Source organism: Microcoleus sp. CAWBG58 (assembly GCF_020883045.1).
Classification (GTDB): domain Bacteria; phylum Cyanobacteriota; class Cyanobacteriia; order Cyanobacteriales; family Microcoleaceae; genus Microcoleus.
In genome coordinates this window covers 57672-115342 of sequence record NZ_JAHRFA010000013.1, presented here as the reverse complement: position 1 = coordinate 115342, position 57671 = coordinate 57672, and the positions used below count along the sequence as shown (strand labels likewise).

Below are 57671 nucleotides of genomic sequence, written 5' to 3'. Positions count from 1 at the left end.
AGCCTTTGAGATGATTTTGTCACTCAACTCAGATGATATTGTCGCCTTAATTCATAGCTATGATGCGCTAAGGGCGGTGGGGAATCTTCAGGAAGCACAGCGACGGTTGAATAAATTGACAGTCTTAGCTGCTGATGATTTCCGGGTACTTCAACGACAGTTGAATGAGCGTTGCGCGATGAGATTGGTATCTGGGAAGGAGGGGAAGGAGACGAAAAAGATGATTACCTCTGCTCTGCGACAGTATCCTCATGGGGCTGAGGCTCACAAATCTCTGGCATATTATCACATTTTCCGAGGAGATTGGAAGGAAGGTTTGGAGGTGTTAGCAGAGTTTACCGCACGACACCCGAATCATCCTCATGGTTGGTATTACTATGGGCGCTGCTTGTTTGAGACGGGGGAATATCAGAGGGCGGCGGAAATGATGCTAAAAGCTTATCATCTGTATCCTGATGAGTGTGAAATTTATCGGGCTTTGTGTGAGATTTTGCCTCTTGTGAAAATGACCTCTCTTCCTCTAACTTTCCCCTTAAAAAAGGGGGGCGGCGGAACTCTCAAAACAGGAGAGGGGAATAACATAACCCTTGCTTCCATAGTGGAAGAAATGCTTGAGCGTTTTCCTCAACGCTGGAGTGTTTGGGCGATCGCGGGGCGAGTGTTGGTGGAATGCTTTAAAGAGGTTGAAAGGGGGTGTCTGGTTTCGGAAAAAGGGACGAAACTACAGCCTCAGTTAGCTGATGCTTGGTTTTGTCATGGAAGGGTGTTGGCTTTGGCTCTTAAACATCAGGAAGCGGTGGAGGCGTTGGAGAAAGGATGGCATATTTTACCAGCAGGGGGTTATCTGCAATCAGTACCTGCTGCGGTTTGGCTGGGGGAGAGTTACCGAGTGCTGGGGGATGTTGGGGCTAGTAAGCGATCGTGGGAAGCGGCTTGTGAGGGATGTCAGGAATTGAGGGCGTTTAATCCGACTATGGCGGATTACTGGCTGGGGAGAAGTTTGGTGGGGTTGGGGGATAGGTTGGGAGCGATAAAAGCTTATGAAAGTGCTTTGAGTCAGCAGTTGTTGTATCCGGCTCGTGGGGAAGTTGAGAAGAGTTTGAAGAGGTTGAAAGGTAAGGGGAGGAAGGGTTCTGGGGGTTGAGGGTGGATTTTTGGGGAGAAAATTTGCCTGTAACTCGAAAAATTCACAAATTGGGGTTGGGAAACGTCTTTGTAATGACATATGAAACTATCGGGACTTAGACAAAAACTAGCCGATAAAAAAACTCAAAGGTATATGCACAGAGGCTTTGACATCGTTTTGCCTGGTTTCTTGATATATCTGGGTTTCAGGCGTTTTTTGGTATTTGGTGTATTTCCCTTACCCTGCAAGGATTTGAGGCTTATTTTGTCCTAAAAAATGTTCAAGTCCCGCTATTAGGACCACACCTTGAAAGGGCTGGTCCTAACTATAATCAAGGAGAAAAAGAATGAAAGAGCTAAATTTAGAGAAAATAAATACGTATATCAGACAGAACGGCAAATGGATGGTGGCAGTGGTCATGATTGTTATGATTGCGATGTTGAACCTACAAGGTGATGCACTAGCGATAACTTATACTAATAACAGGACAGGTTCATTTGACAGATCTAATAGTGCCATTAAAAAATGTGTTCTGAATGAATATTTACCGATCAAAGTTGCTACTTACATGGGGGTACCTCTAAAAAATGTTAACGATAACACAATAGTTAGAGTTAACCAACCATACAACAATAGTGAGGGAGAGCTAAATAACCCGTGTAATGTAAAAGGGTTGAGAATTGATTTACAGCGCCCTCAAACAATTAATAATAGGATTTATGCTACATGGCAAGTTCAATACGGAACCGGACAAGGAAGCAACGGAGGGGCTTATGCAGGTGCTTTAATGCTTACTAACACAAATTTCATCTTGGCTCAATTCAGGCAAGCGCTAGAAGGAAGCTTTAATATAAATAGTTATTGTCGAATGGACCCAGAACCACCGAACGCAGTGGTTAATAATTGCAGGTAGTCCTATAAAAGTAGTGATGAGAGTTGGTGTAACCCACTCTGTATAAGGAGAAGAAAGGTAAAAATCACTATTTGTTTACCACTACCTAATTGCACTGTTAATCAATGGTGATCAGTTCATTTGCAGAAAGAATGTGAGAAAGCGAGCCCAACAAAAAGCGATCTCTTTTTGTTTATGGGAATGCGATGGTGGGAAGTAGCTTGTGAGGGAAGTCAGGAATTGAGGGCATTGAACCCGGCTGCGGCTGATTACTGGTTAGCGAGAGCCTTGGTGGGGTTAGGGGATAGGTTGGGAGCCATACAGGCTTATGAAAGTGCTTTGAGTCAGCAGTTGTTGTATCCGAATCGTGGGGAGCTTGAGAAGAGTTTGAAGAGGTTGAAAGGTAAGTGGAGGAAGGGTTTGGGGGGTTGAGGGTGGATTTTGGGGGAGAAAATTTGCCCGTAACTCGAAAAATTCATAAATTGGGGTTGGGAAACGTCTAATAGATGTGGGAAGGAAAAACCACAATTCAAACGAAACAGTATGGAGGTCGCTGAATGACAGTTGCCAAAGAAGATCGGATCGGGACGAGCCCGCTCGAGTTCACATATGGGATATGGTCGCCAACGTTATACCTTCCACCAGACCAGACGTCAGGAGCAAGCTGGTCCATAACAGAAACAGAAGGAAGGATCGCAGGCATCGGTGCGGAAGTATCAGGAGCGGGAGCATGGGTGAGGTTAACTGGCCGCGTTAATTTTCGGCTCCGTATGCTCAAAAGTTCAACAACTTACCAGTCGATGAAATCGCGATTCAATATATCGGGAGGAGTAAACGGATGGTTTAAATGGTTAAGGACAGGGGTGAATGCACAGTATCACCGAGAAGAAGTGAGGCAGGTGCTAGACGAACTCCACAAGAGTGTAGAAATTGATGGTTTTTTTCTACCCGACATGTTTGTGAGTGGCATTTATCCTAATGTCCGAGTTTTTGCGCGGGCGTTCATGTTGCTGATGCTTGTGGAGGATCGCACGGGAAGTGGCATGAGGTTCCCCGTTATCGGAGATGACGATCCCCGAGGAGATAGTGGGGGGGTGAACAATGACACGGGAAATCGTCTCCCCGACAGGGACAATAATACGGGATTAGAGTTTTAAAAGCGCTCGTGACTGTCTTACTGATGCAATGGGCGTGGACGCCGATGGCTTACGCCCTAGAGGTGAGGAACCTAGTTGACGAAACGTCCCCCACTTTAATTGAGCCACTGAATTTGGTCAGAGTACCGATGTATCAGGTTCATTTACCAGTAAGGGCTACAACCTGATTGGCAACAGCACGAATAGTACCGGATTTGGCACTAAAGGAGACATTGTTGGTACAATTGACAACCCGATTGACCCCCTTCTGGGTTCATTGAGTAACAACGGTGGCCCCCACCCACACAATACCTCTTCTCCCTGGTAGCCGAGCTATTCGTGCTGCTGACCCAAATATACTGCCCACAGACCCCAAAACTGACCAACGAGGTTTACCTCGTCGTGCTGCCGATGGTAGTGCTGATATTGGGGCATTTCAACGAACTCTTTAGGTTGGACTCAAGTAGTTGAGCGATTGTGACAACCCATGAGTCAAAGCAGAAAGACCAATCAAGACAACGACAAAGAAAAGAGGAGAGAGTTGAATGTCGGGTAAAATTGTACTCGAGGTATTAAAGCCGAGTGGGAGCGTAAAGAATAGTTATGAGGCGACAAAGACGACCCACGCGGAAGGAGTGATTTTAAATGATCCAAAAAATCAAACAGGAAATTTAATCCTAAGAATGAACGCATGGCCATGTACAGATAAGGGACATGATTGTCACAAGGCGTTAACCGATTCATCGCGCAACAGGTCTATAACGTTGACAGTGACGGACGACATTGGTGGGTACGCAGCAAATCACGGATTCCCTTTTAACACCACTGGTCAAATCGTGTACAACAACCGCGCGGTCACAATCACACGAAATCCCAATTGACACACCACAGGAATTAGTGCGATCGCTTTTTTTGTCGGAAGATGGCGATTGCCTTTGATTTACGGTAGCGCGATCGCCTTTTTTACGGGAGTGCGATCGCTTTTTATGGGAGTGCGATCGCTTTTTTGGGGAGAAGGGCGATCGCTTTTTATTTACAGGAGTGCGATCGCTTTTTGGGGATGTAGGAAGTGCGATGGCAACGCCCGCCAGAGGCATCGCCTTTTTTGTAGGGAGAAGGGCGATCGCCTTTTTTGTAGGGAGAAGGGCGATCGCAGGACGAGTCTTAGTCGAATGCTTTCAGGAGATTGAACGGGGATGCCAGGTTTCTGAACAGGGGACGCAACTACAGCGTCCCATCGGTCATTCGTTCCGGCGCAACATACGCGACCCACCAGCCCGCCGTCATCGTCGGTAATCCAGATGTCTTGGCTGTTGGTTTCGCCGCCAAAGTGGTCTGCCAGCATTAGCGCGAGTTCTTCGGTTTCGTGCGGCCCGAACAGCCCAGTGGCCTCAGCCAAGGCGATTAATGCAGTTGTGTCATCGGGCGCGATCGGGCGAATCATAGCAAACTCCGTGGGATGGTAATTTTGAAATATTGGGTATTGCGATCGAGTTTTGGAAACTACAATACCCAGGCTTATTTCCCCAGAGCGGTCAGAGCCTTGCGGAACTCAATCTCTGAAGTCTAGCAGCACCAAAGGTGGCATTGAACTTACGGCACCAAATTGCCACCGAAGCAAAATCTTCTGAGTTGATGCTGGCAGGAATCACATAGCTTTGAGCACCGCTGTATGATTTGAGTGGTGCGATGAACACATAGTCACCCTGCTTGATGGGATAGGCTGGGGGAACTGTCGAGCCAATGACATCGGGCGATTTGTGTAAAATCACGACCAAATCAGGACCAGACGTTGAGGTTTGAAATGCTCGATCGAGTTCCAGAATGCGCTGATTCCCTTTCTGAACAATGCGGGCAGTGCCTTTGGTGGGGTGTTCGCCATCGACAAAAGTGCCAGAAGTTAGAACTTTTGTCGCTTTAGCCGTTGTGGGTGATGTCGCTGGCCCAGTTGGAGGGGAAGCTGCCACAGGCGTTGGCATTGTTTCAGAAGTACCGGATGACGCAATAGCAGTTCGATCGCCAGCGGTTTTGATGCAGCCGATCGCAATTGTTGACACAAAGGTAATACTAGCAAAGTTGAAATAGCGGCGTTTCATAAAAAGCTTCCTCCTTAAAACATTAAACTCCCCGGAAACCGATCGCCGTTGACATTGCCTCGCGAGAACTGGGGTTAACTAATTCTCGATTTATTTTAGCCTGATTTAGGTTGCCAACAAAACCCAATATCATTCCGACTAACAATAAACTTCCCCCTAAATATTGAGCTAAAGTAGGAGCTTCCCCTAAAATCAAATATCCCATTATTATAGCTGCAATTGGGTTCAATAAACTGGCTAAATTCAGTTCCGTGGAAGTCGCATTTTTTAAACCCGCCAACCAACATAATTGACCCATGACGACAATAACCGCCGCATAAACTATCATCCATTGCCACAGAAAAGGAGATAACACTTCGGCAAAGTGGTTTGGCCCGTAAAGAAGATTAGCCAATAGGAAAAAAATCACCGTCCCCAGAATATTGCGATAAATCGTAAAAATTCCCAAGGGAATCGATTGTAATTGCAGTTTACCAACGACAGTAGCAAAGGAACCAATGATCGCAGCGATCGCCACACAAATTTCTCCGGTGCCAATTTGAAATCCAGCCATCGTCATCATCGGCCCTGAAGTACCTAAAAAAGCAGTCACTATCACCCCAGCCAAGGAAATCAGAGACCCTGCAATTGACCACGAATTGACCCGCGAACCCAACAACCAAACACCCAACACCAGGGTTAAAATTGGTTCGATACGCCCGATTAACACGATATTAGTAATATTTGTCTGTCCGAGGGCTTGAAAAATTAACGCTGGAGCGATCGCCCCCGATAAAATACCTGTAATAGTTAAACTAATCCAATCTTTACGAGTCAGAGCTTTCAGAGTCTGCGGTTGCCAATCTTGATGAAAAATTAGAGTCATTAACCCCAAAGCACAGATATTACCCACAAATAAAACATTGCACAGTGAGATAGGATTTCTGCCATCGATCGCATGATCTTGTCCAATTTCCACGATTTTACGAGTGACAGAATTAGAAGCAGCAAAAATCAAAACAGCTATGCCAAGATACATCTGGGCAGGAACTTGAATTAAAATCTTATGTATTTTATTGGCAACTTTCATGCACGGCCTCATGAATCTGATTTTTTGTGCTTTATTTGAGTTGGGGACAGGTCTTATTAGTAAAATCACATTGCTGAATATGCTGTTCTTGCCAATGGAGGGGAATCTCTAGTAAATCCCTTGCACCAGTCATTCCCTGACCGATAAAAAGCAGTAGAGCAAAACAATTGAGAATGATATGAGCGGTGCGCCAGCGATTTTGTTTGTCCTGATAAATATCTTGGACGATCGCCACTGAAAAAATCATTAATAAAGCGGCTGTCATACCGTAATAATAATGGGAAATAAACCATTCATTATCCCGACGATAAATTTCGGGTTGAAATCCTAAAACAATCAATCCCATGCCTGTTAAAGTGGCAAAAATACCTCGCCATAGTTTAACTTTTGCCTTAAATAGTAGCGTGAAAGAAGCAATGCTTAACAGGAAAATGGCGATGACAAAAAAGACTCGAAATGGTTCTTTAGCAAGGGTGTCGTTACTGAGCATTTTTGAAAAAATGGGATAGGCCATTCCCAGTAGGGCAACGCCTACAACTGAGCCGCTCAACCAACTACCGATCGCTACGTGCTCGGAACCTACTACTGGCGGAATTTTACTTTTTTCGCCACCGACAACTTGCAGGCGACGTTGGCGGGTGAGTAGGGCGCGATTCACTACAACTCCGATTAAGGGAAAAACCACAATAATGGCGATCGCCGGATGTAATAAAGCAAAAAAGTCTTGAAGTTCCATATTAAATATCCATTCAATGATATATATCGGGAATTTTCCCTTACTACACTCAGCAAGGGAACAGGCAAATTACTTCACTTCAGCGGCGGGAAAAGTCGCTACTCTCCCTTGTTTGACAGCGACAACGACATCATAGGTAGAACAGTAGGAAAAAGTGACATCGTTGGTTTTGTTGTAAAGATTGACCACCATGCCTGCCCCACCGGGTTGTACTCCTAATGGTAATAAATCACCATAGAAAAATCGTCGTAATTGGTCGCCACTACCAACTTGTCCTTTACTTTTAGTAATAATATCGATCTTTTGCTGAACCGTCATTTCCGGGGCTGCGATTGCCGTATTTTGGAATTTTGGCAAAAAGCTATGTACAGCTACATCTCCGGCACTGATAGCGCTAGCAATAGCGAGGGTTGCCAACAGAGGACTGAGGGATTTGAGTTTTAACATTTTCGTTTTTTGGTGAGAATGGTTGATGCGAATATCATGATCTATTTCAATTTTTTTGAGAAGGAGGCATAATAGAATATGTTATATGCCATTTTGGAATAGGTACTGCATGGATCGAATTGCCTGTATGCAGACTTTTGTTCGGGCGATCGAAATGAAGAGTTTTTCGGCCGTAGCGCGGGAACAACAGACGACGCAACCGACAATTAGCAAGCAAATCGCCGCTCTGGAAAAATATCTGGGGGTACAATTAATCACTCGTTCAACTACCAACTTGAGTTTGACTGAGGAGGGGAAAAGATACTATCAATACTGTCAGCAAATTTTGGAAACCGTCGCCGAAGCGGAGGCCAGTTTAACAGGAAAAGAACGAGCAACAGGTATTTTGCGATTGGGCTGTCCCGTGCTGTTTGGGGAAATGCAGATTGTCCCCCGTTTAAAAGCTTTTATGACACGCTATCCCGATGTCAAGATCGATCTGATGATGGCCGATAGTTTTGTGGATATTGTAGAGAATGGATTAGACCTGTTGATCCGCATTGGTAATCGTCCCGATAGTTCCCTGATTAGCCATCACATCGGCACGACTCGCCGCGTCACAGTAGCAACAAGAGGCTATTTTGAGCAAGCGGGAGAACCTCAAACACCGGATGATTTAGTGGATCGTGATTGTATTGTCTATACGCATCTGTCAACAGGCAATGAATGGCATTTTCAAGGAACAGATGGCACTATCAAGGTGCAAGTTGGGGGTTGTTTTCAAACTAATAGTTCTGTGGCGATTCGAGCGGCAGTGTTATCGGGTTTGGGCATTGCTGTCGCGCCAGTCTGGATGTTTGGTGATGAGATTTACCGGGGCGATCTCAAGGTAGTGTTGGAGGATTATCAACCAACTCCGTTACCAATTAATGGGGTATATCGTCGCAGCCGTTTTTATCCGGGAAAAATAACTTGTTTTATTGATTTTTTAGAGGCAGAATTTAAGCTCGATCCGTGGGTTTGAGATTGTGGGATTTGAGTATCAAAGACGAACTTCTAAAACCCCAAGATTTTCTAAGATGCGAACAATCTCTTGGGGCTGCAAAAAAATCACGATCGAACTAGAAATTACTTATTTTTTGGTAACAATTGATTTAGCGCACCGCACAAGTATCCCTTCACGGTGTCCCTACTTGCAGTTACACCACTGGGAAGGGTAAAGATCATCTCAACAGTTAGTAGAGTTCCATCGGCTGAGGCAAACACGTCAATTGGCAAAGCACGCTGAAAAGCTGTTGCGGGATTTTCGGCTTTCATGACACCTGTACTGACATCGGTGCTGATAGTTCTGATGCTCTCGCGCGCCAAAATGGGTCGCAATTGGGAAAATGCTTTCTCTACCGATAACCCCTCAACCTGAACGCGCGCCGAAAAGGCGGCACCATTGAGAAAGTCTCCCTTTTTTTGAAAGCTTTCCTCGCAGGTTGCGGCAACAGCGGGGGTTGCCAAACACATGAGAGCTAGAGTCAAGAAGAGCGATCGCATATTAGGTGAGTGACAAGAATAAAACAATCATCAATATAATGATGAATCATCAAGGGATTGTTTGGCAAGTGATGCAAATATCTTCTACGCAACTACAATTTGCTGAGTACCAACAAACTCTGGATTGAAAGCTGGATTATCATCTTCCAACAGCATCTCGATTACTTCACACAGGTTCGCTTGTAGCTCGTCTAAAGTTTCTCCTTGAGAATGCGCTCCAGGGAAACCGGGAACATAGCCTACATACAAAGCAGTTTCATGGTCTTTTTCAACAACCGCAGTGAACGTTCTCATAAAATTTAAATTCAAACAGCTTGATTTTTCCGCACAAGGCAATTGTTTTAAGTATAACCTATCTGCAAGTAACGCCAAGAACATCGGGAGAACTAGCAAATGCTCGATCGCATTTTAGATTGTCTTGAAGTTCTGCCAAAATCATTGAGGCGATCGAAGTATAAGGGCTAAGATTAGTTTCTGAAAATTCTATTCTAAACTCCACCTTCTAGTTCATCCAAATCATCTGCGGTTAATGGCGATCGAGCGCTATGGCGCACGTACAACACATAAACCGTAGTATCTCGAATCGCAAACAATACCCGGTAAATGTTTTTGGATTTCCCATAAAGTAACTGCCGAACTTCTTCAGGAAAAATATCACTTTCAACTGCTAAAGCACAGCGTCGAGGTTTTTCTTGGAGTGTTGCGATTTCATTCATCAAGCCTCGAAACCAGCGATCGGCAAAATCGGGATTCCGCTCTCGATACCAGCGATAGGCTTGCTCAATTTCATTAGAGGCGATCGGGGTAATTTCAACCTAAAATGTCATATTTCTGCTGCATTTCTTGGACAAAATTTTCGATCGGGCGAGTAAGTCCGGCGTTGAGTTCCTCGAAGCCTTGCTGAATACCTGCAATTGTTTCTAACCGATCGATTAATTCGCGCAGTTTAATTGGATCGATTTTGTTTGGATCGAGAAAGGTGACGAGAACTTGAGAGCGATCGCTAACATCTTGCGGTAGCGAGGCTAACTGAATCTGTCCGTTCTGATAAATGCCTTCGATGGTTTTTAGCATGAATTGTATTTCGGTTAGTATTCCCTTTTATTCTAGCAAGTATAGGAACAAAAAAATTAAGCTTAAAGACTCAAAGGGCGATCGTACCTAATTGAAGAGCGATCGATCCCGTAGTAATTTTTTGCGCTCCACTCAACTACTAACGCCTTTCTCATTCAAAGATTCAAGTCGTGACAGCCATTTATCAAAGTGAGAGCATTTGTTCCGAATTACGTGCAATCCAATTTGCTCAGCTAACAGCGGTCCAAAAATAGACTTCGCTTTTCCGTAATCAGGAAACTGCGCGATGATACGTTTGCTAGGTGCTGTTTGCTGCCCGTCGTTGATTAACTCCGGTGTCTGATATTGACTAGCGATAACTCGGAGAGCTTCAATCTCTTTTGTCCGTCCAGCATCAAGGTACTTAAAACACGTTGGGTCAGAAAAGAGGTATGCCTCATATTCATGTAACTGAAGGTAAGGAATTAATCGAGCATCACCAATATCTTCTGCAAAGCGTTTCTCTAAAAATTCAACCCGCTGTATCGGATCTTGACGTAGACTCTCAGACTCAGCTAATCCCGGAAAATCGGCATGAATAGCGTATAAATCAATCATAGTTGTGAAAAACACATCCGGGGCTTTTTCTTGTTTAAGAAAACGCATGATGTCATTCTTCATTGGCAGATAATTACGACCGCCACCTCTATGTACCTGACCCTTCTTTTTTGCATGAGCAATAAGTATGGGATTGTGCATAAACACGTCATATAGAGCTAACTGCGGTTGTATCAAAATGTCAGCGAATGTCTGCTCGGTTTGTCCTTCGGCAAATAGGTAGAGGCGTACCATTAATGCGGGCCTCCACCAATGATATTTTTCTCCCAAATTTCTCCCAGACTATACTCCTCAAGCCAAGCGTGTAATTCTGTGGGATTTAGCCTCTTAAATTGCGATTCCTTGCCCTCTCGGTTCACCGCAATTACATCGTCAGGATCGAAATTATCCAAGAAAGAACTAGATTGAGTGCTAATGAGAATTTGCGTATGGAGTGCAGCCTTACTAAACAAATCAGCCACAACATTTAGAGCGTAGGGGTGAAGCCCTAATTCCGGCTCATCAACGACAATGAGTTCTGGCAGTTCATCTTCTGGCTGTAAGAGCAGCGTGGCAAGACATATGGCACGCAAAGTACCATCTGAAAATTGATGGGGCCCAAATACCCGATCGGACTCTTTTTCTCGCCAGTTGAGAATGACGCGATTAGATACATCTGGTTCAAGAACAAAATCATCGAAAAAAGGTGCAATAAGACGGATTGTTCCGATAATCCGCTGATAAGCTGCACCCCGATTCTCTTCACGAAACCTGAGAAGTAATGCAGCTAAATTTCCAGCATCGGGCATTAGCCATCGACTGTCACCAACATAACAGGATTGCCGGACTCCTGCCGTAGAAGATGTGTCATGAAAATGGTATACACGGCAACGATTCAGCAAATATTCCAGCGTTCGAGCCGTTTGCTTACCTTCCTTTGCTGCTTCTTTAATTCTGGTTTCCTGATGTCCTGCGCCTAATTCATCAGTCCTTGGGGATGTCCTGCCTGTTTGCAGAAAGCTCAAAGTCTCTTCGGCAAAAATAAGGGTATCACCAGCCGCATGAAACAGCCGAAGATGATAGGAATCGACCCCATTTTCGACTTCAAATTCTAGTTTTGCTTCTATTTGGGGTGTTGTCTTAGGTCCAAAATATAGGAGGGATTGAGAACGACCCGATACAGCAATAAACTGTTGAAAGCGTCCAGCCATCATCTCGTTGAGCATCTTGAAAAACGAGATCAGATTGCTCTTGCCTGCTCCATTTGCTCCAATCAGGATATTTAGGGGATGCAGCTCAATATCTATTGCCTTAATAGACTTAAATCCATTGAGGGTTAATCTTTGTAGCCTATTCAAAAGTCAGTCTCCTCGTATAACAATAAGACTATAAATTCTCATCCAAAGAGGCGATCGGGGTAATTTCAACCTGAAATATCATATTTATGCTGCATTTCTTGGACGAAATTTTCGATAGGGCGACTAAGTCCGGCGTTGACTTCCTCGAAGCCTTGCTGAATACCTGCAATTGTTTCCAATCGATCGATTAATTCGCGCAGTTTCGTTGGATCGATTTTGTTTGGATCGAGAAAGGTGACGAAAACTGGAGAGCGCTCGCTCACATCTTGCGGTAGCGAGGCTAACTGAATCTGTCCATTCTGATAAATGCCTTCGATGGTTTTTAGCATGATTTCCAGTCCGGTTAGTATTCGCTTCTATTCTAGCAAGTATCGAAACAAAAAAATTAAGGTTAAGACTAAAAAAGATAGTGCATCAACCTAACTATTAATTTGGCCGCATAGTTATACCACGACAATCTCCGCTATCTGTTCCTTCGACTTTCCAGAAAACATCATTGCCTTCCCGTCAGCCTCCACCATGAAGTGATGCCCATTGTCAGTAATAAAGTGCCAAGCGAGTATTCTTTCGCCACCGTACTCATTCATAGTATCGCCTGCCGTAACGCGCTCAAGCTTATGACCGGCTGCATCGCACAAGGCTCGTATCAGTTTCATGTATGTCGGCTCGGCAGCACGGGCTTGGGCGAGCCGGGCCTCGCGATCGGAAATACTCAATGCTCGTCGAGTGACTTCCTGTTGGATTCGATCTTCTGCTACAACAATCAGGCCGGGGCGCGCTTTTAACCAGTTAGCATTTAATCGTTCGAGACTCTCCTCTTGTTCGATCGAATAAAAGTTCTCATTTATGCCATTTAGCCTGTCTCTCTCAGCATTTTCGCCGAATAACCCACTCGAAAAGAACGATGCTAACTTTGTCTTTTCTGCTGTAACCAACGCCTCTCCTTTTGTAAAAAGATCGGTATGTTGTGTCGCACCGATTTGCTGAAGGCCTTCTTTGACTAGCGCGATGACCGCAGGTTTCCATCTTGTGTTATGGACAAACTGAGCAAAACCGCCATTGTTCACCTGCGCGAGGTAGTAATCGACGTAGTAACTGAGGAGTGCGTCGTGAGAAATTTCTGAGGGATTCAGAAGCACTTCAAATAGTGCGTTCACGAAGTCAATATTTGATTCTATCGTCGCGCGGATATCATCGCTATTCATGCTTTCTGCTGATACCACGACAGTATTTTTCAAATCAAGTATGTCGTCACTCATTTTTCCGTCTCCCTCTTAGGCTAGAACTTTTTATGCTGCCCAATTATTAATTATATTGCAGTTGGAACATCGAATATAGTCGATCGTCCTCTTTTATGCTTTTTAAGGAGCGACAATAGTGAAAATCCCAACAGCGTTCATCTGTGTTTATCTGCTGAAATCTGCGGTTTAAAAATCCCAATCTAATCGATTTGCTTCGATCCGATATATAGAAAACCCCCAAACCCTATTTTTAAAAGAGTTTGGGGGTTTTCTTCATTGCATCAGCGTGCAAATTACAACTTGCTAGGCTCGATCGCAGGTGCGCGCAAAGACACCGTTTTATCCGCAGCAGCCTTAGCCACTAGCGACGGTACAGAATCCCGCAACTTTGCAGTCAACTGTGCAGTAGTCGCATCGTAAACCTGAGTCAGCATCTTCGGATACAAGCCAATGCCAATAATCGGCACTAACAAAGCCGCAATAATAAACACTTCTCGCGGTTCCGCATCCACCAATTCTTCATGTTCCGCCAATTCCTTGTTTTCCGGGCCGTAGAAGATTTCGCGCAGCATTGACAGCAGGTAAATCGGAGTTAAAATTACGCCGACAGCCGCCAAAAATACCACGCAAACCTTAAACACCGGATTGTAAGCGTCGCTGGTTGCAAAACCTACAAACACCATCAATTCTGCTACAAAACCGCTCATTCCCGGCAAAGCCAAAGAAGCCATAGAACAAGCTGTCCACATGGCGAAAACTTTCCGCATTTTCTTGCCGACACCGCCCATTTCGTCGAGCATGAGGGTGTGAGTGCGATCGTAAGTGCAACCCACCATGAAGAACAAACTCGCCCCGATCAAACCGTGGGAAACCATTTGCAGCATAGCGCCGCTAATTCCCAAATCGGTAAACGAAGCTATCCCGATTAACACAAAGCCCATGTGCGAAATCGAAGAATAAGCAATTTTGCGCTTCAAATTGCGCTGAGCAAAGGAGGTTAAGGCGGCGTAAACAATGTTAACTACACCCAAAATTACTAAGATGGGTGCGAATACAGCGTGAGCATCCGGGAGCATTCCGGCATTCATCCGCAGCAAGGCGTAGCCGCCCATTTTTAGCAGAATTCCTGCTAGCAACATATGGGCGGGTGCGGTTGCTTCGCCGTGGGCGTCGGGGAGCCAAGTGTGCAGGGGAAAAATTGGCAGTTTGACGCCGTAGGCTATTAAAAATCCTGTGTACAGGAGCAATTCTACATTGGGGGCGAATTCTTTGGCTGCGATCGCCCGCATATCGAAAGTCACCGTATCGCCGTAAAACGCCATCGTCAGCGCGCCAACCAAAATAAACAGCGAACCGCCTGCGGTGTACAGGATAAACTTAGTTGCTGCGTAGAGGCGCTTTTTGCCGCCCCAGATGGACAAAATCAGGTAAATCGGAACTAATTCCAGTTCCCAAACCAGGAAAAACAGCAACATATCCTGTACGGCAAAAACTGCGATTTGGCCGCCGTACATTGTCAGCATCAAAAAGTAAAATAGCTTTGGTTTAAGTGTGACTGGCCAAGCTGCTAAAGTAGCCAGGGTAGTAATAAAACCTGTCAGCAAAATCAACGGCATTGACAAACCGTCAGCACCCACCGACCAATTTAAATCGAGTTGGGGCAACCAAGCATAACTTTCTACGAGTTGCAAGTTGGGATTGCTGAAGTCGTACTGAGTGCAAAAAGCGTAAACAAGCAGGGCAAAATCGATCAAACCCACAATTAGTGCATACCACCGCACCGTCTTGCCATCCTTATCGGGAATCAAAGGAATTAGCAGGGACGCAGCAATGGGAAACAGAATTGTTGTTGTTAACCAGGGAAAGTTAGCTGTATCCATTGCGTTTTAAAATTATCCATCAATTATTAGGTTTAAACACATTTTGGCGATTTTGGTCTAAATTTTATACTTTCTTTATACGAAACAATTCTTTTTGTAATGTTTGCGACGATTTGTGCGATCGCAAAAGTTGAGTTTAATTAAAGATTTATTTCTATTTGCTAATTGTCAATTTTGAGTTATTGAGCTAAGAGCAATCCTTAAAATATCTTCTAGTGGGACATGACAACGCCTTTCATCGTATCAAATTAACCCTAAAAACCTTTGGATCTCTTGTTTATCGCCGAGATCCGATCCCCCTAAATCCCCCTTAAGAAGGGGGACTTTGACAGAATACTCTTGTTCCCCCCTTATTAAGGGGGGCTAGGGGGGATCTAGACTTCGAGGCAAACAAAAGATACGGTAGGTTTTGTCTTAAGTTGAAACTAACAGGCAATACCGTTTCCCTGTACTCTTGTTCCCCCCTTATTAAGGGGGGCTAGGGGGGATCTAGACTTCGAGGCAAACAAAAGATACGGTAGGTTTTGCCTTAAGTTGAAACTAACAGGCAATACCGTTTCCCTAGAGATTTAACCTACTCCAGAAACGATCGCAAAACCCAGAACTGCGACAAACACAATCAGGGCATAAAATTGAGCGCGGCCGTTTTCAAAGTATTTCAAACCTTCGCCTGTAACCAGGGTGAGAAACCCTGTCAAGTTGACGATACCATCGACAACTCGCAAATCCACTTCCATGACTTGCCGCGCTAAACGACGGCTGCCTTTGACGAAGAGAACTTCGTTGATATCGTCGAGATACCACTTGTTGAGGGAGAACTCGTAAAGTGGTTTGATTTTTTGGGCGATCGCACCAGCATCGATTTTCCGGCTCAAATACATCAGAGAAGCCAAAGTAATGCCCAGCAAAGCAATACCTACAGAACTGCCGCCCATGATTAGAAATTCCGTCAAATCGAACTTCGCGGCGTGTGCCAAAACTTCTTCGAGAGACTCGCCAGGAGCGCGGACAAACTGCTCGAAATAATTGGCAAACGGCGTACCGAGAAAACCGATAAACACAGAAGGTACAGCCAGCAACACCAACGGCAGAGCCATTGTCAGAGGAGATTCGTGAGGGAAATGGTCGTGTGCGTCGTGACTTTCGCCAGTTGATGCCAATTCCTTAACGTTCATCGCTCCAGGGCCGAAAACCAAACCCGGTTGCAGGAGTTGTTGCTTGATGGCGCTGTCATTGCCCCGGAATTCGCCCTCAAAGGTGCTGAAATACATCCGAAACATATAAAACGCGGTCATCCCGGCAGTCACCCAACTCACAGCCCACAGAGCGGGATTTGCATGGAAAGCTTGGGCGAGGATTTCGTCTTTTGACCAAAAACCAGCAAAGGGCGGAATGCCACAGATTGCTAAGTTTCCGATTAAAAAGCAAGTAGCGGTAATCGGCATATATTTCCGCAAGCCGCCCATGACTCTCATGTCTTGAGCGAGGGCGGGGTTGTGCCCGACGACATCTTCCATGCCGTGAATGACTGAACCCGAGCACAGGAACAGCATTGCTTTGAAGTAAGCGTGGGTCATTAGGTGGAAGAGTCCGGCACTGTAGGCGCCGACTCCCATTGCCATCACCATGTAGCCCAATTGGGAGATTGTGGAGTAGGCTAAGCCTTTTTTGATGTCATTTTGGGTAATTGCGATCGAAGCACCCATGAATGCTGTAAAACAGCCGGTGCAGGCGATCAAATTCATGACTGCGGGCAGCCCTTCAAATACTGGGTACATCCGAGCGATCAGGAAGACGCCGGCTGCTACCATCGTCGCGGCGTGGATTAGGGCTGAAATTGGTGTCGGGCCTTCCATTGCGTCTGGAAGCCAGACGTGGAGGGGGAATTGAGCTGATTTGGCTGCTGGGCCCAAAAATATCAGGACGCCGAAAATGGTTGCAAGAGTTGCGCTCAAAGCACCTGATTCGACTAGGGAGTGCAGCCTTTCGCCCATTACGTCAAATTCAAAGCTGCCGGTGGCCCAGTAAATGCCGAGGATGCCCAGCAGGAGGCCGAAGTCGCCGACGCGGTTGGTGACGAAGGCTTTTTGGCAGGCGTCTGCTGCTGGTTTGCGATCGTACCAAAATCCGACTAGCAGGTACGAACACATACCTACCAGTTCCCAGAAAATGTAAATCTGAACGATGTTCGGGCTGACTACTAGACCTAGCATTGAGGCGCTGAAGATGCTCAGGTAGGCGTAAAATCGCACGTACCCGTCATCGTGTGCCATGTAGCCGTCGGTGTAAATCATCACCAAAAAGGCGACCGTGGTGACGATCGCCAGCATTACCGACGTGAGGGGGTCAATGATATAGCCCATGTTCAGCGAGAAGTCCCCAGCAGAGGCCCACTGAATGGTTCGGGTGTAGGGTGCGTGGCCCTGTAGTTGACTCCACAGCAATGCGAAAGACATTACCGCTGACCCTCCGAGGGTGGAAAGGATTAAAATCGCATTCGCTTGTCGGAGTTTGTTGGTTGCCTGGTTAAAGGTGATTAAGCCTAAACCTACTAGCATTGCGCCTGCCAGCGGCAGGACTGGAATCAGCCAGGCGTATTGATAAAGCGGTTCCATGACTGATAGGTAGTTTAAAGTTTCTACTAGATATTGCCAAAACTGTTAATAATTGTGACACACGCTTGCGCGACTGGGCAGAAAGACTCTCTACAATTCTTAAGTATTGCCGATCGACAATCCTTAAGAATTGCTGCTGGTGTTGGCGATCGATCTAGTTCGTCTTAAATCTATGCCAAAAGATAGATTAACAATTTTTTAATTTTTGGATGCAACCTAGAAATAAATAAACCGGGTTTTTTTGCGAATACCTTAGTGCTCGATGCGGTATTTTCGCAAAAAACCCGGTTTCTGCCGACCTTTAAATGTCTGGTTGCCGATCGCATCGGTAAATTCCCGAATCTGCGATCGATAAGAACCGAAAGCCTTTTAACCGTTAGCGGTTGACTGCTTGCTGCGGTTGCAGGCGTTGACTTTGGGGAGCATTCTGAGTGGCGAGCATCCAGGAATCCAGAGTGCGCCGCAGTTCCTCGCGGTTTTGATAATTTTCAAATCTAAATAGAACTCGATCGCCCTCAAACAAAATCAGTGTGGGCAGACTGGTCAGCCGGTAAGTATTTGCCAATTTGAAACTTTGATCGGCATTCACCCCTAGGAGCTTGACTTTTCCTGCCCACTGTGTCTCAAAACTTGTAAGCGTGGGGTCGATCGCACGGCACAAACCGCACCAAGGCGCCCAAAAGTGAACTAAAACGGGGGTAGAGGCTTGAAATACCTCTTGTGCAAAAGTGCGTTCGCTAACCGACAACACCATGATCCCTCAAAATTTAATAATTTTTTTTCTATCCTAGGGATCATGCTACCAGTATATGTTCGCAGTGACACGCATCAGAAAAGGATGAATTTTCCACAGCAGGCCTGTAAAAATGACTACGCCTAGGTAGGAAGGGCGCAGGAACTCAAGCAAATCAAGGGTTTGACGCTTTTGCAGGATTGCCAAAAATGGAATAATTGAGGTTTGAGATTTGATGGTTTCAAAGGATTCGCCAAAACGAGCCCGCAGCCGGCTGTCGCCGTGCCACACTCCGAATAGGTGGTGAAGTATCAAACCGATGGAAGTGACGAGGGTAAAGCTAGTGCCAATCCAGAGGGTGTGGGCCACGCACCAAATCACCTGTCCCACCATTTGCGGGTGACGGGTGACGCGGATGATCCCCGCTTGGTAGAGGTGAACTTCCGGCTTTTGGATGGCGGCAATTTCTAGAAGGTTGAAGGTTGCTGGGTACAGAAACAGAAAGGAAATTGCCGACAGTATCCAAACCATTGGTTTAACTCCGGGCACGCCCTGTACTTGCCAAAGCTGCACGCCGTCGTAGCGGTGGTTGAAAAAGTAGACAACCAAAATCACCGCCAGCGGCAAACTGACAAGGGCAAACAAAACGCGGTAAAGTCTCGGCCCGATCAGCTTTTCACCTTTCGGGCGCAGGGCTGCTAAACCGCTGTGGGCGATCGCAAAACCAAATAAAAGTCCGAGAATAACTAAGTGGGAGTCAAGCGCTAAGTCGATCGTCATTGCAAATATTAAGAAAAGTTATTGATTCGCGGCCAAATTGTGTCACAAAGTATCTATAGGAGCATTCAGCGGTTATCAGTCAGTTAACTGTTCGCTGTTCGCTGTTCGCTGTTGACTGTTGACTGTTCGCTGTTCGCTGTTCGCTGTTGACTGTTGACTGTTCGCTGTTCGCTGTTCGCTGTTGACTGTTGACTGTTCGCTGTTCACTGTTTGCCGATCGATCGCTGTTTGCTGTTTGCCGTCAACCGTCAACCGTCAACCGTCAACAGTTAACTGACAAATGACAACTGACAATTTAGATATATGTCTGACCTTCCTTTCACTTTAGACCAGTTACGCATTCTCAAGGCGATCGCCTCTGAAGGAAGCTTCAAACGCGCCGCCGACAGCCTCTACGTATCCCAGCCAGCAGTTAGCTTGCAAGTGCAGAACCTAGAGAGACAGTTGGACGTGCCGCTGTTTGACAGGGGAGGGCGGCGGGCTCAACTGACCGAAGCCGGACACCTGCTGCTGAGTTACGGCGAGAAAATTTTATCGCTTTGTCAAGAAACTTGTCGAGCTCTCGAAGACTTGCAAAATCTCCAAGGCGGTACTTTGATCGTCGGCGCTTCTCAAACCACGGGGACATACTTGCTACCCCGAATGATTGGGATGTTTCGGCAAAAGTACCCCGATGTAGCGGTACAGCTTCACGTGCATTCGACCCGCCGCACGGCGTGGAGTGTCGCCAACGGGCAAATCGATTTGGCAATTGTGGGCGGAGAAATCCCTACCGAACTTGTAGAAGCTTTAGAAATTGTTCCTTACGCTGAGGACGAACTGGCTCTAATTCTCCCTCCATCTCACCCGATGGTACAACAAGAAAGCATCCAAAAAGAAGACCTTTATAAATTGCAGTTTATTTCCCTCGATTCGCAGTCTACTATCCGCAAAGTCATCGATCAGGTACTGACTCGCTGCGGCATTGACACGCGCCGCCTGAAAATCGAGATGGAGCTCAACTCCATCGAAGCCATTAAAAATGCTGTTCAGTCCGGGTTGGGCGCTGCTTTTGTGTCGGTTTCGGCGATCGAAAAAGAGTTGATGATGGGTGTCTTGCACAAATCTCAAATGGATGAAGTTTTGGTAACTCGGATTTTGTCGCTGATTTACAACCCCAACCGCTACCGTTCTAAAGCAGCAGAGGCTTTCAGCAATGAAATTTTGCCAACATTTGCTACTTATTCGAGTACCCAGGAAAAGAAAGAACCTCCGGCCATCGATTTGGGACTGATAGAAATAGCAACTCCCAACTCAGGGGGAAGTTGATTTATTAAGTTGCTGGTTCTCAGCAGTTCGCGCGTAGTTTAGAGATTAAAATCTGGTTTGATAATCCCTGTTCAACAGTTGACAGTTGACAGTTGACAGTTGACAGTTGACAGTTGACAGTTGACAGTTGACAGTTGACAGTTGACAGTTGACAGTTGACAGTTGACAGTTGACAGTTGACAGTTGACAGTTGACAGTTGACCGAAGGAGAGTGACTTCTACCCTTAAGTGCGAGGATTGGAGTAATGAATAGTCTGATTTTAATTTATCCCAAGCAGGCGGTCGGACTTTCAACCAATTCTTTCTGGTAAAAAGAACTGGGATTAGTATTAAAAAGTTTAACCACCTAGAATTAGGAATTAAACCAATTCCCTGTTTAGTCAATGCCCTGTTTGCCCAATGCCCTGTTTGGCCTTCTTCCCAATGCCCAATGCCCGATGCCCAATGCCCTATGACCAATTAGCAAACCAAAATGGAAGTTTACTGCACCCGTCCGGGCTGCCCGCGCCCTCAAAACAATTTTTCCGACCTCGATGACAGTTCCCTGCTGAAAACGGTGCAGCAAAGGTATTGCAAGGCCTGTGGAATGCCCCTAATTTTGAGCGGGCGCTATTTGCCAGTCAGGTTGCTGGGTCAAGGCGGTTTTGGGGCGGCATTTTTGGCTAGAGACCGCTATACTCCGGCGATGCGGCAGTGCGTTGCTAAACTTTTGCAGCCGTCGGCAAATCTGAGTCCGGCACAGCTAAAAATCGCTCAAACTCTGTTTGAACGGGAAGCAGCGGTGTTGGAAGAACTGGGAAACGAACATTCGCAAATTCCGAGTTTGCTGGCGTTTTTTGAGCTGACTGTTCCGAGTTTGCAGCCTGGGAAAAACGATCAGTTTTTCTATCTGGTTCAAGAATTTATTGACGGTCACAATTTGGAGGAAGAACTTGTTGTTAAAGGCAAATTTTCGGAAGCGGAAACGATGGAGGTGCTGCGTGAAATTTTGAAGGTTCTCGATTTTGTACACTCTCGCGGTTCGATTCACCGGGATATTAAACCTGCTAATATTATGCGGGCTAAAAGTGGTCGGCTTTATTTATTAGATTTTGGGGCTGTCAAACAGGTGACGCAAACTGCGGGTGCTTCTAAGGCTTCGACTGGTATTTATTCTTTGGGTTATGCTCCGCCCGAACAGATGAACGGACAAGAGGTTTATCCCGCAACGGATTTTTATGCTTTGGCTGTGACTTGCATTACTTTGCTCAGCGGTTTGCAGCCGACGGAATTGTTTGATAGTTATGAAAATGAGTGGAATTGGCGATCGCACGTACAGGTAAGCCCGCGTTTGGCTCAAGTTCTCGATCGAATGTTATTACCAGCTCCCAGCCAGCGCTATCAATCGGCGATCGAGGTGGAAGCTGCTCTGAAATACAATTCTCAACAGCCTACGATGGTCGTGCAGCCGCGTCCCCTATCGACTCCGACCCCCCCACAAACTCAGCAGACACCACCAACTCAGCAGCCTCCTGTGCCTCCTGTGGTGGCGACTCCTCCGGGAAACCTCCAATCTGGGCCGCGAAGGGCTTTTTCGATTTGGGATATTTTGGGTGGGGCTGCGTTTACGGGTTTTGAAGGGGGGTTGCTGGCGATCGCCCTGACGAGTTTGCTACCGAATCCAGGCGTGAGTATCGGATTGTTGGGGATGATTGTGGGGGGTTTGATTTTTGGCCAGTACCGCAGGGCGATCGAGCAAACAGAGATGCTGATTATTAGCACAGGTACTCTGGCTGTACTGTGGTTGTTCCCGGCTTTGCGCGCCGCTGTTACGATTTATCCGAATTCTCCGATCACAGGCGTGTTGTTTGTGGGATGGTTGGCTGCTTTGGGGGCGATCGCGGCAACAGCTATTTTTCGCTTACTTTATAAGTTACTTTCTAATATTTTTTAAGCCTAGCGGGTAGTCATATCATGTCCGGTCGATTACCATAACAAAAATTGTTTGTAGTGCGGACTTCAGTCCGTAAAATGCTGCGGACTGAAGTCCGCACTACGAACTGTTCGTAGTGCAGTTAATCAGCGGACACCATATCAGCCATCAATTAGACTTCTTGGCTCAATCTTTTTAATCAAATTTTGGGACGCTGCTCAAAGCCATCCCACAAGAAAAACAATTGTGGGATGGCTTTGAGTAGCGTTCTATTTTGCAAGCAGTCGATTGTAGGAGATAGCTGCGCCGATCGCACTTCGCGGCTTTCCTGCACTCCCCGCATTCTCGATCGCACTTATCGCCTTATTGTAAAGTTTTATTACAATTTTAATTTTGTAGCTTTAGATACAGAATTATCTGATATAGTTATAAATAAGAACAGAAAAACAACCCAAGATCGATCGAGCAAAACGGAGGAACCCGATATGTCTACCGAAAATCAAGCCCGCTCTCTGATGATGCGCCACCACCAAATGGTGAAGAACCGGCAGCAATCCATGCTCAACCGCAGCGCCAGCGAAGTCGGAATGGAAAATACTCACTACTGGGGCCACATTCAAGGCAAACCGCAGCCCAGCCTTCAAGCCAGTTACGATCGCAGCAACGCCACCATGAGCTAAGGCAAAGCTCAATTTCCCCAATTGCCCGCAAACCTATTACCTACATTTGGAGAAAACCAGTTATGTCTACTCAACAACAAGCGCGCAGCCTGATGATGCGCCACCAACACCTCGTCAAAAACCGTCAGGAATCTATGCTCAGCCGCGCGGCTGCTGAAGTTGGTTTAGATACTGGTTCTCAGGCGAGTGTCGATCGCAAATAACTCGTTTTTTCAACAGCGAGACAGTTGAATCAAGTTTGTTGTTTGCCAGCTAAAAATTAATAATGACAGTTACAAAACCGTCGCGACTTGTTCTTGAGTTAGATATCTACAGAATAAGTCGCGATTAATTTTAGGTCAAATATATAGCCTTCGTCAAAAAGATGAGGTACGTTGTTGGGCTTTAGCCCTAAGAATTTAAGGGTTATGTAAGCTGTCAGTTGTACCTCATCTTTTTAAGAAAGGCTATAATATTGCTCAACAGTATTTTCATCTCGTTTGTGGTTTAATCGGAATTATTTAACCACAGAGGCCGCAGAGGACACAGAGAGAGAAGATAGAGATTAATAATTATAATGCTACGGAATTTGAGATCGCCCGTCGGGCAAAGAACGATTAAACGACGAAAAAATAACTCATTGATTCGTCATTTGTTGACAATCTAAAATCTAAAATTTAAAATCTAAAATCTAAAATGATATAATCCCCTCTCAATAGAATAGAACGCTCTAGGGAGGTCATCATGTCGGACTGGAAAGAAATTGACGGCGGAGTTACAGCACCGAGAGGATATCGAGCATCGGGAATTACAGCAGGTTTGAAGCCTTCTGGCTTGCCGGATTTAAGTTTAATTTTGTCAGAGGTGGACGCGATCGCAGCGGGAGTCTTCACTACATCGACAGTCAGGGCTGCTTGCGTGGACTACTGCCGCCAGCGCTTGCAAGCCAAACCCAGTGCCAAAGCAATTTTGTGCAATGCGGGACAAGCAAATGCTGCTACTGGCGAATTAGGTTTAGCAGATGCCCTCGAAAGCGCTAAATTGTTGGGCGAAGCGCTGAATATTCCTTCGGAATCGATTCTTTTGGCATCGACTGGCGTCATCGGGCAGCGGATTAAAATGGAACCGCTGAGGGCGGGAATTCCGCGATTGGTTGCTGAGGCCTCGGAAACTGGTTCTGATGCGGCTGCTAAGGCGATTTGTACGACTGATTTAGTGCCGAAGACGATCGCCCTGGAAACCATGTTTGGCGATCGTCCCGTGCGGATCGGCGGCATTTGCAAAGGTTCGGGAATGATCCATCCAAATATGGCAACAATGCTGGCATTTGTAACGTGCGATGCAGCAGTGTCGTCACATTTGTGGCAAGAAATGCTGACTCGGGCGGCAAACAGAAGTTTCAATCAAATTACTGTTGACGGCGATACCAGTACCAACGATTCGCTAATTGCTTTGACTAACGGCCAATCCCGCACGCCTGCGATTACAGAAAAGGGCGCGGATGCTGACAAATTAGAAGCGATGCTAACAGAAGTATGCGTGCATTTAGCAAAGGCGATCGCCCGTGACGGAGAAGGTGCAACTTGTTTGGTGGAAGTGCAAGTTAGTGGCGCCGCCGACGAAGTTTCTGCGAGTAAAATTGCTAAAACAATAGTCGGTTCTTCTTTGGTGAAAGCTGCTATTTTTGGACGCGATCCGAATTGGGGAAGAATTGCGGCGGCGGCGGGGCGTGCGGGCGTTGCTTTTGAACAAGAGAATTTGCGGATTCAATTGGGAGATTTTTTGATGATGGAAAACGGACAGCCGAAGGAGTTCGATAAATCTGCTGCGAGTAATTATATGAAGGCTGCTGCTGCTGGTGAATATCTGAAGGAAGACACGGTTTTAATTCAGGTTGCTGTCGGGAATGGCGGCGGTTTTGCGAAGGCTTGGGGATGCGATTTGAGTTACGACTACGTGAAGATTAATGCGGAGTATACGACTTAAGTTCGGTAATTTCCGAGGCCCGGGCGGTTGCAAATTGCGCCTACACCGCCCGGGCGATTGGAAATTGTGGCGACACAGCCCCGGCGGTTGGAAACCGCGACTACACAGACAAAACCCACCTCCGTGGGTTGAAGATGCGTCGGCGATTGAAATCGCCGACTCGAATCGCTGATTCTTCTAATTTTCATTCAAACCATCGGCCAATTCAACACAAATCCCGGTAACACATCTTCGCCCGACAAACTAACCGGAAATTCTACAATCTCCACCTCACGATTAGCGCGATAAATTTCCACTTGTTCGTCTTGAGGATTAATCAACCAACCCAAGCGCAAACCGCTGTTGATATATTCCTGCATCTTCTCCTGAAGCGGCTTTAGCGGGTCTGTTCGCGATCGCAATTCTATGACAAAATCTGGACAAATCGGCGGAAACTTCTCCCTTTGTTCATCAGTTAAAGCAGTCCATCTTTCCAAACTAACCCAAGCCGCATCCGGGGATCTATCTCCATTATTTGGCAACCGAAAAATTGTTGAAGAACTAAACACTCTCCCTAACTGCGTTTGACGGTTCCACAAGCCCAAATCTGTAATTAAATCCGCTTCTCGATTGCCGCTGACTCCGCCTACTGGTGACATAATGATAATTTCTCCTTTAGCAGTCCGTTCAAATTGCCAATCTCGATTCATCTGGCACAAACGGTAAAACTGTTCGTCGCTTAATTCGACAGTATCTAAGTTTAAAGTAACTGTTGTCATTTTATTACCTCCCTTCTCTCTTCAGTCCGCGCAGGCGGACTTCGTTTGACAAGACGCGATTTAAATCGCCGATTCCAGTCGCTTCTAGCCAAGTCTCGATCCCCCTAAATCCCCCTTAAAAAGGGGGACTTTGAACAAATCTTGTCCCCCCCTTAGTAAGAGGGACTTTGAATAAATCTTGTCCCCCCCTTACTAAGGGGGGTTAGGGGGGATCGATTCCCTGATTAGAAATGCGTAAATCCTACAACTATTTTAACGCCGTTTCTTGCCGATCGCCCTAATCGCGATCGCACCCAACACCCCTGCAACAACTCCCAAACCAAGACTCAACCCAAAAACCGCATTCGCATCCATCGGATTTTGCGGAGGTTTAATTTGGCCTGCATAGACGCTGGCTGCTACGCCGCTAGTCGCAATTCCTACGCCTACAGTGCCGATGGTAAGATTCAAAGTGCGATCGATCTTCGCCCTCTCAATCTCAATAATCCCTTCAATCGTCTCAATGGCATTTTCCAACAACCTCAAACCCGCACTCAAACCCCTGTTATCAGCTTCCACTTGCCAGACATACTTTTCCTCAGCAAAATCGCTGAAACTGGACAAAAACTTAAAAGCTTCGGCATCATTTCCCATATCCTTACCGATAGTTTCCAGCCGTCTCTGATAATTTTTGAGATTAGTTTTGATTGTATTTTCTTGCTCTTCCAATCTGCTTATATAATTAGCATAAGCCGAGAAGATTGTCAAGGCATTAACCAGACTTTGCTGCAATTCCTTTAAGTCAACTTTCGGCGCATTCACCTGATTCGGGAGTTGAGTAACAATTTGTTGAATCGTCCGCGCAGCATCTTTCAAATCAGCCTTAAGTTGGCGGCTTTGAGTATAAGCCCAAATCACCTTATTGCGGTAGGCAAACAATCGCATTAAATTTACATAAAGTTTAGCGATAGTCTTGCTAATCTCGGCAATTGCTTGACCGTTATTGTAAGGAAACAAGCAAATTAAGACATGATGGTTTTGGCTGATATTACCTCTGTCTCCTGGCGGTAGCCACAACTCGTAAAAATCAGCATTTAAAAATTTCTTTGTGGATTTCAAATCTCTATCCCATTTAGCATTCGGGAATAGATTCAATTTCTTATAGCAATTTTTAGCTGTTTCTAAAGCATCTTGATCGTTAGCAGTCAATTGTCCCCAAACCAGCCAACTTTGACCGATTGTAGCAGGTGAATTTACGCGGAAAATTACCTGTTGTTTCAGCCATTCCAAACAGTCAATTTCTTTCGGTGCAAATTTATTGTCTGCGTCGGATTCTATTTTTCCAGACAAGTCAAATTGTGCCGCATAGGTATCGCCGAGTTTGACGGGATAAGCATAGCCATCGAGGGGAGACTCAAATGCTACGAATTTTTTGTCGCCCAGTAACTCGATATAATCAGCAGTTTCAGTTTCAGCTTGCTTGAGATTGTCTAATTGTGACGTAGAGAATTTGTCGCCATGAATCTTTTTGCCAAACTGTGCGCGATTTTGGCTAATCTTGTCCTCATTTTGCCCGATACCGTCTGCCAAATCGTAGACAAACAAATCGACAGTCGGGTAGATTAGCCAATTCTCGTTACTCATGAAATTTTTAGGTGACTAGGGAAACAACAATATCTATTAATATGAGCTTAAAACTACAACTTTTGAAAAATTTCGTTTTTACCATAGTCTAGATCCCCCTAAATCCCCCTTAAGAAGGGGGACTTCGATCGGATTCTTATTCCCCCCTTTGTAGGGGCGGTGCCCCCGTGCCCGCCCTCTCGGCTAGGGGGATCTAGATTTAATAGTCAAACAGCATTCTCTGACTGGTTTCACTTTAACTTGACACCAATTAACAATGCCATTACGCTACAACATTTTACATTAGCACTAAGATTGTATCTCGGCTTGCTTGCACGGAGTCCTTAGCTTGCAAAATCTTTCCGAGAAATGTTTTAAAGCCACGAGGCTGGACTTTTGCCTCAATGCGATCGATAATTTCTGGTAAATTTGTCAAGTCGCTGATGTCGCTAGCGCTGTTATCAGTTTCAATATTAGTAGTATTGTTTATTTCAGATTCAGCATCTGGTAAAACATCTAATCCTTTGCTGCGTTGGCTGCTGTGCTTCTTTAACCAGACACGATTGTTTTTATAAGCAGCTAACAGAGGAGGATGCAGTTTTGTCAGTCTTAGAATATCGGTGACAGTACAAGTTTCATCGGTTTGATTAAATTCGGATTGGACTGCTGCGGGCAAAGGTTCGGTTTGTTGCAATATTGCCACAATAAAAGCTTGAAAAATCTCGTCTTGCGTGTCGCTCATAATCCTGTGATAGTAAAGGCAGCCCAGTAATAGGGATGCTGATAGGGTTGATGTAATTCCATTGTAGCCAATGCTAGGCAATCGGTTTCCAAAGAATCGATAAAGCTAACTTCATCTTCAGAAAGTTCGGGGCTGTTTTCGGAAATCTTGTCAATTTCCGATTGATACCAGATGGCTAAATCCTCGCGGGTGGCTTCTCGCAGCCATTTTTGAGCATTTGCTAAAGCGACAGGTAGAGAATCGCCGCCTTCTCGCCACCGTTGGTAAAAATAAATCATTAATAACGTACTCGCACCGGATTCTATGGGCCACAGGGTACTGACGACACAGCCAACTCCGGCGCGCATAAAACCGCTAGTCAATCCTACATATTCGGCGAGAATTGTTTGTTTGTCAGTCAATGCGGTTTCGCAGGCGGGAAGGCAGATTAATTGGTAGTTGCTGAGGTCATGTTTGATAATTTCTCTGACTGTTAATCGGTGGGTGTTGCTTAAGTATAAAGTCGATTCTAGGGGCGTATCAAAATTATAGCTGCCGTGGCCTGTGAAGTGAAAAATATTGTGGGGTTGTTGCAATAATCTTTCGACTTCATCGAGGGTGGCTTCGTCTTCTTTTAGTCGGGTGGATTTGTCGAACATTCGGCAAATAATTTCGGATTCGATTTCGGCGGCGGGGAGAGGGGCGAGTCTTTTTTGTTGGTTGTTTTTATCGGTAATTATGCTGTGGGGATTTTCGATGCTGAGGATGGAGGGCGGGCACGGGGGCACCGCCCCTACGAATGGGGAAACCGAATCATTCAAAGTCCCCCTTCTTAAGGGGGATTTAGGGGGATCTAGGCTTGGAGGTAAGTCAGAGATTTCGGCTGGGTTTTCCAGGCTTTGATCCCCCCTAGCCCCCCTTAAGAAGGGGGGGACAAGAGTGTTCAAAGTCTCGGTTTGTGAGGAGGGGATTGGTACACTCAAAGTCCCCCTTCTTAAGGGGGATTTAGGGGGATCTAGACTTGGAGGTAAGTCAGAGATTTCGGCTGGGTTTTCAAGGCTTTGATCCCCCCTAGCCCCCCTTAAGAAGGGGGGGACAAGAGTGTTTAAAGTCTCGGTTTGTGACGGAGAGATTGGTGCATTCAAAGTCTCGGTTTGTGAGGAGGGGATTGGTACACTCAAAGTCCCCCTTCTTAAGGGGGATTTAGGGGGATCTAGACTTAGAGATAAACGAGAGATTCCAGTAAACCGATGTTGCAAACTAATCCCAACGGCGGCGCTAGGCAAATAACTCACCACAAAATCACGACTAAACAAAGCATGAATTGGGAAGCGGTGCAAGTCCCGGTGCGGAATCAAAATTAACTCCGTAATCCCCTCTAATTGCTGTTCAATAACATCTATTTTCAGGATTGCATTGAGTTGTACAAATTTACTTGCCATTCCCGCACGCCAAGGATGATTTACTTGACTTGTTTTCTCCTTAGATTGATAATCGGTGTATTGTTGATTCCACTCTTTCACCCATTTTTCAAATTCATCGGGAGAATCGCTGAAACAGGTTTCGGGAGACAACAAGCCATCGGATTTAATGATGAATGTTGTCAGGGCTGCGTCGCTGATATGCCAGTAAATCGCGGCGGTTGTGGGATTGAGGAGTTGCTGAATTTGGGCGTGAGTGACTGTCTCTTCTGTTTCGTAATCGGGAATTGGCAAGGCATCCAGCAGCCAAGATAGGCAGACATTTTTATCGATTTCTGCTGTTGTTAAGGCTTCGGGAAACTGCCCTGACTGGATGAATATATTTACGGTTAATTGTTCAAAGCTAACTAATTTGTCGATCAGTTGCTGTTGGGTGAGTTGGGAATAGTTTTGCTGTTTTAGCAAGCGTTGCAATAAATCGGTGGCATCTCGTTGTAATTTATTGGCTTCGTCAGTTTGTTTTAAGCTGACTAAGGTTTTGATTAATTTCTGCAATACTTGTAGATGCAGTTTTAGGAAAGCATCTGGTGTGAGAGTTTTGAGGGCTTCTTGGTAGCTAGTAGAAGAAGAATTAAATCTTCCTTCATCGTAGTGAGCATTTCCTAGTGCTTTATACAGTTGTCCATATCCTTCGGGGTGGGTATTTTGTGGGCAATACTCTAAGCCTGTTTTTAATGTTAATACTTGTCCTTCATAGCCGCGCTGTGTCAGGTTGTGAGTTAAGAGAGTTCTGGTAACAGGTGGAGATTTAGGGAATTTTGCTTGTAATAGTTCATAAACTAGCAGCCTATGTTTAGGTGCATCTTTGACTGTATTGCTGCGATTAATCCAGGCTTCATGTAAATCTGGTTTGATTTCTAAGGCTTTGTCGTAGGAGGCGATCGCTTCTTCATATCTGTTTAAATTATCCAGTGGAATGCCCCGATTGTTCCAGGCATCGTAATAATCTGGTTTGATTTCTAAGGCTTTGTCGTAGGAGGCGATCGCATCTTCTAGCCTGCCTAACTTACCCAGTGCACTGCCCCGATTGTTCCAGGCTTCGTGAAAATCTGGTTTAATTGCTAAGGCTTTGTCGTCGGAGGCGATCGCATCTTCAAGCCTGCCTAAATTACGCAGTATAATGCTCCGATTGTTCCAGGCATCGTAATAATCTGGTTTGATTTCTAAGGCTTTGTCGTAGGAGGCGATCGCATCTTCTAGCCTGCCTAATTTACCCAGTGCAACGCCCCGATTGCCCCAGGCTTCGTGATAATCTGGTTTGATTTCTAAGGCTTTGTCGAAGGAGGCGATCGCATCTTCATATCTTTTTAAATTATCGCAAAGTATGACACCTCTGCCGTTCCAAGCTTCGTGATAATCTGGTTTGAATTCTAAGGCTTTATCATAGGAGGCGATCGCATCTTCTAGCCTTCCTAATTTACCCAGTGCAATGCCCCGATTGTACCAGACATCGTGATAATCTGGTTTGATTTCTAAGGATTTGTCGTAGGAGGCGATCGCCTCTTCAAACTCCCCTTTCATATATTGCTCATTACCTCGATTGTACCAGACTTCGCCATCAGGTTTGAAGTATAATGCTTTGTCATAGGATGGTTTTAGATCAATTGGATTAAAAAATACTTCTGTTGACTGAGGAACGGAGACCGACTCAGGATTAGAAGAACGATAAAGAGTAGAAGCCGTATTATTAGAATCAATAGCACCTTGATAATCACCCAATCTTTGTAAAACCAAACCTCGTTTTTCCCAGACTTCTGGCTGGTTATATTTCAATTCAATAGACCGTTCATAAAAAGCAAGTGCTTCTTGAAAATTACTTTGTTCATATTGCTCATTACCTCGCTTTTTCCAAGCCTCAGCCTCTCCATCAACATCCTCACCCCCCTCATCCGAAACTAGCGGAAACTCAACCAAAATCTCCCTACCAACATTCCCCGCCGCCTCTCCCAATTCCCCACCCGCAACCCTACCCAACAAATCCAACCTGCGCGCCAATTCCTGAAGCGATACCACCGCATCCGCAGACGCTGTACTCCCCTGCGCGCCCTCCAACGATCGCACTCCAAACCTCCGCAACCAAGCCGCCAGATCGCCATTTTTAATCCGTTTTGCGATTAAGTATTCCGCAACATCGCCTTTTCCCCAGCCCTGATTCACCCCTTCGAGAAGTTCCATCAACATCGACTCGTATTCCGCATCAGTCAAAGTTGGAGGAACCCCCCTCAGTCCCCCCTTGCTAAGGGGGGAGGCAAGATTTTGTTCTTCTCCCTTACCAAGGGTGGAGGAAACATTTTCTTTCTTGTCCCTCCCCTTACCAAGGGAGGAGGAAACATTTTCTTTCTTGTTCCCCCCCCTTACCAAGGGGGGGGTTAGGGGGGGGTTAAAATCTTTGCCAAAAACCCGAAAAATCCGGTGAATTAATTGTTTGAGGAATCGCCAGATTTTATCTAACATTGGTGAGATGGTGAGGCGGTTTGTTTTTGTTATTGTATAGCCTTTTTCAAAAAGATGAGGTATGACTGGTAGCTTATATAACCAGTTAAATTAAGAGGGCTGAAGCCCAACAACGTACCCGGAGGGCTGAAGCCCAACAACGTACCTGGAGGGCTGAAGCCCAAGGTCGATCCTGGTCGAATTCGATTCAGCGGGAATTTCAATTAGCTGCAATTTCAAGCACTATTTTACCCGTTACTGAGCCTGTTTCTAATAACTCGTGGGCTGCTTGAGCTTGTTCTAGCGGGAAAGTTTGGCTGACGTGAATTTTGAGCAAATTACGATCGCACAAACGAGCGCATTGCTGCAAAATCTTCGCCTGCTGTTGCTGTTCCTCTACCAAATTTTGCAGCATCGGAGTTAACATTAACTCCAGACTGATCCGCAAATTCCGCATTCTTGCAGTTTTCAAATTCCCCAAAGCCGGATCTGGTTCCAAAATTGTTACCAAATCTCCGTAAATCTTCACAGCCGGAATAATTTGGTAAAAAGTTTCTCCCCCGACTGTATCAAAAGCCAAATCAACTCCTTGGCCCTCAGTCCAAGCCAAAACCCGATCGACAATATCCGTATTTTTGTATAAAATAACTGAATGTGCACCTAACTGCCGTACAAACTCGGCTTTTGCTTCGGAACTAACAGTAGTGCAAACCTCAGCACCCTGCAATGCAGCCAACTGTACCGCGACGTGGCCGACTCCGCCTGCACCTGCTAGGATTAGCACTTTTTGGCCGGCTTGCAAGCGCCCTCGATCGTAAAGCGACTCCCATGCTGTAATTAAAACTAAGGGTGCCGCCGCCGCCTCAGCAAAACTTAAAGCAGCAGGCTTGATGGCGAGAAAACGTTCGTCTACAACGGCAAACTCAGCGTAAGTACCGATCGACCCGCCTAAACCCCCGTGGCAGAAAAAAACCTCGTCTCCGACTTGGACACTCTGCACAGCATCACCGACAGCTTCTACCACTCCAGCACCGTCGCACCCCAAAACGTGAGGAGTTTTCTCGGGGTAAAAAGTGCCGCGCGATCGCAACTTAGTATCTATCGGATTGATGCCTGCCGCCCGCAACCTTACCAAAACTTCTGTTTCTGTTTGTATAGTAGGGACTGAGATATCTTGCAGTTTCAATACGGATGGGCTTCCGGGAGTTTCAAAAACGATCGCTTTCATCAGGGGTATTAACTCTATTTTCGCCTTCACCTCCAATCCTACCTTGTATTCGTTACTCATCCGTGACGATACTTAGTTATTTTTAATAATATAGACTGGCTTTAATTCAACTGACAATTGACAGTTGACTTGGGACAGCTACCTCTATCTCGAAGTCCGAGGATTGGAGTGATGAATAGTCTAATTTTAATTTCTCCCGATCGGGTTTCCGGCTTTAAACCAATTCTTTCTGCTAACTACTATAATTGTCGAGCGGTGCTAATCGATGTTCGAGCTAGATTTATTTTTTTACTTTGAGATTCTTGCATACCTTCTGGGATTATCGGCGACTTTTGTCTTCGCGATCGCGATTTATCTCAAGTGGCACCAAAGGCCTCCCAGTCTGCCAACTGCCCAAGAACAACCGCAGTTGGCAGAATTACAGCCAGATTTGTCTGCGAGATTGAAAATTACGAAAAACTTGTTGATTTTGCCAAACTCAACTCTATTGGCGATCGGTGACAGCTTCTTGGGTAAACTGTTAGGTATTGGCTGCAATCTATTATTAGCCCAGCAACAACGCCCAACTGTGAATTCTTCTCCTCTTGTCGGGCCTTCCACCAGCAAAACCGTTAGTCTGAGCATCCAGGGTTCGATCGACCAAAATGCCGATAGCCCTCCTAACGACAACCCTCCCAACAGCAGCACTTCCCCGCAATTAGAGGAAAACTTGCTAGGTGACATCCTGGCAGGTACTAATTCGCCGGGGGGGACACAATTCTTTGATACTTTAGTTCCCCACTTGGCCTCAGCACTAGGAGTTCGCAGCGCCGTCGCTGCCAAATCGATTAAATCGATCGAACGCACCGATCTAACTCCCGATAAATTACAAGTTATCAGTTTTTGGAGCGACGGACAGCAACAGCCAAACTTTGAGTGCAACACCGCCAATACGCCCGAAGCGCTGGTGTTTGAGCAGGGAATGTACTCCTGTCCAGACCGCCTCCTGGAAACCTTTCCTGAAGACCGCAGAACGATCGTTACAGGTTCGCGCAGCTTCCTGGGAATCTTGCTGAAAAACTCCTACGGCGAACCTTTAGGCATTATTTGTATTTTCCACGATCGCCCTTTACTAGAAGCACATCTTGGCAAATTTGAACTAATTATCAGCATCTTTGCCGGACGGGCCGCCGCCGAATTAGAGCGGCAGCGCCTAGAAGCAGCACTCTGCACCGTAGAAGCGAAATACTGCGCGCTTGTAGAACAAATGCCGGCTGTCACCTACATTTCTCCCCTCAACCGCAGCGCTGCCAAACTTTACATCAGCCCGCAAATCGAGACTTTTCTGGGTTATTCTGTAGCTGAATGGAAGGCAGACCCAGATCTGTGGCTGAAACTCGTTCACCCAGAAGACCGCGATCGCGTGTTAGTTGAAAACGCCACACAGAAATTTACCGACGGAGAAGATATCTTTAGCGACGGGCCGCTGGTGTCAGAATACCGCGCGATCGCCCGCAACGGCAGAATTGTCTGGTTCCGCGATCGAGCGATCGCAGTTCGCGATCGAGCCAGCAACTCCGTCATCCTTCAAGGCGCAATGTTTGATATCACAGAGACTAAAATAGCTGCCAGCGCCCTGCTAGAAAGCGAATACCGCTATTACACTTTAGCTAAAATACTGCCAGTCGGGATTTTCCGCGCCGACGCTGCGGGATATTGTTTGTATGTCAACGAGCGATTTTTGGAGATGGCGGGACTGACTGCACCAAAGGCATTGGGCGAAGGTTGGGCCCAAAGTTTGCATCCCGAAGACCGCGATCGCATTTTGAACCAGTGGTATCGCGCTGTCACAGATAAATTGCCTTGTAAGTTAGAATACCGCTTTTGCAACGGCGACCTCACAACCTGGGTATTTTGGCAAGCAGTGCCGGAAATTGGCAACAATGGAGCAGTTCTGGGCTATCTGGGCACGCTGACAGATATCAGCAATCGCAAGCAGGCAGAATTCGCGCTGCAACAAGCCGAAGAAAAATACCGCAGCATCTTTGAAAACGCGATCGAGGGAATTTTTCAAACAACTCCTGACGGGCGCTATCTCAGTGCCAATCCGGCTTTAGCCAGAATTTACGGCTACGAGTCTGCTACCCAACTGATCGCAAACATCCACGATATCGAGCGCCAACTCTACCTCGATCCCAACCGCCGCGTCGAGTTCTTGGGTGCGATCGAAAAACACGGTTCTGTGTCTGAGTTCGAGTCCCAAGTTTACCGCGCTGACGGCACCACTATCTGGGTTTCCGAAAACGGCCGGGCTGTTCGCGATGCTGGTGGCAATTTGCTTTACTACGAAGGTACTGTCGAAGATATCACTCTGCGGAAAATAGCTGAAGAGAAGTTAGTACACGATGCTTTGCACGATACCCTGACGGGTTTGCCCAACCGAGCTTTATTTATGGATCGCTTGGGACACGCGATCGAGCTTTCAAAACGCCGTCCCGAGGTTTTGTTTGCGGTGCTGTTTATCGATCTAGACCGCTTCAAGGTGGTTAATGACAGTTTGGGGCATTTAGTGGGCGATCGCTTGCTAATCGCGATCGCCCAGCGCCTGGAAATCTGTTTGCGGGCTGGAGATACCGTTGCCCGTCTCGGCGGCGACGAATTTGCTATTTTGCTGGAAAATATCAAAAACACCGATGATGCGATCCACATTGCCGAACGAGTGCAAGCGGAACTGGCAGAGCCTTTTTATCTCAACGAATATCAAGTTTTTAGCAGTGCTAGCATTGGTATTGTTTGTTCCGGTTTGCCACAGGATCCCAACAATTTTTCCGAATTTTATAGTCCAGGAAATCTCGGAAATGTCGATCTAGAAACTGCTTTGTGTTTCCTATCTCCCGACTCTACGGTTCCCGCCCCATTCCGAATATTGTACGATCGACCAGAAGAACTGCTGCGAGATGCAGATGCTGCCATGTATCACGCCAAGGGATTGGGCAAAGCTCGCCACGAAGTTTTCGACTTAAGTATGCACACTCGCGCCGTCGCCCTTTTGCAACTGGAAAACGACTTGCGGCGCGCTCTAGACTCCCAGGAATTTCAGCTTTACTACCAGCCCATCGTCTCTCTAACTAGCGGTAGAATCAGCGGTTTTGAAGCGCTGCTGCGGTGGTATCACCCCGAGCGCGGTTTAGTAGCTCCCGGTGAGTTTATTTTAGTAGCAGAAGAAACTAAATTGATTGTACCTATTGGTTGGTGGATGATGCGATCGGCTTGCTGTCAGATCCATCAGTGGCACGAAAAATTCCCAGCAAATCCGCCGCTGACTGTCAGCGTCAACCTTTCTAACGAACAATTTAAACAGCCGGATTTAATCGATCGCATTCGTGAGATTTTACAAGAAACTCACCTTGACCCCCGCACTTTAAAGTTAGAAATTACCGAAGGGGTGATCGTGGACAATGCCGAATCAGCCGCCGCTATCCTCTCCCAATTAAAAAATTTAGAAATTGAATTATATATTGACGATTTTGGCACAGGCTATTCTTCTTTGAGCCGCCTGCACACTTTTCCCACTGATGCCTTAAAGATCGATCGAGCTTTTGTGAGCCGCATGACTGAAGATGAAGGAAACGAAGCTATTGTAGAGACTATTTTGATATTAGCCCGTCATTTAGGCATGGATGCGATCGCTGAAGGAATCGAAACCATCGAACAGCTTAATTTGCTCAGAGCTCTGCAATGCGAATACGGACAGGGATACTTTTTCTCAAAGCCTGTAGACACCATCACAGCCACAGGTTTGATCGAAAGTCAACCTAAATGGTAATGAGTCAATTGACAGTTGACAGTTGACAGTTGACAGTTGTCATTTGTCATATCATGTCCGGTCAATTACCATAATAATAAAAGTTCGCAAAAAGTTCGTAGTGCGGACTTCAGTCCGCATAATGTGCCCGAAAGTCCGCACGCGCGATCTAATTTTATTGCGGTCAATCGGCCGGAAATGATATCAGTTGGTAGGGGCGGTGCCACCGTGCCCGGCCTCTTAGTTGTCAGTTGTCAGTTGTCAGTTGTCAGTTGTCAGTTGTCAGTTTTGCATTTATAGTGCGAGCGTCCCCGCTCGCGTGCTTTATTATAAAATACGCGAGCGGGGACGCTCGCACTCAAAGAAAAAATGCTTTTTGCAAAACTTGAGATGCTCCCCCTCATGAAGTCATCATAAGTCTAAAGTTAAAAGTTAAAACATTCTTTATGACTAATAACTAATAACTAATGACCAATGACTAATGACTTCTTGGTTAAACTTTTGCTTCCAAAGACTTGAGAAACTCCGTATTTACCCCCGACTCCCGCGTCAGGGCAATTTTCCCAGTACGAGCAATTTCCTTAATCCCAAATCTATTTAGAACCTGGACGATCGCCACCATCTTACCCGGATCTCCGACAACTTCCAAAGTCAGCGTATCATCACCAATATCTACCACTCGCGCTCTAAAAATCTGAGCTAACTCAATGATCTCCGATCGCGTTCCGCTAGCAGCATTAACTTTCAGCAACATCAACTCCCGTTCCACACAGGGAATTTCCGTTATATCCTGAACTTTAAGCACATTAATCAACTTGTACAGTTGCTTAGTCAACTGCTCGATAATCTGGTCGTCTCCCGGTACAACCATTGTAATCCGAGACACTCCCACTTGCTCCGCTGGGCCAACGGCCAGACTTTCAATATTAAAACCCCGACGGGCAAATAAACCAGCAATTCGAGTGAGGACACCCGCTTCATCTTCAACTAAAACCGAAAGAGTGTGTTTCATTTATCCAAAAAAGACGCATTTCGTGCAATTCTACTGTCGCCCATTCGCCTTTTAAGCAGAAGTGCACGCCCATTGAACCTGCATTAGACATTTTTTTAGTGTACGAACGTACACAATTCATTCCTAGAATAAAAACTATTCAGGTCTGGTGGCTGGCGAAAACTGCAATTTTGACACCAATTGGTGACAAAACTGCGAAGTACCAAGCCACCATAACTTACATAAAAACCCGGTGTTGCAGCGATGGCATCTGGCGGCGGACTTGTTCTAGTCGATCGGGATTAATCTCTGCCACCGCCACACCCGGTTCCTCTCCGGCATCCGCCAAAACTGTACCCCAAGGGTCTACAATCATGGCGTGACCGTGAGTTTGACGGCGACCGTAGTGGTGTCCAGTCTGTGCCGGGGCGATCGCATAACAAGTATTCTCGATCGCCCTAGCTTGCAACAAAACCTTCCAATGATCCTTGCCAGTGTAAGCAGTAAACGCCGCCGGCACGAACAAAACATCAGCACCCTTCTGCGACAAATGCCTGTACACTTCCGGGAACCGCACGTCATAGCACACCGAAAGTCCCAGCGTCCCCAACTCCGGCGACACATAAACCGGCGGCAAATCTTCACCAGCTTTCACCGTGTTCGATTCCCTGTAAGTAATCCCGTCTGGCACATTCACATCAAACAAATGTACTTTTTTGTACCTTGCCACTTCGCTACCGTTTGGGTCTACTAGCAAGCAAGTATTGTATACCTTCCCCCCATCCGTCGGCACGGGAAATCCGCCGCCCAGAATCGTCACCTGGAACCGCTGGGCCATAGTTTTGAGGAATTTTTCGCTTTGGAGTCCGATCGCCTCTGCTTGAGCAATCTTCTCCTCCTCTTCTCCCATAAACGAGAAATTTTCTGGTAAGGAAACTAACTCCGCACCCCGACGCACTGCCAGGTCGATTAATTCCTCTGCCTGCACCAAATTTTTTTGCAGGTCAGGCAAGCTAGTCATTTGAATTGCTGCGGCGAGATAAGACTTCATCGATTCACAATATTAGTCATTAGTCAGTTGTCAGTTGTCAGTTGTTAGTTGTTAGTTGTTATTGGTTCTTGGTTCTTGGTTCTTGGTTCTTGGTTCTTGGTTCTTAGTTTTTAGTAGCTATGCCCCATGCCCCATGCCCTATTCCCTATGCCCCATGCCCCATGCCCTATTCCCCATGCCCACTTCATGTTACTGAGAAAGTCTATAGAGTTTGAGAGTTCTGATGTTTGAGCTTTAAATTAACCTTTAACTCATCACTCAAAACTCAAAACTCTCAACTTTTTTGCCCTAATTTTTGAGACCTAATTCCGGTCAAATCTTAAGGCATCGGATGGAAAAGCAAGTCAGGGAAAAAGCGGTTAAATTCAATCAAACCCGCAGCTTGAATAGAGAACCAAAGCGCTGCCAATACTGGTGCGGTCGAAAGAAACTTGACAAAATATTGCATGAATTCTGCTCCTGAAAATTCGAGACAGTTGGTAATTGCCGATCGCTCGGTAAGGAGCTAATTGCTAACTTGCAGTTAATCGATCAACTGTTAGCTATTAGCCTTGGCTCCATTTCCCTATTTTAGCGGGGGGAAACAGTAATTTCGTCGTCCTTGGCAAACATTTCACCAGTGGTGATTTCTTTGAGTGCTGCCAGAGGCCACAAAAAGCCACTCAGCATACAGGAGATTGCCACAGGAACGTCGATAATAATCTCTTTTTCCTCTGGAGTTGCAGATTTTTTGGCAATTTGCAGATAAGCGCGGCCTACCCAACCAATCCAACCAGCAATATACAAGAACAGCACGCTAGGAATCAAAAAGTCGCCAGCCTTGTCCAAGCTGCCGTCTACGATTAAGTGCGGGTATCCTTCCGGGCCGCACATAGCTTGAGAATACATCTCGAATCTTGCCTTGGCAGATGCCGGGTCGCCATTGGTAGAACGTGCATTTTTAGCCAGTTCCTTGAATTCGGGAGAGTCCTTGCACGGCACTAAATTGTAAGCCGAAGCAACTGGAACAAAACTGATCCACAGACTAACCACTAAAATTGCAGCAAACAATCGTCGCATGAAATTGTTTCCTTTTGTTACAAAACAATAAGTTTTTGTACAAGCATTTCAACTTGCCGATCCGAATCCAGATTACCGCACTTGCTGACAGTCTAAAGTCTCCATCATAGAGGCGGCAAAGCCCAAAAGAATCAGGGATTCCGGTTTCATAGGTCAGTGCGAGAGCTTAGCAATACCGCTAGGATATTCCGCAGCTTGCATTATAGTTCGATCGCCTCCGGCCCACTCCAACGGCTGGCAAATATCCACAAGCAATAACCTGAGAACAGATCGAGCCGGGGGACTTGCGCCGAATTCGTTAAGCTAGCAATAGCTAACCTATCAAATAAAATTACCAGTTAATGGCAACCATTTTCGCAATTGAAACAAGTTGTGACGAAACAGCAGCAGCGATTGTTAAGAATCGTCAAGTTTGCAGCAATGTTGTAGCATCACAAATTAAAATCCACGAGCAGTACGGTGGGGTAGTCCCGGAAGTAGCTTCGCGGAGTCACCTAGAAATGCTAAATCAGGTAATTGCCCAGTGCCTGAGTGAAGCCAACTTGAGTTGGTCAGAAATTGACGGCATTGCAGCGACTTGTGCCCCCGGTTTAGTAGGTGCATTGTTAGTCGGGCTGACAGCGGCGAAAAGCTTGGCAATAGTCCACCAAAAACCTTTTTTAGGCGTCCACCACCTCGAAGGGCACATCTACGCTTCTTACTTAATCGAACCAGACTTGCAGCCGCCGTTTTTGTGCTTGTTAGTTTCCGGGGGACACACCAGTTTAATTTATGTTAAAGATTGCGGCGTTTACGAAACAGTCGGACAAACGCGCGACGATGCGGCGGGTGAAGCTTTTGATAAAGTCGCCAGACTGTTGCAGCTAGGATATCCCGGCGGGCCGCTGATGGACAAATTGGCTGCCCTGGGGAATCCCCAAGCATACCCCCTCCCAGAAGGCAAAATTTCGCTGCCCGGTGGCGGCTACCATCCCTACGACAGCAGTTTTAGCGGGTTGAAAACAGCAGTTTTGCAATTAGTGCAGAAACTTAAAAAACAAGATATTAATGCCGGTGGCGAAGGCGTCTTGACTGCCTCTACAATTAATGATATTGCGGCAAGTTTTCAGGAAACAGTGGCGAAGGGTTTAACCAAAAGGGCGATCGACTGTGCGCTAAATTTCGGACTCACTACCATAGTAGTCGGTGGCGGAGTCGCAGCCAACAGCGGACTCCGAAAACATTTACAAGCAGCCGCAGTTAAGCACAACTTGCGAGTATTGTTTCCCCCATTAAAATATTGCACGGACAACGCAGCAATGATCGGCTGTGCGGCGGCAGAACACTTTCAGCGAGGACACACCTCACCCCTGACATTGGGAGCCAATTCGCGGATGGCTGTTAGGGATATCATGGAACTGTATAGCAGTTGACAGTTGACAGTTGACAGTTGACAGTTAATAATTGCAGAATTAATGCAAAAAATTGTTTTACGCGCGAATTATGGCAGTAAGGTGCACATTGCTCACCCTACATATATGACAGAAAAAATGGTTTGACGCGTGAATTATGACGGCTATACAGCACAGTAAAAAATTGGTATAACAGTCAACAGTCAACAGTCAACAGTCAACCAAACGATGAAAATCCGCGACGCAGTAGAAAGCGATTTATCCGCAATTGTCCAAATATACAATGCAGCAATACCGGGGAGAATGGCCACAGCAGATTTAAAACCAGTCTCAGTCGAAAGCCGCCTCGCATGGTACAGAGAACACTCGCCCTATTCTTTGCCGATTTGGGTAATGGAATCAGAACAAAATATCGTCGGCTGGCTGAGTTTTCAGCTTTTCTACGGACGCGCCGCCTATCAGCATACCGCAGAAGTTAGCATCTACGTCACACCCGATCGCCAAAGCTGCGGAATTGGACAAAAATTATTGCAATCGGCAATTGCGCGGAGTCCAGAATTGAGACTTAAAACCCTGATGGCAATAATTTTTGCTCACAATCAGCCGAGTTTAGCGTTGTTCCAGAAATTTGGGTTTCAGCAGTGGGGATATCTGCCGCAAGTCGCCGAACTTGATGGCGTTGAAAGAGATGTGATAATTCTGGGTTTGCGTTGTTTGTAGGGACACCGCAATGCTTTTTATCGTGTTAACTTAAGATTAAACGTAATCATAGACTGCTGTTTACCGCCGAGACCAGATCCCCCCTAGCCCCCCTTCAAAAGGGGGGGACAAGATTCTTATCAAAGTCTCCCAACAATCAGGGGGACTTCAAACACTTCGGGTTCGCCCCGATTATCCCCGGGACTTTGAATGCTCTTTCTTGTCCCCCTTTTTTAAGGTGGACTTTGAACACTCTTGTCCCCCCCTTTTGAAGGGGGGTTAGGGGGGATCTGGACTCGGCTAGAAGCGAGATTTTCCAAAGCAAAACCTGCCCTAGCGATGTGATGTTTGCTCAATCTGCTAAAATTGTAATTTCATCCAAAGATGCGATCGCCACATCAGCCTTTTCCAAATGACTAACCTGGGCATTCCCCCAACAAATCCCGATGCAGCCCGCCGCACCAGCATCTTTCCCCATCTGAATATCGCCCGCCGAATCTCCCACCATTAAAGTTGCTGCGGGATCTACTCCCAGTCTCTCACAAGCTAACAAAAATAGTTTCGGATCGGGTTTATTCAGATGTACAGAATCCACACCCATTTCTAACTGAATATATTCGCTTAATTGGTGAGCTTTCACAAGTTTTTCTACCGCTTTTGTTGTCGCAGCCGAAAGAATTCCTAGTTTCAAACCAGCTTCATACAGAGATTTTAATACTTCCAAACTGCCAACAAACAAAGGAGAAGGTGGACTACTTTTTAACATTTGGTCGGCTTCATCAAAAGCGCGTTGAGCAATAGTTAAAGATTCTATCCATCCTCTGCCAGTTTCCGCGATATATCCTGCCGCCACAATTTCGTTTTCCCGGCGACTACCGACTGCTAGCAAGCCCGTGGGGTCGATTTTACCAACTTCGATGCCGAAAGCCATTTGTAATGGCTCTCCAACGCCTGGGATTTGAGCATCTACGAGGCGCGATCGCTTCATCCCTAAATGTCTCAAAAATTCTTGAGAATCCTCTAGAGTGCCGTCTTTGTCAAAGATTACGGCTTGAATATTATAGAAGCTAATGCCTCGACATTTAATAGTTACCAAGAATCAAAACTCCTTAATTTCTATATTTTATTGTATTGTCTCATATTGTGCTATTTTTGGCAATTGTTTTTAGATCGGACGGCGGTTGCAACCGCGTCTATATCAACGATGTCTGAGATTAGACGGCGGTTGAAACCGCGTCTACACAAACGATGTCCGCCGGACGCCGGCTGAAGAAAACAAGGTAATTTTAACCGGCATTCTTCAACCCGCGCACCATCCGGGTTTTGTTTGTATAGACGCGGTTTCAACCGCCGACTCTTATGTCCAAGATTATTTAAGATATTCCCGCTAGCTCCGCAATGATTAATGCGAGTTGAACAGGCTTCACAGGCTTAGCAATATGCTTGTTGAAACCTGCATCGATCGCCTTTTGCCGTTCTCCATCGCTAGCATAAGCAGTAAGCGCAATGGCTGGAATATTTCCACCAGCTTCGGCATCAAGAGATCGCACTTGTTGCATCAAGGAATACCCATCTTCCTCTGGCATTCCAATATCGGAAATTAGCACGTCATAAAGGTTTTTCGTCAAAGCCGCGATCGCCTCTTTTGCAGAACCCACCGTTAGCACCTGGGCACCGCAGTCTTCCAGCACAAATTGCAATAACTCACGGGTATCGACATCATCATCTACGCTTAATATTTGCAAGCCCTCAAGGTTTGGTACGGCCTCTTTTGATCTGTTTGGAGGTATGCTTAATACAGTCGGCTCTACATGACTGGGCGGTGTTAATTGTTGGGCAATTGCCACTAGCGGCAACTTCACAGTTATTGTAGTTCCTTGTCCCTCACCCGGACTTTCAGCAAGCACCATACCGTCGTGAAGTTCGACTAATTGACGGACGATCGACAAACCTAATCCTAGCCCTTGATTAGCCTTGGTGGTGCTGGAATCACCTTGATGGAAGCGATCGAAAATATAGGGCAAAAAGTCTGCCCGAATCCCTTTTCCAGTGTCGGTGACTCGAATTTGAGCGTGACTGTCGATCGACTCTAGGGCAATTTCCACTCGTCCGCCCGATGGGGTAAACTTAATGGCGTTAGATAAAATATTCCACAATACTTGTTGCAGACGATCGGCATCGCCTAAAACAATCGCATAACTCAACTGTGCAACAATTGAAATGTTTTTGGCATCGGCTGATAATTGCACCCCGTCGATCGCACTTTGCGCCACCACAACCAGATCGATCGGACTAATATCGAGATGAATCTTACCACTCGTAATCCGGGAAATATCCAGAATATCTTCAATTAACTGATTTTGCGCCCTCGCACACCGCTCGATTACCTCTAGGGCCCGAGTAACGGCTGGTTCCTTCAGCTTGCCAGAGCGCAGCAATTTTGCCCATCCCAGGATCGGAGTCAGGGGGTTGCGGAGCTCGTGGGAGAGATTCGCCAGAAATTCATCTTTGGCACGGTTGCTGATTTCTGCGTCTTGACGGGCTGACTTCTCCTGCATCAATAACTGCGATCGCTCTGTCTCAAACTGCTTGCGATTTGTGATATCCTCGATCGACAACAAAATCATTAAAGCTTGGTCTTCTCGTTGCAGTTTACAAGCATTCAGCAGCATAGTTTTCTGCCCAATCTGCTCAAATACGTGATTTAACTCAAAGTTTAGAAGCTGAACATCACTCACCAGAATATCTTCCAAGATCGATCGCAGTTTCGGGATATTCCATTGCCCATTTCCTAATTCAAACAGCGAAAATTGCGCTGTTTCTGGGGCTGAAACCTGAAATGTTTCATAGAACGATCGATTGGCTGTGTTCACTTGTAGATCGGCATCCAGCACGACTAAAGGCGTTTGCACAGTTTCGACGATCGTTTCAGCATAATTTCGGGCTAACTCTAAGGTTTTGGCAGTGCGTTTCATAGCATCAATATCGATCCAAACCATTACCACACCGTCAATCACGTTTTCCGTCGTGCGATAAGGACGAATGCGGAGGTTGTACCAATATCCCGCTAGAGTTTTGATTTCTTGTTCTTTCGTCTGGAGAGTATCAATCACCTCCAAAATCATCTCTTCCAAATTTGGAACATCCAGAGTGGAGCGAATATCGCTAAAAGGTCGTCCAATATCTGTAGGAATCAGATTAAAAAGTTGCTTTGCCATTGGCGTAAAGCGTCTAATCTTTAAATCGTTTGCCAGCATCAAAATCGGGATATTGATACTAGCCAGTAAATTTATTAAGTCGTTATTTATTTGGTGTTGTTCAAGATTTCGACTGCGAAGTTCCTCGTTAGTGGTAATCAGTTCCTCGTTGGTAGCTTGAATCTCTTCTTTGGCAGTTTCTAATTCCTCGTTGGTGCTTTGCAACTCCTCGTTGCTTGATAGGATTTCTTCGTTGGCAACTTTGATATCTTGGTTGAGACTTTCCTGCTCGTGAATTACTGCTTGGAGATGCGCTTGAGCCGATTTTTTTTCTTGATTAGCGGTGGCAAGTGCCTGTCTCAAACGCACAATCTCACGCTCTAAATCACCAGGATCCAAGCTCTCATAATTAACTGTACTGAGACCGATCGCAGTGGGTAAAGCTTCTTCAAATAGAATCAAAAAGTAGCGTGATTCTACAGTCGCAGGCTGGAAGGGAATCACCTCAAGATTGACTAGACTCGATCGCTCGCCCGCGACCAGTATTACCCCTTCTTTTCTCACAATTACATTCTGCATTTGTGCCTGATAAATTGCCGTGCGTAGCTCGATTATCAAGCCTTCCCTTGCCATTGTCAGCAAATTTAAGGTGGGAATCCCTGGTGTCAGTCTCAAGTAAAGATTAGTGTCTCCCCGCACTTGCAGAATGTTCATCTGCTCGTTGACGACCACACCTGCTGGGGCATAGCGATTCAAAATCAGTTGGTCTGTGTATCGCTGTAAGTCAAAGGAATCTGAAGCGTTTTCATTCATTTGCTCAGATTCATCTACTTTAGCGACGGGGTAAGAACTCGTCGAAAACGAAAATATTGGACTATTTTCAGTCAATCTTTTAGCATAAATTTTGCACTTTGCGTGCACTGAATCAAACAAGGATGAGAACTTTCCGATACTTTCAGAATTGCCTAACAGCAGAAAGCCAGTCGGGTTAAGACTGTAATGAAAAATGGGAATCACTCGTTTTTGCAACGGCTCTGCCAAATAAATCAGCACATTTCGACAGCTAATTAGATCTAGATTGGAAAAAGGCGGATCGCTACCTAAGTTTTGTCTGGCAAATATACACAGTTCGCGGACTATTTTGTTGATTTTATAGCCTCCTCCTTCGAGGATAAAGAAGCGAGTGCGACGCTCTGATGAAACGTCGATCATCTGGTTTTCCAAGTAGAAGCCAGACCTCGCTTTGCCGATCGCTGCTTCGCTAATATCTGTGGCAAAAATCTGGATCGCTGGGAGAGAAACTCGATCGCCCAAAAACTCTAACAAACAAATGGCGATCGAGTAAACTTCTTCTCCTGTGGAACATCCCGCCACCCAAATCCGTATGGGACTCTTGGGCGATTTATTTTGGGTAATTGTGGGAAACACCTGCTCTTTTAACTGTTGAAAGGCTTCTGGATCTCGGAAAAAACTGGTGACGTGGATCAGAATTTCTTGATACAGGGCTTGGACTTCAGCCGGATTTTCTCGCAGGTATTGGGCGTAATCTGCCAATCTATCCAGCTTATATAACAGCATCCGTCGCTGAATGCGTCGATCGATCGTGGCGACTTTGTAGTGGGTGAAATCAACGCCTGTGGTCGATCGTAGCATTCCCAAAATAGTTGCCCGCACATCCCTCTCTGGGGGTAATTCTTCAACCGGGATGGTCGATATCGGGCAAGAAAGCAAGGGATTGTCACTGAGATTTGCCAATTCCTCAGCAATTTGTTGAGGGGGCAGAACGAAGTCTACATCACCTGTGGCAACTGCGGTATTCGGCATACTATCGAATTTTGCCGAGGCTTCACATTGAGCAAAGGTCACTCCTCCGGCTGCTTTGATTGCTTTGAGCCCCAGGGAACCGTCTCCGTCTCCCCCCGATAATACTACGGCGATCGCCTTGTGTCCGCGATCGGCTGCCAAGGACACGAAAAACGCATCTCCCGGCATATATTTTCCATAAATTTTCTCGCGGGGTGTGAGTTTCAGCACCCCGGAGGCGAGTGTCATCTTGGTGTTGGGCGGAATTATATATACCTGATTCGGCTCTACAGTCGTCCCGTCTTGCACCTGACTGACAGGCATTTGCGTGGTTCTGGTGAGAATTTCGCTCAACAGACTTTTGTGATTGGGGTCTAAATGCTGAATCAGCACAAATGCCATGCCCGTATCGGTGGGTAAGTGGCTAAGTAACTCCGTGAATGCTTCTAGCCCTCCGGCAGAGGCGGCAATCCCAACGATGGGAAAGGGGGCATCTACTGTGTTTTGCTCTTCGGGATCGAGCGAGGATGGTGCGATCGATTCCGGTATATTTGCTTCAGAGTTGTTCATCGAAATCTCCGCGAAAACCCCGTATTTGTTAACGGAAAGGATCTCAACCGATTTTCTGTTCATTCTCAGCGTAGCTGAGAATGACAGAAGATCGACTCATAAATATTATATTGATAATAAAAAATAAGCTTAAAAAAAGAGGGTAATCCCTCTTTAACCAATAACACTAATTTCGATATTATTCGACTGTCACCGGAGGTATTTCTTCAGATACCTCTGATGTAGCTTCCGTGACAGGTTCGGGTATAGCTTCCGCGACAGGTTCGGGTGTAGCTTCCGTAACTGGTTCGGGTGTAGCTTCCGCTTCCGTAACTGGTTCGGGTGTAGCTTCCGTAACTGGTTCGGATGTAGCTTCCGCAACTGCTACTGGTGCTTCTTCCGGCAAATCTTCTTCCATTGCTGACGGTACATCTTCGAGTATTTCATCGGAGAGTTCGTCAGAATCAGTTGCATCTACAGGAACTTCAATCCCAGCTTTAGCTTGCTTTTGAGCGAGCATTTTTTCGCGGAACTTAGCAGCCATTTCCTCAGCTTTCTCGTACACCAATTCGCGATTTTTAACCATCGCGCCAGGCTCCGGTTCCAACTGCTTGGTGGAGAGAGAAATCCGGCCTCTCTCAGCATCCAAGTCAATGATCATCACTTTCACTTCGTCGTTGACATTAAACACGCTATGAGGCGTATCGATGTGATCGTGCGAAATTTCCGAGATGTGCAGCAAGCCGCTGACGCCGCCGATGTCGATGAAAGCACCGTAGGGCTTGATACCGCGCACTGTACCGATGACCACTTCCCCGACTTCGAGGCGGTTCATCTTGCGCTCGACTAAGGCGCGACGGTGGCTCAACACTAGGCGGTTGCGGTCTTCGTCTACCTCTAAGAATTTTAATGGCAATTCTTCGGCGACTAATTCTTCCTTCGGTTTGCGGGTGCTGATGTGAGAACCGGGAATAAAGCCTCGCAATCCTTCAATTCTTACGAGTGCGCCGCCTCGGTTGGTGGCAAATACTTGCGATCGAACTGTAGCGTCTTCTGCTTGCAGTTGTCGCACTCTTTCCCAGGCGCGCATATACTCAATGCGTCGAATGGACAGGGTTAATTGTCCGTCTTCATTTTCATCGGTGAGGATGAAAAATTCTCTGGTTTCGTTTGATTGCAATACTTCTTCAGGGCTTTCCACTCGATTGATGGACATTTCCTGAATGGGAATGTACGCTGCTGTTTTAGCACCGATATCAATCAGAGCGCCCCTCGGTTCTATACTAAAAACTGTACCCGCTACTACATCGCCGGGGCTAAAGTGATAGTCATATTTATCAAGTAAGGCCGCAAAATCTTCGTGAGTAAAGCCGATGTCTTTGACTGTGGTTTTGGTATTGACCATGCGAATAGTTTCCTAGGATTTCTCTCCTTCATGTTTTTCGTTTGCAGGCAGATACTAGAGATTTTGCTAAAAAAGTGGTTAACTTCTTGCAAAATCTTTTACGAAAGTCAGTTTTTGCCAACTTTTGCCCGGTGCAACCGTACACCGGCGCTTGCCATTGCTCTTAATTCCAACTCTGTGTTAAAGCGTTTGATTTTTAACATTCAGAGTCCAGTGGACTATTTTGACACTCTCAGGTATAAATAAACTGAGATTCTTCATTCAACGAGCCGACTTGCTGGCGACAGGATTACTCCAGTCTAAGTAGAGGTCGGTTTCTCCAGAAGCGTAAATTTCGGTATGCCCTACCGTATTTAAGTTGGTCACCGATCTTTAGTTAGGTTTTGTTCAAATGCGAGCTTTCCTAAACTGCAACACCGTTAGGTGTGACTACGCACTCAACTAATCCAGTTAAGTTTTTACGTTGTCTAGTTATACTCTATTTTAGACCGATGACGATCATATCACACCCAGCACTCTTACTGAGAAAAAAGAACACTCGCTCGAATGAGAGTCTCTTGAGTCGCTATTCCTCCCGGCCTTCCTCGCGACACGGTTTTCAATCTCCCAGAATATTTCTATAAATTAATTTAAGCGAGCTTAGCTGGGAGTAGCATAGGATGCGGGGCTTTCTCGATCGCACGCATCCGAATCCGGCACACAACCGTCAAAATCTGGGTTAGTTCCTGGTTCTTGAGTTTCGCTGAGGGGATTCTGAAGGTGATTTAGGGTATCTACAAAATCTCGGATGCCTCGAAATTGCCGATATACCGAGGCAAAACGGACGTAAGCGACTTCGCTGAGCGGCCGCAGATGTAACAATACTAATTCTCCAATGTCAGAACTGGTGACTTCGCGGAGCGATCGACCTTGGAGTTGAGCTTCGATTTCTTCTGCCAGGGTTTCGAGTTGTCCCGAAGACAGACCTGTTTTTTCGCAGGCCCGAACCAGTCCCCTGACTAATTTTGACCGATCGAAAGATTCGCGCTTCCCGTCCCGCTTAATCACCGTAATCGGCACAAATTCTATGCGTTCGTAAGTTGTGAAGCGGTGCTGACAGCTCAAACATTCGCGCCGCCGACGGATGCTTTGACCAGATTCGGCTGAACGCGATTCGAGAACGCGGCTATTTGTGTGTTGGCAGGAGGAACAGCGCATGATTGCTGATTTTAACAGGTGTTGCCAGCAAATTGCCATTCATCTAACCGCCCGGGGGTCTGATGAATAGCTGGACTAGAAAAATTACTGAGGATACAGTGCTGAGGATGTGTCTCAACTTGAGCTAAAACCTAGTTCTAGACTGCTGTTTGATGGCTAGGCCCGATCCCCCCTAGCCCCCCTTAGGTCGGGGGGGACAAGAGTGTCTTGCGTCCCCCCACTATCCGGGAGGACAGTAGTCTTATCAAAGTCCCCCTTTTTAAGGGGGATTTAGGGGGATCTAGACTCTGCTATAAACAAGAGATACAAAGGTTTTGAGGCCATTGTTGACACCCCTTGGCTGCCAGCGTAAGCTAATTATTTGCCAATCCGGGGTGGTTCCCGAAAGGCGATCGCAAAAAATAGTACACCTAAGGCTAAAGCCAGAATCAAAATGTAAGCAACGCTTTCCATGTTAAATTTTCCCTATCTTCCCTTGCCGTATTATTTTATCAGAAAATTGGGTTTAAAACTCCGTCCCGATCGCACGACTTTTTTACATTGTTAAGTAAAATAACAAATCCATCTTCACAAATGAATATGGTAGGATAACTTGATCGCACAAGATGTAAAAACCTACCGCCGGACTGAGGGAAAGTCTACGCCCAAAACATTTTTGAGGAGATATGACTGCGCAGCTAGGCTGCAAATGTAATCAGCCTGGGAACCCACGCTTGCGCAGGATATTTTGACAGAAATCTCTTAAGAATCCCCGTACCTTAAGGTCGGGAAGTGTCAATAACTAAAAAAACCCGGTTTCTTGAAGAAACCGGGTTTTTGTGCACCGGGAAGTTTCCCGGTGTACTCTTTGGCGGCAGAAAACTAGATAGATTCTTCTCTTCTTGTGCTCTTGTCGCCCAGTTTTTGGAACAAGCCCCACTCGACTTGTTCTTCCAAGTCAGCCTCAACTCCAGCAAACACGTCGCGGAAAATAGTCCGAGAACCGTGCCAGATATGGCCGAAGAAGAACAGCAAAGCAAAGCAAACGTGTCCGAATGTGAACCAACCGCGAGTTGAAGTACGGAAAACACCGTCAGAATTCAAGGTTTCGCGATCGAATTCAAATACTTCACCCTGTTGGGCGGCGCGAGCAAACTTCTTAACATCTAAAGGATTCTTAAAAGTTTGACCGTTCAGTTCGCCACCGTAGAAGCTGACAGTAACTCCGCTTTGTTCAAAGCTGTATTTTGATTCAGCACGGCGGAAGGGGATGTCAGCGCGAACGACCCCATCTTTGTCCGTCAAAATTACTGGGAAAGTTTCAAAGAAGTTCGGGAGGCGTCGTACCGACAATACCCGACCTTCGTTGTCAGTAAATACTGCATGGCCCAACCAAGTTTTAGCAATACCGTCGCCGTTGACCATCGCGCCAGCACGGAACAAACCACCTTTAGCAGGAGAGTTGCCGACGTAGTCGTAGAAAGCCAATTTTTCGGGAATTTGCTCGTAAGCTTGTTGGAAGCTTTGACCGCCGGCTAAGCTAGCTTGAGCTCTGCGATCGATCTCTTGTTGGAAATAGTTGCCATCCCACTGATAGCGAGTCGGGCCGAAAAGCTCGATCGGAGTAGCAGCAGAACCGTACCACATCGTACCCGCAACCACGAAAGCTGCAAAGAACACAGCAGCAATACTGCTAGAAAGTACAGTTTCGATATTCCCCATCCGCAGGGCTTTGTAAAGACGTTCCGGCGGCCGCACAGTTAAGTGGAACAAACCGGCAATTACGCCGACTACGCCCGCTGCAATGTGGTGAGCGACGATGCCACCCGGATTGAACGGATCGAAGCCTTCAGGGCCCCAAGCAGGCGCCACTGGTTGGACGTGACCGGTCAAGCCGTAGGGGTCGGAAACCCACATTCCCGGGCCAAAAAGTCCGGAAAGGTGAAATGCCCCGAAGCCGAAGCAGAGCAAGCCGGAGAGGAACAAGTGAATGCCAAACATTTTTGGCAAGTCGAGGGCTGGTTCGCCGGTGCGAGGATCTCTGAAGAGTTCCAAATCCCAGAATACCCAGTGCCATACTGCTGCTAAGAACAGCAAACCGGAGAGGATGATGTGAGCGACGGCGACGCCTTCAAAAGACCAGAAGCCAGGATCGACGTTACTTTCGCCGGTGATGCTCCAACCGCCCCAAGAACCGGTGACTCCCAAGCGAGTCATGAAGGGTAGTACGAACATCCCTTGACGCCACATCGGGTTCAGAACTGGATCTGTGGGATCGAAGACTGCTAGTTCGTAAAGGGCCATCGAGCCGGCCCAACCTGCCACGAGGGCAGTGTGCATTAAGTGTACAGAAATCAATCGACCTGGGTCATTTAAGACGACTGTGTGTACGCGATACCAGGGTAGTCCCATTGACTGCGGTTCTCCAAGGTGTAAGTGATGATGTCTATTTTGACGGAAAAATCAGATTCTCAATGCCGTGCAGTTACCTGCGGGCTGTAAATTCTGCCTTTTACCGAATCCTTTCTACCTTCACAGGTGGAGGCATAAAAATGAAAGTTATTTAAAGAAGTGTATCGAGTGTTAGAACCGATTGCAATATGTTCGGCCTTACATTAATTGCGGGTTCTCGATTTCGCAGCGAGTGGCGATCGTCCCGAGGCGTTCGAGGACTTGCTCGGCATCGATCAGTCTGGTGAGGGTGACGCTGCCGATATTTTTTGCCGGATCTGCGGGATCGGGAGGGGCACAGGGTTTGACTTCTACCATGATTACGGCGTCTTCTACGCGGTAGAGCCACATTTTTTCGTTGCGATCCAACAGGGAGAGCTTGAGCTGTTGGATGTCCGGCTGGCGCCTCCAGCCGGCTGCTGTCCACTCGCCGCCAACTCCCCAGACGCGCCCCACTTTCCAGCCGTCGGATAAGAAGAAATATTTCACTGGTTGTGTACGGTTGAGATTTTGTTTAGCGTAGCGCAAAACTGCAACAGTACGGAATTATGGAACCGCGAAGACGCGAAGGACACGAAGTAAGACAATATCAGTAGTAGACAATCTTCTAAGTAGATCGACCTAAAACAACAGAATACCCATAGTTCGCGTTAAGACTGGGATTTAATCAATTTGCACTTAAATATTCTGCCAAAATGGCAACACAATCACTGGCTTTTGAGGTATTGATAGCGATCGCATCTAGATGACTATGTAAAATTTTGTAAAATTTTTTGCGACATTGATGAGGATGTTCTAGTCTATGTACAAGCATCTACAAGTTCCTAATTTTAATAAAATCTCTGACTCACCTGCGGTTATTATCGATCGCTAATGTTTATGTATTTAAATGAAGTCGATCTGTGAGAGATAGTGCCTGCCCAGAGTAGGGATTGATGTGCGATCGAGGTTATTGAGTTTTGCTGGAAAACATAAGTTTATGGCAAGCTTAAATATCCGTAGCTTTGCTGTGACAGTTGGGCATTTTTATATGCTTTAACTGCGTCATCCATGTTTTCATTGGCTCACAATCATGATAGGGAAAAAAGTTATGAAATCTAATTTGTTTGGGAAATTATCGGCGGGAGTAGCTGGAGTAGCGGGAGTAGCGTTAATGGCGATCGGAGTTGTTTCGACTCCCGTTCAGGCAGCTACAATTGCAGTTAGTTTTGAGAGTAAGACTTCATCATCTGGTTTATTTCCCGCTCCCGCCGGTACTTTTGTTGGTCAGTTTTTGTGGCAGGATGAAGAGTGGGGGACTGGTACAGCCAAGGATATTTCTATGTGGTCTTTCCTTGTTGGAGTAGGCAACAACAAGTTTGTTAGTGCCATCACCGACTCCGTGACTGATAGCTTCAACAAAAATTCTACCTTAACTGTGAAGCTTAAATCAAATGAAGTAGAAAAGGCATTATTTCCTGATCTTCCTAATCCTGGTATATCCGTGCTAAGTTTTACGTTTGACAATCTTAAGTACGATAGGTATCACCCGGTTAACGGTCAGACAGCTAAGGGTTATATCTCCACAAAAAAACCAGACAATTCTGAGGAGAAGTTGGATTTCAATTATACTTATCAAGTGGTTCCCGAACCTTCTACCTACGTTGGCACAATACTAGCTTTTGGTGCGTTGGGCGCAGTAAAAATTCTCAAGCACAAGCAAAAAAACAAAGAGACTTTCACTCCCTAAATTGCCATTAACTCAATTCGATCGCAAAAAAGTTTCAGTCATAGTTGACACATTGGGCAAACTAAACGCAACCAATACTTGACATCGCCAAAAGTGAAACATTTTACCTGGCATTAAAGCGTAACAGTTTAATTCCGGGTAAATTTTATCCAAAAAATCATGAGTTATTGTAGGGTGCGTCTTGTAGGGTGCCGGCGGAGTAATTTCACTGTACGGTGTTACTGTCAGAATGTGACCGCCAGCTCAAAATTTGCCCCCGAAGCACACCCTAAAAACTTAGCCGATGGTTTGTTCGCACCTAACGGACTGACTTAGAAAGAAACCGGCTGTCGAGTTTCTCGATCGCAAGTTACCTGGTGTAAAGGAATCTTCACAACGAATTCTGTCCCTTTACCAGGAGCAGAAATACAACTAATTTGACCGCCGTGTTGTTCGACAACAATTTGGTGACTGATCGATAAACCCAATCCCGTACCGCTCCCTACAGGTTTTGTGGTAAAAAACGGGTCAAACATCTTTTTTAGCACTGCTTCACTCATGCCAATACCGTTGTCAGCAATCCGAATCACTGCGAATTGACAGGGAGGATTTTCGGGAGTAATTGTCGCTGACAAATGATTGTAAGCTCTTGCTGATTTGCCTTTGCCAACTCCCGAACATTCTGCTGTTTCCAGCTCAGTATGAATCACTATTTTGGGATAAGGTTGAGTTTCTAGGGCATCAATGGCATTATTGAGCAAACTGGCAAACACCTGATTCAACTGACTGCTGTAACAGGGAACTTCCGGCAGGTTGCCATAGTTTTTTATTACCTCAATCTCTTGAGAAATAATGCTGCATCCGCTTTTTTTACCAATGCCTTTACCTCCTGCTCGGTGCTGGACGAATAGTAGAGTATGATCGAGATTTTGATTGATATCTACTTCTTTGATGCCGGATTCGTCGAGTTTTGTGAAAAACTTTAACGAGTTAACAATTTGTTGGATGCGCGATGCTCCAGACTCGATTGACTGCATTAGCCGTGACCAATCTTTTTGCAAAAAATCTAAATCTATACTCTCAGAAAGTTGTTGTATTTCGGCTCCGGGCTCTGGATATTTGTTCTTGTAAAGTTCCAAGAGGTTGTTTAAATCTTGGAAATAGTGGCGGGCTGGATTGATATTTCCCAAAATAAAACTATTGGGATTGTTAATTTCGTGGGCTACTCCTGCTACCATTCTCCCGAGACTTAACATTTTTTCTGTTTGAATCAGTTGGGATTGGGTGCGTCTGAGATTGTCTAATGTTAATTTTAATTGAGTAGCTTTTTCTCGTTCCCGCAGTTCGCTTTTTCGTAATTGCAGTTCGGCTTGTTTGACAGCGGTGATGTCACGGCTGACAGATAAGACAGATGCAATTGTCCGATCGCGCTTAAATTCAGGAACCATGCAAACTTGATAAAATTTATTGCCTGATTTTGTGAGAAAATTAAACTCAAAGCACTCTTCGGTGCCGTTAGCGAACACGGCGCACAAAGTTGCTTCCGAGAGCATTACCACTTCCTCGGACATTCCTAATTCTCGATGGGTTTTACCCGTGAATGCTGCGGCGGGGATTCCTGTGGCTAATTCTGCTGCTTGATTGACGTAAAGGTGGCGCAGTTGCTTGTCAAATCGCGCAATTATATCCGGGGAATTTTCCGCTAAAGCTCTGAATTCTTGTTCGCGGCGGTATGAGATTTCTTGCGCAAGCTTTTGCTCGGTAATGTCGTAAGTCATCATCAGAATGCAGTTGGTGTCGCCAATACTAATGATTTCTGCGGATATGAGGACACACTTGATTTGGTCGAACTTGGTACGAAACTGGAATTCTTGTTTGTAAATAGCACCGGATCTTTGCAAGATTTCTAAGAAACGATTGCGATCGCCCAAATTCTCCCATAAGTTGATTTGGCGATCGGTTTTTCCCAAGATTTCCTCGGGAAAATAGCCGGTGAGGTTGCAAAAGCTGTGGTTGACTTCCGTCAAGTATCCCTCTTCGAGTGTGGCGATTGTCATGGCGGCGGGGCTGCTGCGAAAAGCTTTGGCAAATTTTTCTTCGGAAAAGCGCAGGGCTAACTCAGCTAATTGGCGCGATCGCACTTCCGATCGCAATAGCATATTTTGTTGTTCTAATTGTTTGGTGAGGTTGCGTAGTTGTAGGTGAACGTTGATGCGGGCGATCGCCTCTTCGTGCTCCAGCGGTTTAGTGATGTAGTCTACTGCACCCAAAGTCAACCCTTTCACTTTATCCGCAGCCTCGGAAAGAGCTGTCATAAAAATTACGGGAATGTCCTTAACTTCATCTATTGATTTCAGGCGACGGCAGGTTTCAAATCCGTCTATTCCCGGCATCATCACATCTAGCAAAATGATATCTGGCAAGATTTTTGTAACTCTATCTAGCGCTTTTTCTCCTGTTGTAGCTACAAAAATCTCAAATCCATATTCGACTAGGAAATATGATAATATGTTAATATTAGCGGGCTGGTCGTCTACGATCAATACTTTACTTTTTGGCTGAACGTGCATATTTTTATCTTTGAAAATAAACAAATTGGCTCACATAACGTAGGTTGATTGGGAGTGTCTTAACCCAACATACAAGAATATGGGAAGGTATTGAATAAAGAAACAGAGTTGCTTGTGATCAACTAAACCTGAAAGCCGAGATATTGCGTCGCTGTTACTCGGATCCTTGAGTTTGGTTAAATTTGCTGCAACAGATCCTATATAGAAGATGGAGGCCTGATAGAAATCTATTCTACTATTTATTTTTAAAATTTGCTCGGTTAGATCAACTTTAGAGTGTGAAAAACCCCGTTTCTGGTGCCGTGACGTACAACTGCCATAAATACAGCGATGGCGATCGTCACGCATCCCAACGCTTGCGTTTCACTGGGAATGACTTATAGCCTTTCTCAAAAAGGTGAGGTATGACTGACAGCTTATATAACCGCTGAGAATAAGAGGGCTGAAGCCCAACAACGTACCTCAT

The 57671-nt window shown here is 46.1% G+C and carries 54 protein-coding genes (2 of these 54 cut by a window edge); 16 read left to right on the top strand and 38 right to left on the bottom strand.

Translation table 11 applies throughout. From position 1 onward, the window contains the following. The 5 genes from QZ918_RS08440 to QZ918_RS33070 form a co-directional block, all read left to right on the top strand. Positions 1-1144: the 3' portion of a tetratricopeptide repeat protein gene (locus QZ918_RS08440; RefSeq protein WP_293333427.1), read on the top strand. Its footprint begins 521 nt before the window's first position; the window shows 1144 of its 1665 coding nt (coding positions 522-1665); its start codon lies off the left edge, out of view; the stop codon is at positions 1142-1144. Positions 1145-1472: 328 nt separating this feature from the next. Beyond that, positions 1473-2039, top strand: coding sequence for a hypothetical protein (locus QZ918_RS08435; RefSeq protein WP_293333424.1), 567 nt, complete (start codon positions 1473-1475; stop codon positions 2037-2039). A 174-nt stretch (positions 2040-2213) separates the two neighbouring features. After that, positions 2214-2450, top strand: a complete 237-nt coding sequence (locus QZ918_RS08430) for a hypothetical protein (RefSeq protein WP_293333421.1) — start codon at positions 2214-2216, stop codon at positions 2448-2450. Positions 2451-2881: 431 nt separating this feature from the next. Then, positions 2882-3175: a hypothetical protein gene (locus tag QZ918_RS08425; RefSeq protein ID WP_293333418.1), complete on the top strand. Its 294-nt coding sequence runs from the start codon at positions 2882-2884 to the stop codon at positions 3173-3175. 269 nt (positions 3176-3444) lie between these two features. After that, on the top strand, positions 3445-3606 hold the full coding sequence (locus QZ918_RS33070) for a choice-of-anchor Q domain-containing protein (protein ID WP_367275284.1): 162 nt from the start codon (positions 3445-3447) through the stop codon (positions 3604-3606). A gap of 581 nt (positions 3607-4187) precedes the next feature. On the opposite strand, the gene QZ918_RS08420 is transcribed toward QZ918_RS33070, so the two are convergent. The 5 genes from QZ918_RS08420 to QZ918_RS08400 form a co-directional block, all read right to left on the bottom strand. Continuing rightward, on the bottom strand, positions 4188-4598 hold the full coding sequence (locus QZ918_RS08420) for a hypothetical protein (protein WP_293333415.1): 411 nt from the start codon (positions 4596-4598) through the stop codon (positions 4188-4190). A gap of 91 nt (positions 4599-4689) precedes the next feature. Next, a complete protein-coding gene (locus QZ918_RS08415) occupies positions 4690-5250 on the bottom strand; it encodes a DM13 domain-containing protein (RefSeq protein ID WP_293333412.1) in 561 nt (186 codons plus the stop codon). Between the two features lie 22 nt (positions 5251-5272). Further along, a complete protein-coding gene (locus tag QZ918_RS08410; RefSeq protein WP_293333409.1) occupies positions 5273-6319 on the bottom strand; it encodes a DMT family transporter in 1047 nt (348 codons plus the stop codon). Between the two features lie 31 nt (positions 6320-6350). Then, positions 6351-7055 carry a DUF4079 domain-containing protein gene (locus QZ918_RS08405; RefSeq protein WP_293333406.1) on the bottom strand — a complete coding sequence of 235 codons (705 nt, stop codon included), beginning with the start codon at positions 7053-7055 and terminating at the stop codon, positions 6351-6353. A 69-nt stretch (positions 7056-7124) separates the two neighbouring features. Continuing rightward, positions 7125-7502 (bottom strand): hypothetical protein, encoded by a 378-nt coding sequence (locus tag QZ918_RS08400; RefSeq protein WP_293333403.1) that lies wholly within the window; start codon positions 7500-7502, stop codon positions 7125-7127. Positions 7503-7629: 127 nt separating this feature from the next. On the opposite strand from QZ918_RS08400, the gene QZ918_RS08395 reads away from it, so the two are divergent. Next, positions 7630-8505, top strand: coding sequence for a LysR family transcriptional regulator (locus tag QZ918_RS08395; RefSeq protein WP_293333401.1), 876 nt, complete (start codon positions 7630-7632; stop codon positions 8503-8505). Positions 8506-8609: 104 nt separating this feature from the next. On the opposite strand, the gene QZ918_RS08390 is transcribed toward QZ918_RS08395, so the two are convergent. From QZ918_RS08390 to QZ918_RS08325, 14 genes are all read right to left on the bottom strand, one after another. Further along, a complete protein-coding gene (locus QZ918_RS08390) occupies positions 8610-9026 on the bottom strand; it encodes a hypothetical protein (protein ID WP_293333398.1) in 417 nt (138 codons plus the stop codon). Positions 9027-9110: 84 nt separating this feature from the next. Next, positions 9111-9320 (bottom strand): type II toxin-antitoxin system HicB family antitoxin, encoded by a 210-nt coding sequence (locus QZ918_RS08385; protein ID WP_293151650.1) that lies wholly within the window; start codon positions 9318-9320, stop codon positions 9111-9113. 58 nt (positions 9321-9378) lie between these two features. Next, on the bottom strand, positions 9379-9525 hold the full coding sequence (locus QZ918_RS08380; RefSeq protein ID WP_293151653.1) for a hypothetical protein: 147 nt from the start codon (positions 9523-9525) through the stop codon (positions 9379-9381). Then, on the bottom strand, positions 9515-9811 hold the full coding sequence (locus tag QZ918_RS08375; RefSeq protein ID WP_293151674.1) for a type II toxin-antitoxin system RelE/ParE family toxin: 297 nt from the start codon (positions 9809-9811) through the stop codon (positions 9515-9517). Before QZ918_RS08375 ends, QZ918_RS08380 begins: the two co-directional genes overlap by 11 nt. Before the next feature lie 25 nt (positions 9812-9836). Continuing rightward, complete coding sequence (locus tag QZ918_RS08370) at positions 9837-10100, bottom strand: hypothetical protein (RefSeq protein WP_293333395.1); 264 nt, start codon at positions 10098-10100, stop codon at positions 9837-9839. Between the two features lie 132 nt (positions 10101-10232). Next, entirely contained in the window at positions 10233-10931 is a 699-nt protein-coding gene (locus QZ918_RS08365; RefSeq protein WP_293333392.1) for a DUF4276 family protein, read from the bottom strand. Then, positions 10931-12034 (bottom strand): AAA family ATPase, encoded by a 1104-nt coding sequence (locus QZ918_RS08360; RefSeq protein ID WP_293333389.1) that lies wholly within the window; start codon positions 12032-12034, stop codon positions 10931-10933. The genes QZ918_RS08365 and QZ918_RS08360 overlap by 1 nt, the downstream gene beginning before the upstream one ends. A gap of 65 nt (positions 12035-12099) precedes the next feature. Then, positions 12100-12363: a hypothetical protein gene (locus tag QZ918_RS08355; protein ID WP_293333386.1), complete on the bottom strand. Its 264-nt coding sequence runs from the start codon at positions 12361-12363 to the stop codon at positions 12100-12102. Positions 12364-12477: 114 nt separating this feature from the next. Next, complete coding sequence (locus QZ918_RS08350) at positions 12478-13293, bottom strand: DMP19 family protein (RefSeq protein ID WP_293333383.1); 816 nt, start codon at positions 13291-13293, stop codon at positions 12478-12480. A gap of 275 nt (positions 13294-13568) precedes the next feature. Beyond that, positions 13569-15155 (bottom strand): photosynthetic/respiratory NAD(P)H-quinone oxidoreductase subunit D1, encoded by a 1587-nt coding sequence (ndhD1, locus tag QZ918_RS08345; RefSeq protein ID WP_293333380.1) that lies wholly within the window; start codon positions 15153-15155, stop codon positions 13569-13571. A gap of 569 nt (positions 15156-15724) precedes the next feature. Beyond that, complete coding sequence (locus QZ918_RS08340) at positions 15725-17770, bottom strand: NAD(P)H-quinone oxidoreductase subunit 5 (protein ID WP_293333377.1); 2046 nt, start codon at positions 17768-17770, stop codon at positions 15725-15727. Between the two features lie 376 nt (positions 17771-18146). Further along, complete coding sequence (locus QZ918_RS08335; protein ID WP_293333374.1) at positions 18147-18524, bottom strand: thioredoxin family protein; 378 nt, start codon at positions 18522-18524, stop codon at positions 18147-18149. A gap of 45 nt (positions 18525-18569) precedes the next feature. Next, a complete protein-coding gene (locus QZ918_RS08330) occupies positions 18570-19283 on the bottom strand; it encodes an NnrU family protein (protein WP_293333371.1) in 714 nt (237 codons plus the stop codon). 75 nt (positions 19284-19358) lie between these two features. Beyond that, positions 19359-19535, bottom strand: coding sequence for a hypothetical protein (locus tag QZ918_RS08325; protein WP_293333368.1), 177 nt, complete (start codon positions 19533-19535; stop codon positions 19359-19361). 51 nt (positions 19536-19586) lie between these two features. Between QZ918_RS08325 and QZ918_RS08320 the strand changes: the two genes are divergently transcribed. Further along, positions 19587-20591, top strand: a complete 1005-nt coding sequence (locus QZ918_RS08320) for a LysR family transcriptional regulator (protein ID WP_293333365.1) — start codon at positions 19587-19589, stop codon at positions 20589-20591. A 45-nt stretch (positions 20592-20636) separates the two neighbouring features. On the opposite strand, the gene QZ918_RS08315 is transcribed toward QZ918_RS08320, so the two are convergent. Continuing rightward, on the bottom strand, positions 20637-21050 hold the full coding sequence (locus tag QZ918_RS08315) for a hypothetical protein (RefSeq protein ID WP_293333362.1): 414 nt from the start codon (positions 21048-21050) through the stop codon (positions 20637-20639). Positions 21051-21063: 13 nt separating this feature from the next. Between QZ918_RS08315 and QZ918_RS08310 the strand changes: the two genes are divergently transcribed. From QZ918_RS08310 to argJ, 4 genes are all read left to right on the top strand, one after another. Continuing rightward, positions 21064-22524, top strand: a complete 1461-nt coding sequence (locus QZ918_RS08310) for a serine/threonine-protein kinase (protein WP_293333359.1) — start codon at positions 21064-21066, stop codon at positions 22522-22524. Positions 22525-22988: 464 nt separating this feature from the next. Beyond that, positions 22989-23183 (top strand): glutamine synthetase inactivation factor IF7A, encoded by a 195-nt coding sequence (gifA, locus tag QZ918_RS08305; RefSeq protein ID WP_293157918.1) that lies wholly within the window; start codon positions 22989-22991, stop codon positions 23181-23183. A 62-nt stretch (positions 23184-23245) separates the two neighbouring features. Next, the gene (locus QZ918_RS08300; RefSeq protein WP_293128944.1) at positions 23246-23386 is read left to right on the top strand and encodes a hypothetical protein; all 141 of its coding nucleotides are present in this window, start codon (positions 23246-23248) and stop codon (positions 23384-23386) included. Positions 23387-23906: 520 nt separating this feature from the next. After that, on the top strand, positions 23907-25148 hold the full coding sequence (gene argJ / locus QZ918_RS08295; protein ID WP_293333356.1) for a bifunctional ornithine acetyltransferase/N-acetylglutamate synthase: 1242 nt from the start codon (positions 23907-23909) through the stop codon (positions 25146-25148). 188 nt (positions 25149-25336) lie between these two features. Here the strand turns inward: argJ and QZ918_RS08290 are convergent, their stop codons facing one another. The 5 genes from QZ918_RS08290 to QZ918_RS08270 all read right to left on the bottom strand — a co-directional run bounded on the left by QZ918_RS08290 (position 25337) and on the right by QZ918_RS08270 (position 33371). Beyond that, positions 25337-25906: a Uma2 family endonuclease gene (locus tag QZ918_RS08290; RefSeq protein ID WP_293333353.1), complete on the bottom strand. Its 570-nt coding sequence runs from the start codon at positions 25904-25906 to the stop codon at positions 25337-25339. 252 nt (positions 25907-26158) lie between these two features. Next, a complete protein-coding gene (locus QZ918_RS08285; RefSeq protein WP_293333350.1) occupies positions 26159-27529 on the bottom strand; it encodes a hypothetical protein in 1371 nt (456 codons plus the stop codon). Positions 27530-27806: 277 nt separating this feature from the next. Continuing rightward, on the bottom strand, positions 27807-28250 hold the full coding sequence (locus QZ918_RS08280; protein ID WP_293333347.1) for a hypothetical protein: 444 nt from the start codon (positions 28248-28250) through the stop codon (positions 27807-27809). Next, complete coding sequence (locus QZ918_RS08275) at positions 28247-32164, bottom strand: CHAT domain-containing protein (protein WP_293333344.1); 3918 nt, start codon at positions 32162-32164, stop codon at positions 28247-28249. Before QZ918_RS08275 ends, QZ918_RS08280 begins: the two co-directional genes overlap by 4 nt. Before the next feature lie 199 nt (positions 32165-32363). Further along, complete coding sequence (locus tag QZ918_RS08270) at positions 32364-33371, bottom strand: zinc-dependent alcohol dehydrogenase family protein (RefSeq protein WP_293333448.1); 1008 nt, start codon at positions 33369-33371, stop codon at positions 32364-32366. Positions 33372-33542: 171 nt separating this feature from the next. Between QZ918_RS08270 and QZ918_RS08265 the strand changes: the two genes are divergently transcribed. Both QZ918_RS08265 and QZ918_RS08260 read left to right on the top strand, forming a co-directional pair. Beyond that, entirely contained in the window at positions 33543-33668 is a 126-nt protein-coding gene (locus tag QZ918_RS08265; protein ID WP_293333342.1) for a hypothetical protein, read from the top strand. Then, positions 33637-37176 carry a sensor domain-containing protein gene (locus tag QZ918_RS08260; protein WP_293333340.1) on the top strand — a complete coding sequence of 1180 codons (3540 nt, stop codon included), beginning with the start codon at positions 33637-33639 and terminating at the stop codon, positions 37174-37176. Before QZ918_RS08265 ends, QZ918_RS08260 begins: the two co-directional genes overlap by 32 nt. Before the next feature lie 472 nt (positions 37177-37648). On the opposite strand, the gene ilvN is transcribed toward QZ918_RS08260, so the two are convergent. The 4 genes from ilvN to QZ918_RS08240 all read right to left on the bottom strand — a co-directional run bounded on the left by ilvN (position 37649) and on the right by QZ918_RS08240 (position 40256). Then, complete coding sequence (gene ilvN, locus QZ918_RS08255; RefSeq protein WP_190739991.1) at positions 37649-38167, bottom strand: acetolactate synthase small subunit; 519 nt, start codon at positions 38165-38167, stop codon at positions 37649-37651. 217 nt (positions 38168-38384) lie between these two features. After that, a complete protein-coding gene (locus QZ918_RS08250) occupies positions 38385-39197 on the bottom strand; it encodes a carbon-nitrogen hydrolase family protein (protein WP_293333337.1) in 813 nt (270 codons plus the stop codon). A 319-nt stretch (positions 39198-39516) separates the two neighbouring features. Beyond that, the gene (psaJ, locus tag QZ918_RS08245) at positions 39517-39645 is read right to left on the bottom strand and encodes a photosystem I reaction center subunit IX (RefSeq protein WP_293143244.1); all 129 of its coding nucleotides are present in this window, start codon (positions 39643-39645) and stop codon (positions 39517-39519) included. A gap of 122 nt (positions 39646-39767) precedes the next feature. Further along, positions 39768-40256: a Photosystem I reaction center subunit III gene (locus QZ918_RS08240; protein ID WP_293143241.1), complete on the bottom strand. Its 489-nt coding sequence runs from the start codon at positions 40254-40256 to the stop codon at positions 39768-39770. A gap of 341 nt (positions 40257-40597) precedes the next feature. Here QZ918_RS08240 and tsaD point away from each other — a divergent pair, with 341 nt between their 5' ends. Beyond that, positions 40598-41668, top strand: a complete 1071-nt coding sequence (tsaD, locus tag QZ918_RS08235) for a tRNA (adenosine(37)-N6)-threonylcarbamoyltransferase complex transferase subunit TsaD (RefSeq protein ID WP_293333334.1) — start codon at positions 40598-40600, stop codon at positions 41666-41668. Between the two features lie 207 nt (positions 41669-41875). Further along, positions 41876-42367: a GNAT family N-acetyltransferase gene (locus QZ918_RS08230; RefSeq protein WP_293333332.1), complete on the top strand. Its 492-nt coding sequence runs from the start codon at positions 41876-41878 to the stop codon at positions 42365-42367. A gap of 331 nt (positions 42368-42698) precedes the next feature. Here QZ918_RS08230 and QZ918_RS08225 read toward each other — a convergent pair whose 3' ends face one another. The 7 genes from QZ918_RS08225 to QZ918_RS08195 all read right to left on the bottom strand — a co-directional run bounded on the left by QZ918_RS08225 (position 42699) and on the right by QZ918_RS08195 (position 53416). After that, complete coding sequence (locus QZ918_RS08225) at positions 42699-43442, bottom strand: HAD family hydrolase (RefSeq protein WP_293333329.1); 744 nt, start codon at positions 43440-43442, stop codon at positions 42699-42701. A gap of 277 nt (positions 43443-43719) precedes the next feature. Next, a complete protein-coding gene (locus tag QZ918_RS08220; RefSeq protein WP_293333326.1) occupies positions 43720-47916 on the bottom strand; it encodes a chemotaxis protein CheB in 4197 nt (1398 codons plus the stop codon). A 178-nt stretch (positions 47917-48094) separates the two neighbouring features. After that, complete coding sequence (locus tag QZ918_RS08215; protein WP_293333323.1) at positions 48095-49300, bottom strand: 30S ribosomal protein S1; 1206 nt, start codon at positions 49298-49300, stop codon at positions 48095-48097. A 639-nt stretch (positions 49301-49939) separates the two neighbouring features. Then, positions 49940-50497, bottom strand: coding sequence for a transcriptional regulator NrdR (gene nrdR, locus QZ918_RS08210; protein ID WP_293333445.1), 558 nt, complete (start codon positions 50495-50497; stop codon positions 49940-49942). 357 nt (positions 50498-50854) lie between these two features. Then, positions 50855-50950, bottom strand: a complete 96-nt coding sequence (locus QZ918_RS08205; protein WP_083622085.1) for a photosystem II reaction center protein T — start codon at positions 50948-50950, stop codon at positions 50855-50857. A 408-nt stretch (positions 50951-51358) separates the two neighbouring features. Then, positions 51359-52888 carry a photosystem II chlorophyll-binding protein CP47 gene (psbB, locus tag QZ918_RS08200; protein ID WP_293333320.1) on the bottom strand — a complete coding sequence of 510 codons (1530 nt, stop codon included), beginning with the start codon at positions 52886-52888 and terminating at the stop codon, positions 51359-51361. A gap of 198 nt (positions 52889-53086) precedes the next feature. Then, positions 53087-53416, bottom strand: coding sequence for a hypothetical protein (locus QZ918_RS08195; protein WP_293333317.1), 330 nt, complete (start codon positions 53414-53416; stop codon positions 53087-53089). A 601-nt stretch (positions 53417-54017) separates the two neighbouring features. Between QZ918_RS08195 and QZ918_RS08190 the strand changes: the two genes are divergently transcribed. Then, positions 54018-54656, top strand: coding sequence for a PEP-CTERM sorting domain-containing protein (locus QZ918_RS08190; protein WP_293333314.1), 639 nt, complete (start codon positions 54018-54020; stop codon positions 54654-54656). 311 nt (positions 54657-54967) lie between these two features. Here QZ918_RS08190 and QZ918_RS08185 read toward each other — a convergent pair whose 3' ends face one another. Together QZ918_RS08185 and QZ918_RS08180 are read right to left on the bottom strand one after the other, a co-directional pair. Further along, entirely contained in the window at positions 54968-57205 is a 2238-nt protein-coding gene (locus QZ918_RS08185) for a response regulator (protein ID WP_293333311.1), read from the bottom strand. Positions 57206-57621: 416 nt separating this feature from the next. Then, positions 57622-57671: the end of a hypothetical protein gene (locus QZ918_RS08180; RefSeq protein WP_293333308.1), read on the bottom strand. 85 nt of this gene lie beyond the right edge of the window; 50 of the gene's 135 nt are visible here — the last part of the coding sequence; its start codon lies beyond the right edge, outside the window — the gene reads right to left on this strand; it ends in the stop codon at positions 57622-57624.

Excerpts from the sequence above, each read along its gene's own strand:
- QZ918_RS08435 (WP_293333424.1), top strand. The coding sequence starts at position 1,473 with ATGAAAGAGCTAAATTTAGAGAAAATAAATACGTATATCAGACAGAAC.
- QZ918_RS08430 (WP_293333421.1), top strand. The coding sequence starts at position 2,214 with ATGGGAATGCGATGGTGGGAAGTAGCTTGTGAGGGAAGTCAGGAATTG.
- QZ918_RS08420 (WP_293333415.1), bottom strand. The coding sequence starts at position 4,598 with ATGATTCGCCCGATCGCGCCCGATGACACAACTGCATTAATCGCCTTG.
- QZ918_RS08415 (WP_293333412.1), bottom strand. The coding sequence starts at position 5,250 with ATGAAACGCCGCTATTTCAACTTTGCTAGTATTACCTTTGTGTCAACA.
- QZ918_RS08410 (WP_293333409.1), bottom strand. The coding sequence starts at position 6,319 with ATGAAAGTTGCCAATAAAATACATAAGATTTTAATTCAAGTTCCTGCC.
- QZ918_RS08405 (WP_293333406.1), bottom strand. The coding sequence starts at position 7,055 with ATGGAACTTCAAGACTTTTTTGCTTTATTACATCCGGCGATCGCCATT.
- QZ918_RS08400 (WP_293333403.1), bottom strand. The coding sequence starts at position 7,502 with ATGTTAAAACTCAAATCCCTCAGTCCTCTGTTGGCAACCCTCGCTATT.
- QZ918_RS08395 (WP_293333401.1), top strand. The coding sequence starts at position 7,630 with ATGCAGACTTTTGTTCGGGCGATCGAAATGAAGAGTTTTTCGGCCGTA.
- QZ918_RS08390 (WP_293333398.1), bottom strand. The coding sequence starts at position 9,026 with ATGCGATCGCTCTTCTTGACTCTAGCTCTCATGTGTTTGGCAACCCCC.
- QZ918_RS08385 (WP_293151650.1), bottom strand. The coding sequence starts at position 9,320 with ATGAGAACGTTCACTGCGGTTGTTGAAAAAGACCATGAAACTGCTTTG.
- QZ918_RS08370 (WP_293333395.1), bottom strand. The coding sequence starts at position 10,100 with ATGCTAAAAACCATCGAAGGCATTTATCAGAACGGACAGATTCAGTTA.
- QZ918_RS08365 (WP_293333392.1), bottom strand. The coding sequence starts at position 10,931 with ATGGTACGCCTCTACCTATTTGCCGAAGGACAAACCGAGCAGACATTC.
- QZ918_RS08355 (WP_293333386.1), bottom strand. The coding sequence starts at position 12,363 with ATGCTAAAAACCATCGAAGGCATTTATCAGAATGGACAGATTCAGTTA.
- QZ918_RS08350 (WP_293333383.1), bottom strand. The coding sequence starts at position 13,293 with ATGAGTGACGACATACTTGATTTGAAAAATACTGTCGTGGTATCAGCA.
- ndhD1 (WP_293333380.1), bottom strand. The coding sequence starts at position 15,155 with ATGGATACAGCTAACTTTCCCTGGTTAACAACAACAATTCTGTTTCCC.
- QZ918_RS08340 (WP_293333377.1), bottom strand. The coding sequence starts at position 17,770 with ATGGAACCGCTTTATCAATACGCCTGGCTGATTCCAGTCCTGCCGCTG.
- QZ918_RS08335 (WP_293333374.1), bottom strand. The coding sequence starts at position 18,524 with ATGGTGTTGTCGGTTAGCGAACGCACTTTTGCACAAGAGGTATTTCAA.
- QZ918_RS08330 (WP_293333371.1), bottom strand. The coding sequence starts at position 19,283 with ATGACGATCGACTTAGCGCTTGACTCCCACTTAGTTATTCTCGGACTT.
- QZ918_RS08320 (WP_293333365.1), top strand. The coding sequence starts at position 19,587 with ATGTCTGACCTTCCTTTCACTTTAGACCAGTTACGCATTCTCAAGGCG.
- QZ918_RS08310 (WP_293333359.1), top strand. The coding sequence starts at position 21,064 with ATGGAAGTTTACTGCACCCGTCCGGGCTGCCCGCGCCCTCAAAACAAT.
- gifA (WP_293157918.1), top strand. The coding sequence starts at position 22,989 with ATGTCTACCGAAAATCAAGCCCGCTCTCTGATGATGCGCCACCACCAA.
- QZ918_RS08300 (WP_293128944.1), top strand. The coding sequence starts at position 23,246 with ATGTCTACTCAACAACAAGCGCGCAGCCTGATGATGCGCCACCAACAC.
- argJ (WP_293333356.1), top strand. The coding sequence starts at position 23,907 with ATGTCGGACTGGAAAGAAATTGACGGCGGAGTTACAGCACCGAGAGGA.
- QZ918_RS08290 (WP_293333353.1), bottom strand. The coding sequence starts at position 25,906 with ATGACAACAGTTACTTTAAACTTAGATACTGTCGAATTAAGCGACGAA.
- QZ918_RS08285 (WP_293333350.1), bottom strand. The coding sequence starts at position 27,529 with ATGAGTAACGAGAATTGGCTAATCTACCCGACTGTCGATTTGTTTGTC.
- QZ918_RS08280 (WP_293333347.1), bottom strand. The coding sequence starts at position 28,250 with ATGAGCGACACGCAAGACGAGATTTTTCAAGCTTTTATTGTGGCAATA.
- QZ918_RS08275 (WP_293333344.1), bottom strand. The coding sequence starts at position 32,164 with ATGTTAGATAAAATCTGGCGATTCCTCAAACAATTAATTCACCGGATT.
- QZ918_RS08270 (WP_293333448.1), bottom strand. The coding sequence starts at position 33,371 with ATGAAAGCGATCGTTTTTGAAACTCCCGGAAGCCCATCCGTATTGAAA.
- QZ918_RS08265 (WP_293333342.1), top strand. The coding sequence starts at position 33,543 with ATGAATAGTCTAATTTTAATTTCTCCCGATCGGGTTTCCGGCTTTAAA.
- QZ918_RS08260 (WP_293333340.1), top strand. The coding sequence starts at position 33,637 with ATGTTCGAGCTAGATTTATTTTTTTACTTTGAGATTCTTGCATACCTT.
- ilvN (WP_190739991.1), bottom strand. The coding sequence starts at position 38,167 with ATGAAACACACTCTTTCGGTTTTAGTTGAAGATGAAGCGGGTGTCCTC.
- QZ918_RS08250 (WP_293333337.1), bottom strand. The coding sequence starts at position 39,197 with ATGAAGTCTTATCTCGCCGCAGCAATTCAAATGACTAGCTTGCCTGAC.
- psaJ (WP_293143244.1), bottom strand. The coding sequence starts at position 39,645 with ATGCAATATTTTGTCAAGTTTCTTTCGACCGCACCAGTATTGGCAGCG.
- QZ918_RS08240 (WP_293143241.1), bottom strand. The coding sequence starts at position 40,256 with ATGCGACGATTGTTTGCTGCAATTTTAGTGGTTAGTCTGTGGATCAGT.
- tsaD (WP_293333334.1), top strand. The coding sequence starts at position 40,598 with ATGGCAACCATTTTCGCAATTGAAACAAGTTGTGACGAAACAGCAGCA.
- QZ918_RS08230 (WP_293333332.1), top strand. The coding sequence starts at position 41,876 with ATGAAAATCCGCGACGCAGTAGAAAGCGATTTATCCGCAATTGTCCAA.
- QZ918_RS08220 (WP_293333326.1), bottom strand. The coding sequence starts at position 47,916 with ATGAACAACTCTGAAGCAAATATACCGGAATCGATCGCACCATCCTCG.
- QZ918_RS08215 (WP_293333323.1), bottom strand. The coding sequence starts at position 49,300 with ATGGTCAATACCAAAACCACAGTCAAAGACATCGGCTTTACTCACGAA.
- nrdR (WP_293333445.1), bottom strand. The coding sequence starts at position 50,497 with ATGCGCTGTTCCTCCTGCCAACACACAAATAGCCGCGTTCTCGAATCG.
- QZ918_RS08205 (WP_083622085.1), bottom strand. The coding sequence starts at position 50,950 with ATGGAAAGCGTTGCTTACATTTTGATTCTGGCTTTAGCCTTAGGTGTA.
- psbB (WP_293333320.1), bottom strand. The coding sequence starts at position 52,888 with ATGGGACTACCCTGGTATCGCGTACACACAGTCGTCTTAAATGACCCA.
- QZ918_RS08190 (WP_293333314.1), top strand. The coding sequence starts at position 54,018 with ATGAAATCTAATTTGTTTGGGAAATTATCGGCGGGAGTAGCTGGAGTA.
- QZ918_RS08185 (WP_293333311.1), bottom strand. The coding sequence starts at position 57,205 with ATGCACGTTCAGCCAAAAAGTAAAGTATTGATCGTAGACGACCAGCCC.